This window comes from Oceaniserpentilla sp. 4NH20-0058 (assembly GCF_040371755.1).
In the GTDB taxonomy this organism is placed as follows: Bacteria; Pseudomonadota; Gammaproteobacteria; order Pseudomonadales; family Oceanobacteraceae; genus Bermanella.
Map to the genome: position 1 here is coordinate 346028 of NZ_BAABWE010000002.1, position 57671 is coordinate 403698.

Consider the following 57671-nt stretch of genomic DNA (forward strand, 5'->3'; position numbering starts at 1 on the left):
AGAGCTAGGAATGGGCTCTTTCCTATCCGTATCTAAAGGCTCCATTGAACCGGGCAAAATCATCTGCATGGAATATCTAGCTGGAAAAGCTGGCGACGCCCCTCACGTATTAGTGGGCAAGGGCATAACATTTGATACTGGCGGCATCAGCTTAAAACCCGGTGCAGGCATGGATGAAATGAAATACGACATGTGTGGTGCAGCTTCTGTGCTGGGCACCATGCTTGCCATTATTGAATTAGAGCTACCCATTAACTTTGTGGGCGTAATTGCTGCCGCTGAAAATATGCCTTCTGGTCATGCCAGCAAGCCCGGTGATATTGTCACTGCCATGAATGGCACCACCATAGAGATTTTAAACACAGATGCCGAAGGCCGTTTAGTTCTGTGTGATGCACTCACCTATGCCATTGAAACCTACGAGCCTGCCAGCATTGTGGATATTGCCACATTAACAGGTGCGTGTATGGCTGCTCTGGGTCGCGTTAATTCGGGCTTATTTACTGAGGTTGATGACTTAGCACAAGAACTGATCGAAGCCAGTAATACCAGCAGAGACACTGTTTGGCGTCTACCATTACAAGAAGAATATCAAGAGCTGCTTGATAGTAATTTCGCCGACATCGCCAATATTGGTGGCCCTTTGGCAGGTGCAACTACAGCAGCATGTTTCTTAAGTCGCTTTACTGAAGGGCAAAAATGGGCCCACTTAGATATTGCAGGGACCGCATGGCACTCAGGTGGTAAAGCAAAAGGGGCATCTGGTCGACCAGTACCGTTATTGGTTAATTACTTAGCTAATAAGATTTAACGGAAGACGAAAGACGAAAGACGCAGCTAATGTTTACGCTGCGCTTTTGTCGCACCCTAGAGGTGCTTTTCGTCTCTGTGATTTCAAAGGGCTAAAAAATAATCGCCAGCCTTTAGCATTATTTCTTCATTCAAACTTCAAAGGCGGTCGCCCAAATTATTAGTTGGTTCCAGCTTAGACTCGGGTATGGGTTTAACTTCAGGCTTCTGCGGTGGAACTTTAATGATCACACCACCCCTACCTTTTGCTTTACCTCCGCCATGTGGAGAATAATACACGCTACAACCTTGCAATAAGATGCATGTAATTAAGACTATCTTCACACAGCAGAGCCCCTTCACTTTTATTTACCTGTAAAATAACGATTAGTTTATATATTTCTATATAAGCTCACGTATTTTCTTAGAGAAAATTTCTGATATTTCTCTATATCCATCACCATTTAAATGAATAAAGTCCGCCCAGTATTTTGGGTCCTGAACTTCTTGACGTAAATCAATACAGTGAAATTTCTGCAATGGTTTACCGGTTTTTTCCTTATATAAATTAGGAAGATTTTGCATCTGTTCAAAAAAAGCATCTAACATGGCTTTTATAAACTCAGCTCTTTCTTGATTTACCCCCACTGGGCTTTTAGAGCCATCATCATTCATCGGATTAGCAGGCCAGCCCAGCTCATCGAAAGTTTCATGCAGATTCGCTTCGCTGGTTAAGGTGTATTCACCAGGGTCAGTAATATCAATACCAATGGATTTAAGCGGCTTGATAATGATATCCAGTTTTAAAAAGCCTAATAACTCTTTGATTAAAAAGCCTACATCAGAAAAGTCAAATTGTGTTGAGGTACCTGAACTTAGTTGAATAGCATAGGAGTACACATGAGTCACCACATGGGCTTGTGGCGAAAATTCATCACGATACTCTAATGCAATAATGTATTGATCAATAATTTCACGGGCCGTCTGGGTTAACAAATCATGATCATAAGATGTTTTCCAATCTCCAGTGTACGCTTGCAATACACCGTGACGTACTCCATCTACTAAATCATTCCCTCCGGCACTAATGGCAATGCAATCTACATGTTTTCGTGCCGTTTTATTTTGTAGTGCCGTGTATAAAGTTTGAGATGGAAACTTTTTTTCCCATACACCGTTACGTTTATCTGGCTGTTTTGCTGCTAACTCTTTGGCGTGATCGCCGCTTCGCTCTAAGCGTAAAAAAATTCCATCTAATGTTTTATCTCGACTTAAAAAATCAATGACATTAGTTTTACTGTCCATACCAAACTTCTGTAATCCAATGGTGTAACGTAAAAAAACACCCAATACATCCGTTAAACTTTTTACTGGAAAATCAAACCAAGAATCCCCCTCACTAATAATGATGGGCTTACGCTTCACTTTAGGCCACCACTTAGGCAGGTTATTTACTTGCCAACGATTACGGGCAACCAATTTTTCAAATTCTTTTAAATTACGAGTGTAATCAATATCTGCGCTTGCCATGCTACATCCTTGTCATGCAAAAAACGGATATTTGAACATAATCAGACATGACCGATAGGTCAACAATAGGATTAGACTGAAGCCGTCTAATTGATCATAAATATTTCTATTACGAATACTCCTCCAATCGCTTTTGTATATCATGAATCACCGTTCGACGAAAATCGTTTGAGCATTCACTTGTTAAAGCGGACTTATAGGCTGCTATATCTAATAATTCAGCAGATGCTTGTATGGTCTTAAATAACTTAGGAAAAGCATCCCCAGGGGCATGAACATGGTGCAGCCCTCCAGAGTATACAAACATCATTTTGCCTGAGTTTTTTACACTCAAGATGTCCGCTATGCCACCGCGTACCGTCATGGGCTGACCGTGTTTGTCGAGACCATTTCGCCTCTTCATTCGGCCTTCTGGCAAAATAGCCACTAAACTATCTTCACCAACTCGACTCAAAAAATACTGCCAAGTTTCATCTTTTTTACGAGAAATAGGGATCATCCCGGGTAATAACGTATGATATATACGGCCAACAATAGGCCGATCATTCAACGTAATATCCGCACCGGGAGCAATTAATTCACCACTTAAACGCCATAACACATGCATCGGTGCCAGCCCAATAAACAACAATTCAAATAGGCTAGTATGATTCAAGAAAACAATGAGTCGCACATGATGGAATTGATCAAACTGATCACGGCTAAGCCAAGTTAGTCGGTAACGATAAAGCGCCACACACATCAACTTAGCCAAACACAATAGAATAAATCGAATGACTCGGAGCATAAGGTACATCAACTACTTAAGGTTATTTTTATTATAGTTTGAATGTTTGTTATACAAGGGCTCTCTTGTCTTGTCCATGTGCGGCTTGCCCTTGCAGTGGCTAATTAAAGTCACAAGACGTATACTGAGCGAATAATATTTGAGCACGCATATGACGGTTATCGACTTCTACATTCTTGGCCATACGGATGAATTAGCCCGCTTTAACTTTGCCTGCCGGCTAAGCGAAAAAGCTTATGGTGAAGGCCATCAAGTGTACGTGCATGTAGAAAATGAAGATCAAGCCAAGCGCTTAGATGCACTCATGTGGCAATACAAACCCGAATCGTTTTTGCCTCATAATTTAGTAAACCAAGAGCAATCAGCTCCAATTCAAATCGGCTGGCAAAATCACCCATCACATCATTATGATGTCATGATTAACTTAAACTCCCCGCAGCCTAATTTTTTTAGCCGCTTTGCAAGGGTTCTTGAAATTGTGGTGCAAGATGAAAAAGTGCTCGAGCAAACTCGAAAACACTTTAAATTTTATAAAGACAGAGGTTATGAGGTCACCCATAGAGACCTTCGCGGTTAGTTATTCTTGAGGCAGCTCAACCACTACTGAACCCGCAATCGAGTGATCACGCCCTTCAGCTGTAAACGATAAACGCTCATTTAAATCAGTCACCTGTATATCTAAGTCTATATTCAACGAAGCAATAAAATCTGAATAAAATTGATAATAACTATTAGCGTCAAACTTTGCGAAATCCGAGGTCTCTTGCCAACTCTCCAACTCTAAATAATAGGATTTTACTGAATTAAAATGCCCTTTTACTTGATCCCCTATAGTTAAATAGCCATTAGATTGCTGAAAGCAATAACTAGGAATAGATAAAGATATAGAATCTGTTTGTACCAATGTAGTAGCAAAGGGTTCAACTGCATCACTTATTTTTAACATCTCATAATCAATGACAGTACGGTATGATGAAGCGGCATAATGATTTTGATACGATGCAGGCACTTCACTGGTGTCATTAAATGTGCCAGTAATACTTGAAAAATTACTAACCTCACCGATAAAACTATTACCCGAAAAAACCAATTCATTGCCATTAAAACTCAGCGTTTTATAGTCATATTCCCCAGTATAATCACAATGTTTTTTGTAATACGTATTGCCTTGCTGAGTAATCACAAAATACTCTTTAATGGCAAACGGCTGCACATATTCAACATCGTTAGCAGAGGTATAAGAATGAGTGCCACGACCAACCGCCACCCATGTACCCGCCAAATTACTAGAAGTAATAGCTCTGCTTTGATATTGAGTTAAATCATATGGAGTTATCACAGGCCCTTGTGGTTCATCAGAACCGCCACAAGCTGATAATGTAAAAATGAAAGATAGAATTAAACAACGTTGAATTAGCATACTTCATCCATGAATACTTGAATCATCGTAGCTTAACAAACACAGAGGTTATGACATCTTTTTTGTTAAATAGGTACAACCAGTTAACATAAAAAAGCCCGCTATTGCGGGCTCTGAATTATTGTACTGGTAAGTTGACGTTTATTGCACCTGATATATTGCCATAACGATCAGAGCCATTAAAAGAGATGACTTGTGAGCTCTCTGAATGAGTCAAAATATCGAACTCCACAGAGTCACCATAATCCGTATCGTAATCATAATACCCTTGTAAGTCGGTATAAATAGCTGTGTAACCATCATCACCTGTATAGCGCTCTAGATCCACATAATGTGTTTGTACAGTTTCAAAACTAACGGATTCAGCACTAGCATTTACATACCCATTAGATTGAGATACACAACCAAGACCACCGGAGTCACTTTCAGTATCATTAGAAATGTTTAATGTGGCTAATGGGTTTGTACTATCGCTAATTTTTACTGCATCAAGGTCAAGAGTAACGTTAATTGTAACGCCTGAGTCATAAATACTCTCAGAATTCGTACCACTAAACTCTGAGTTATTATTTAAAGTGGCATTAAGGCCACTAAAAGAAATGGTATCCCCATTAACACTAACTCGAGCAGCATATGTCTCATCACATGTCAGTTTGTATAATGAGCCGCTATCTTCAACAATAATGAAAGTTTCTTTAAGGGCTTCTTTACCATTTGCACTCTTCTGTGATGATGATGCTTCAATGTCAATAGTCCCCGTCATCACCCAAGTACCTACTATGCTTTGTGTACTCACAGAACGTCCTTGGAAGCTATCAAGGCTATATTCACTAACTGAAGGGCCATTACTACCACTACTACCGGAGCCGCAACCCACCAACACAGCACTACATAAGGTTGTAGCCAACAATGCTTTAACCGTCATATCCCTATTTTCCTTTCCTAGTTTATTTTTAAAAGGACCATTATCGTGATGATTTTTGTCTAGTCAAATATTATTAAAAATAGTGTGCAGGCTGGCCAAGCAAGCAATAAATGTAATAACCAAAAAAGCCCGCTATTGCGGGCTCCAAATATAGGTAATCTAAATTACATTTATGGCAATTCCACTGAAATTGTACCACTGACTGAATCAACAGAGTCCAACCCATTAAATTCAACTAATTCAGAATCACTTGAAATAACAGTATGACTAAAACTTACACTATCACCATAATCAGTATCAAACAAAAGGTAAATACCATTATAAAATTCGATCGCCGTATAAGGCTCATCACCTGAATATTTCTCGGCATAAAAACCATTTACTGCGATCTCTGTAAAGGTTTCAGAATAACCGCCACCGGAAAAGTCACCGCGAGTTTGTTGGAAGCAATTTAGGCTATCTGAATCATTGCCGTCGCTTGATGTATAACTCATTTGCACAAAATCATTGGTGGCATTACTGATTTTAACCATGCTCGCATCAAATTGAAGGTCAATTGTTCCACCATTATAAGGATATGAATCCGAGGTGCTAAATGTAGCAGAAGAGTTCTCAGAGATTGAACCGGTTAATATCGATTCATCATAACCACTATAAAGTGAGATTGTACTCCCAGAAACTGTAATCGGCTGGCTAGATCTTCCATGGCAAGCACTACGTTCATAGCCAGAAGTTTCATCCCCTGTAATTACAAAATAATCTTTCAAATAAACATCACCTTGTCCACTATCTCCTTGATAAGTTGCAGATATGTCAATATCCGTCACCATTACCCAAGTACCTGTTAAGTCTTGAGTGCTGACCTGTCTATCAGTGTAATCATCCAAACTATATGGGGCTGGGCCGCCACTATCACCACTACCACAACCAATCAAAGCCCAACTTAATGTAGCTATCGATGCAAATTTAATGCTTTTCATTTTGTCTCCTTCATTTAGCTGCACTAGTATGGGCTTTTTGAATGGAATTTCATAGGCTTGGGGCTCAAACACAAATCACAAACAATTCCCTATTACTACTATCCCCCCCTAAAAACCGCTATAATCAGCGCCATTTTTCAGCTTTACAATCGGTGAATAACAGCCATGGCCATGGATAAAACCTACCAGCCCCACGCAATCGAGCAATCTTGGTATAACACTTGGGAAAAAAAGGGCTATTTTGCTCCCCAAGGTGGTGATGACAGCTACTGCATCATGATTCCGCCACCAAACGTCACCGGCTCTTTGCACATGGGTCATGGCTTTAATAATGCAGTTATGGACTGCATGATTCGCTACAACCGCATGCAAGGCAAAAACACCCTATGGCAGCCGGGCACCGACCACGCCGGCATCGCCACGCAAATGGTGGTAGAGCGTCAATTGGCCGCTCAAGGCATTGATCGAAAAGAGCTGGGCCGTGAAAAATTCTTAGAAAAAGTCTGGGACTGGAAAGCCGAATCCGGTGGAAACATCACCAACCAAATTCGCCGTTTAGGCTCATCGGTGGATTGGAGTCGTGAGCGCTTCACCATGGACGATGGCCTAAGCAAAGCCGTCGAAGAAGTATTCGTGCGCCTCTACAAAGAAGATCTCATCTACCGCGGAAAGCGCCTCGTTAACTGGGACCCTAAACTGCACACGGCCATTTCTGATCTTGAAGTGGAAAACAAAGATAAAAAAGGCCACATGTGGCACTTCCGCTACCCATTGGCCGATGGTGTCACTACTCAAGACGACCACAACTACATCGTGGTGGCCACTACCCGTCCTGAAACCATGCTCGGCGATACCGGCGTGGCGGTGAACCCAGAAGACCCACGCTATAAAGATTTAATTGGTAAGTTCATTGAGCTTCCACTGGTTGGCCGCCGCATTCCTATTGTCGGTGACGAACACGCTGATATGACAAAAGGCACGGGTTGCGTAAAAATCACCCCTGCTCACGACTTTAACGACTACGAAGTAGGTAAACGCAATAAACTGCCTATGATCAACATTCTCACCTTTAATGGTGAGATTCGTGCCGAAGCCGAAGTATTCAACACAAACGGCGAACCAAGCGAAGACTACAGCACCGAATTACCCCAAGAATTCGCTGGCCTAGATCGTTTTGAAGCACGTAAAGCCATCGTGGCGAAATTTGACGAGCTTGGCTTACTGGATGAAGTGAAAGATCACGATTTAACCGTACCTTACGGCGACCGAGGTGGCGTGGTCATCGAGCCAATGCTCACCGACCAATGGTATGTGCGCATTGAAGAACTGGCCAAGCCCGCCATTGAAGCGGTTGAAAACGGCAGCATCGAATTTGTACCAAAAAGCTACGAGAACATGTACTTTGCTTGGATGCGTGACATTCAAGACTGGTGTATCTCGCGCCAACTTTGGTGGGGCCATCGCATCCCTGCTTGGTATGACGACAACGGCAATGTATACGTGGGTCGCAGCGAAGCGGATGTACGTCAAGATAACAACTTAAGCGATGATGTGAATCTACGCCAAGACAACGACGTACTAGACACGTGGTTCAGCTCGGCTTTATGGACATTCTCTACCCTTGGCTGGCCAGAAGACACAGAAGAATTAAAAACCTTCCACCCAACCGATGTATTGGTTACCGGTTTTGACATCATCTTCTTCTGGGTTGCCCGAATGATCATGATGACCCTGAAGTTCACCGGCGAAGTACCGTTTAAAAAGGTTTACGTCCATGGCCTTGTACGTGACCAAGAAGGCCAGAAAATGTCCAAGTCCAAAGGTAACGTATTGGACCCACTGGACATCATTGACGGTATCGAACTTGAAGATCTTGTATCAAAACGCACCAGCGGCATGATGCAGCCTCAAATGGCAGCGAAAATTGAAAAGCAAACCCGCAAACACTTCCCTGACGGCATTGCCGCCCACGGTACCGATGCATTGCGCTTTACTTTCTTATCATTGGCCTCCACAGGTCGTGACGTGAAGTTTGATATGAGCCGCTTAGAAGGCTACCGTAACTTCTGTAACAAACTATGGAATGCCACGCGCTTTGTTATGGAGTCCATTGGTCATACCGATGAATCCCCATTAAGCAAAGACGCCATTGCGGATTTAAACAATGGCGACGTAGATTTCTCTCTGGCGGATCGTTGGATTATTTCACGCTTACAACAAGCGGAAAAAGAAATCATCCATGCACTTGATGATTTCCGTTTTGATCACGCCGCACAATCCCTTTACGACTTTGTATGGAACGAATACTGCGCATGGTACTTAGAGCTTTCTAAACCTGTATTGTGGAGCGACGAATCTACAGACGCGCAAAAACGCGCCGCCCGTCGTACCTTGGTAAACGTGTTAGAAACCATTTTACGTTTAGCTCATCCAATGATGCCTTACATCACCGAAGAAATTTGGCAAACTCTAGCGCCGATTGCCGACACCACTAAGCTGTCGAAAAATGGCGAAACCATCATGCTCGCCCAGTACCCTCAGTACGATGAAAGCAAAGTAGATGCACAAGCCGAAACCGACATCGAATGGCTAAAAGGTGTAATCACGGGTATTCGTAATATTCGCGCCGATTTAGGCATAGGTCCGGGTAAACCCGTTAAATGTTTATTCAAAAACGGCAGTGATGATGATCAACGCCGCTTAGATGCTAACACCAATTTCTTAAAGGCCATGGCCAAGCTAGAGGACATCACTTGGTTAAACGGCGGCGAAAAAGCCCCGCTTTCTTCAACGGCTCTTGTGGGCAAAATGGAAGTATTGATTCCAATGGCCGGTAACATTGATGCCGCCGCTGAAATCAATCGCTTAAGTAAAGCATTAGAGAAAAACCAAAAGGAACTTGGTCGTGTGGCTGGTAAATTAAATAACCCTAAATTTACCGACAAGGCACCGGCTGACGTCATCGAAAAAGAGAAAGCCAAACTGGCCGAATTTGAAGACGCGGCAGCTAAGCTTTCTGAACAATTGGAAGCGATTAAAGCGCTTTAATGGGAGACGCAGCTAAAGTATTCGCTGCGTTTCGTCAAAGCTTGCCTTCGTCATTCCGGACGTAGGCGCGAGCCATTTTCTAATTTAACAAGCAACAGTAGGATGGGTTAGATTGAGCGAAGCGAAATCGTAACCCATCACTTGAAAATCAGCGACCACAAAAAGATATTTAGCATTCAAGGAAGATTCATGCTTGCGCGACTTTTAATTTTTACCTTTCTTTTTTCTTTTCAATTAGTTTGTGCCAATCCAGCCCCTACTCAGCATTCCTATACAGAAAAAGAAATGGAAAACAAAGTATGGTTCGGCTCTGCCAGCTACCTTATTGGCCACCACAGTTATAAACCTGAAGACGAAGTGCTTTCTAGCTATACCTCTGGCATTAATCTAACAGCCGGAATTCATCTTCTTCCTATTGCTAGTATCGAAAGTGCTTTTACATTTTGGCTTGATAGTGATGAAGAAGAGGATAATTTGGAAGATAGCATCACTCATAGTATATTCCATGACTTCCACTTTGAGGGTGCCAGTGTCGGTGTTAATGGAATTATTCATTTACCAATAAAAAATAGTCCCTTTGTAAAATTTGGTCGCCATTGCTGGTCATTAGAAGCAAATGAAGTACTCAATATCTGGGATGGTAGTGGTTGCTCAAATTTATCCGGGGCAGGTATTACATTAGGTAAAAAGATGAGCGGACTGAGACTAGAGCTCAACTATATTCGATATAAAGAAGTAAAAACTATGTTCTTTAGTATAGGGCTAGGCATATAAAGAGGATATTAATAATATATATTTCATCACCAAGGATTGGCCATGTTTAAATTTAGTCTGCTGATTTTATTATTCTTAACCTATCACCATTGCTTTTCAGAACTGTATCGCTGTGAGCAAGCCAATGGCAAGTTTCAATACACAGACAAACCCTGCCCGACCTCAGGCACAACTTACACACCTAAAACTAACATTACTCAATACAAAGACATTGACGATATCAATATTAAACGGCCAATTAATTCCAGCACATATACACAAGCCACTTGCCCGTATTTTAGCAGCACAGAATTAAGAAATTTAAGAGTCAAAGACGAATTTAAAAAAGGAATGACTTACGCCCACATTGAAAATCGCTTTGGCAAACCCGACTCACGATCAGCTAATAAGTGGAATTACAAAAATCAATTTGTTAATCGAACGTTCAATTTTAAACAGGGTTGTTTAACAAGCTGGCAAATAAAATGGGAAGGCAAAGAGAGCAAGATAAGTAAGTTTAGAGATGAGCGCTAATTTAAGTTAAACGCACAACCCCTGACTTCCCCATAAAATCAGCCACCAGCCAAATCTGATCAAACTGATACCCATCCGGTATTTGAATTTCACTCATAGCATTCAGTACTTGCTCCCGATCCCATGCGGGGTGAGCATTTCGTATCACCAACCAAACTCGGTTAGAGTCATATTTTTTACTGGCTTTGTTTTTTAAGATGGCATTCAAGGCATTTATTAATCGTTCACGGGTATTACTGAATGCTTCTTGAAGTTCAAGTTGATGTTTAACGTTGGCATTGATGCCTTGTTTTAGAATATCCATGGCCTCTTGAGATGAGCCATAAAGATGAGCAATTTCCAAATCTAATCGCTCACCATCTAGCATGCAGGAAACGTCTGGACGTTGTGGGCGATTATGCCAAATATGACGAATCCGGTGACCAGTGAGCTGCTCATACTGGCGCATAAACAACTTAGCGGCATCGTGCTCCAGCTTAACTTTAGCTTCTTCACTGGTCCGTTTTTCTTCCATGGAACCTCTTAGAAAATTAACTAACCCCTTAAGCGACGCACACGGAAAGAACGCCCTTTCAATTTGCCTTCGCTGATTTTTCTAAGGGCCACTTTAGCTGCGTCCCTTTCCACTGCCACAAACGACCAATTATCAAACATATCAATCTTGCCAATTTGTTTGAAGGCAACACCATTTTCAGACGTCAGTGCACCGACGATATCACCCGGACGTACTTTTTGTTTTTTGCCACCATCAATTTGCAGTGTCACCATATTGGCTTTGAACGGCGGTTTATCCAATAAACTAAATGGTGGCAGAATGTCGTTTTCAATTTTAATATCCAAATATTCTGCCAGCACCGCCATCTTGTAGCTTTCTTTATCGGTATGCAGGGTGAACGCTTGACCTTTGCTGCCAGCGCGGCCGGTACGGCCAATACGATGGACGTGAATCTCTGGGTCGCGGGCCGCTTGATAATTAATTACGCAATCAAGAGCATCTACATCTAACCCTCGGGCCGCTACATCTGTGGCCACTAAAACCGATGCGCTTTTATTGGCAAAACGCACTAGGGTTTGATCGCGATCCTTTTGCTCTAAATCCCCATGCAAAGCCACCGCTGCAAACCCAGCATTTGATAATTCATCACAAATTTCTTGAGTTTCTCGCTTTGTGGCACAAAACACCACGCTGCTTTCTGGTTTATGTTTGAGTAATAACAGCTTAACTGCCGTTAAACGCTGCTGGTTATCCTGCACCAAATAGAAGTGTTGTTTAATGTTAGTGTTTTCAACACCCCCTTCCACTTTTACCATAATCGGATCTTGCATCACCCGCTGAGCGATGTTTTGAATTTCATCTGGAAAAGTGGCGCTGAATAATAGGGTCTGGCGTTTTTGTGGCGTTTGCTCAATGATGTTATCCAAAGAATCTTGAAAGCCCATTTCTAGCATACGGTCAGCTTCATCCAATACAAAAGTGGTGAGCTTATCTAATTTAAGCGTGCCTTTACGCAAATGTTCTTCGATTCGCCCAGGCGTGCCCACGACGATGTGAGCCCCATGCTCTAACGAGCCAATTTGCGGGCCAAACGGCATGCCCCCACATAGTGTGAGTACTTTAATGTTGTGTATGGCACGGGCAAGCTTGCGAATTTCTTTTGCCACTTGGTCTGCCAGTTCACGGGTTGGGCACAATACTAAGCCCTGTACGTAAAATCGTTTTACATCCAAGGCATTTAATAAGCCCAAAGAAAACGCGGCGGTTTTACCTGAACCGGTTTTCCCCTGCGCTATAACATCTTGCCCATTGAGCACAGCCGGTAGGCTTTGATGCTGAATCGGCGTCATGTGCGAGTAACCTAAATCATTAAGATTCTGCAATAGACTGGGGTTTAGCGGTAAAGAAGAGAATTGAGGTTGGCTCACTGGGTACCTACAAAGGTGAATACGAATGAGCCAATTCTAGCAGAGTTAACGACGAAAATATCCGCTGATAAAAGATTGAATTACTGATATTCAAAGGTTTCTGTATTTGCAATGCTAGCGCAAATTTCAACAATACCGTCGATAATAGTAGAGGTTTCGCATAATCCAAATGACAAAGTGGTTGGTTTATGAGTAAAGGTACTGTGATTCCACGATGGCATTTCTTCTGTTATAGAGATAAAGCCTGAACTTTGGGTAGTAGTATGAACCTTCCAACCAACTTTCACCCCCCCACCCTGTGAATTCTTTGCCTCCACAAACCAAACAACAATATCTACCTCTTGATTAGCTTCTTTGTTCTCTATTTCCCAGCCAATATTCTGAAACTCAAATTCTACTGTTTCGCCTAACTCTGGTAGCTCAGAGTCAGGCGCAGGGGAAATAGAGTCCACCTGGATACTGCCGGATATATTTGTTTCACCACAAGCGGCTAGCAGCAGTACTATCCATGTGAATATTAAGGATTTCATATTAAGTCCTTTTAACGATTTTAGGTTATTCTATCATATAGCTTATTCACAATAAGCGGCTAGCAGCAGTACTATCCATGTGAATATTAAGGATTTCATATTAAGTCCTTTTAACGATTTTAGGTTATTCTATCATATAGCTTATTCACAATAAGCGTGCTTTTACTCGTTAGGATAATCCATTCCCTGCCCGAGTTATGACTCCCTAATAGCAGTTTATAGATAGGGGTATCACATGACACTAGCTGTTTTACCTGATCCGGTTTAACCTTGAGCAATAACATCCTTCCCTGCTAACACCGCAGACAAACGCAGCTGCTGAATCCAGGTCATATGGATATAACCCATATCTTCTGGGTTTTGCAGCAAACTAGGATTAAGGTCTATTTGAGAAAAAGTCGGTTGACTCACGTAACATCTATGTATAAAAGAATCTAAGGGAGTTTTAACAGAGGTAGTAAAGGGATTGACTAAGGATTCACGGCAAGTCTTCCACGAACTTTTATCTATACAAGTGATTCGTTTCTTGAACACCAAAACAATCTATTGAGCACCTAAATCTATATTTAAGGGCCATGTAAACTATTCCAACAACATAACCTCAAAGCCTTTTAGATCTATAAGAATATAGCAACCAATACAAGTAGTTTTTCAAGCCACATTATTCAGATATCAATGCGTAATCCCAATCAGCGCTGACCATTGGGGCTTTAGTTTGTATCAAGCCAATGGCATTAAATGCGTCTTGAACTTGATTATTTAACACATCAAGACGATAGGGAAACTCTGAATTTTCAAAGAAATCCATATTACCTTTTTTATCCACAAATTGAGCATCATAGTATAAATTTTCAATATCCATTTGAGCTGTTTTATCACCTAATAGAATTTCAGCGGATGCTTCTTGTAGTTGAATTTTTCGTGGATTTGTAAGGTCAGTCATTAGAGTTTGTAACTCTTGTGATGTATTCATTAATACTTGTACAAATGCTTGCACTTCAGATTTATGATTAGCAAAATAATCGGATCGAACGACATATACATCCGCAATGATGCGTCGAGCATACATGGTTGAAATAATCATCCTTGCTCCCTCAATAGAATCATTTTTTCCAGTACCTACTCGCCGTCCAGAGGTTAAACCATAAGCATCTGAAATAATCATAAACGAGGCATCTATATCATTAAGTTTTAATGCTTCGGCTGGAGAGTTCGGTGATAACGTTAAATCTTCCATCCATTTTAAATTAACATCACTCATTTTTAATCCTGCCTGAGTAAGCAGTGTTGTCATAAAGTCTACATGAGGACCGTAAGCCTGTATCGCTATTGTTTTTCCTTTAAGCTGATCAACTCGCATAATATTATTTTTGGCAACTAACGTATCACCTCCTCTGGACCACGTTAGTTGATAAATCACAATTGGATAGGTTCGGGGGTCTTGCGTAATTAAATCCAGCGCCTGATTGCACATTCCAATTGTGCAACGTAAATAAGGGGAATCACCTGACAAATACTCTTGCAACTGTTTATCAAAGTTATCTTGCAGGACAAGCTCATAATCTAACCCAGCTCTTGCCATGGCACTATCAGGCTGAGTTCGGGTATTCATACCATTTGCTAAAATAGTCACCATATCGCCACCCCATGTAATCATAGGAACTCGCATAGGCGTTGTTTTTTTCACAGGTCCTACCGTTGTATTAATTCGCTTGGCAAGCGGTTGAGGTTCAATAAAATTAGGGGAAGCACCAACACTAAGAGTGAAAAATGATATGGATAATAGGATTAATTTAAAAAAATAGCGCATCAGAGGACCTTTATTTCTTTTGAAATATTTAAGTTCTGAAACCCCAGAAGCAATTTTAGTGCCCAAATCAACCGCTTTGCTCTTATTTTGTGCGTAGCATGATTAACTCTCGAGATATCTGCCAAAATACTTAGAAGTGCTCATTTTTATACTAATTATTCAGCACCACCATAATGCTTAAAAATAATTTTACGCACTCAAATAAATCACAATTATCTTTTATGCACTCAATAAGTATTAATAACATTAGAGATATAGCCATCAAAAAAATAATTCATATGACCACATTCAAAAATTAAATTAATTTAAAAAAGTAAATTGAAAATAATAAAAAAGCATTAGATGGAAATTGTAATTCAACGATACAGCCGAATTTAAAATTAAACAATTAATGGAGAGTATAAAAAGAGCCGTTATAGGAAAATATTGAAAACACTAAAAATTATTCGTTGACGATCCATGCTACCAACCAAGGTATACCAACCCACACCTTAATAAATGAAGATGATTTAAACTTATTTTGTTCTAATTTTTAAAATTAGGACAAATCATCGCAAACATTCGTTGAAACGATAAATCGCTCAAAGCTTTTTTTACCCGATTGCATACGTGCATGCACGCAACTCCAATACGTGCCACGCTGACTAGACTGCTCTGATTCACATGAGGTTTTTAATGCACCTAATTCGTCTTTTAATATCGGTTCATTTTCAATTAGGCTTGCGAATAATCCATTACAATCAAGGGTCTTCGAGGAATCATTACTTAAAGCGATAGCCGATAAAGACATTGCTGGTAACAATAAAACGTAAAAAGGAAGTTTGATCATGGTCTTGCTCCTTTCTTTTTATTATTTTTATAAGCTAGGAAGCTCAGACTAAGTTGTAGACCAGATTATGGACAGTGTCCAATTAAAAAAGCCGCTATTAAGCGGCATTTTTAATGCTTTAAGCTATAAAACACGGTTACAAATCATCAACCATGTTTTTCACTTTTTCTTTAACTTGTTGTTTTTTATCATCTAAATATTCTTTTCCTTGATCAATTAAACCTTGATCATCTGCACTATCATGCGCCTCTTCAATAATACCCGGATCAGATAAAGGGTTATCATATAATGCATTGCCTTTGCCGATATTAATGCCAAACCACATTCCCACAACAAACCCTGCTAGGGTGAAAATCAACAATAGTTTCATAATACATCCTTAGTTACAGCACTACAGGTAGGGCTTGATGTAGGTATATTTCATTGTTATCAATATGACTGGCGTAGGCTAAAATTTCAACCCCAGCCCCTTTAGCTTGTCGTAACAATTGACCATATACGGTATCAATATGATCCGCTGGTTTCACTTGTTTGATACCCGTATGATTGACACAAAAGAAAATCACTCCGCGATGCCCAAGCTCCACCATACGAATAAGTTCTCGTAAATGTTTACTTGCCCTTTCACTGACACTATCAGGGAAATACCCTACGCCTTCATCTGTATTGCCAATTTCATCTGGCTGACCATTGGAGGTTTTTTCTAATAAAGTGGTGTTTTTCACTTCCACATAAATATTTTTTTCACCACCGCTTAATAAAATATCAATACGGCTATTTTCATCTCCGTATTTCACTTCAGTTTTTAAAACTTGATAATCTTGTAGCTCTTTAACTGTGCCGTTTTCAATGGCTTCTGCTACGAGGTAATTAGGTCGTGATGTGTTAATACAGGCAACATGTCCTGATGATGTTTCAGTTAACTCTAAAGAGTGTGGGTATTTTCGTTTTTCGTTTTGGCTATCCCAAAACCAAGCTTCACCACCTTCTACAAAACAATTTTTCATTGAACCGGTATTGGCACTGTGAACCGTAAGCTCTTCACCATTAGGTAACGCAAGGTCAACCATAAAGCGCTTGTAGCGTTTAATCCATTTACCTTTTTGTAGGGGAAATTCAAATTTCATATTAATCGCTTATTTGTGTGTCTTGTAAATATTCGCTGAGTCGATCTATGGCATTGCTTAATACAGGTATATCACTGGTATAAGCAAAACGTACAAAGTGGTTTCCCTGAGCATGGCCAAAATCCACTCCTGGGGTAATTGCGAGGGCTTTTTTCTCAAGTAAGTCATGGCAAAACCCCATGCTATCTTGGCTGAATTTATGATTTAAACCGCTAATATCCGCATAAATGTAAAACGCACCTTCCGGTTTGGCAGGAATGCGGAATCCAAGGGCTTCTAATTTAGGCAATAAAAACCCTAAGCGGTCTGAAAATGCATTTTTACGTATTTCTAATTCTTCAATAACGTTTGCATCAAAACAATCCAATGCCGCATATTGAGCAGGTGTATTAGGTGCTAAAAATAAATTCTGTGCTAATTTATCTATTCCTTTGATTGCCCACTTGGGGGCCACTAGCCAACCAAGGCGCCACCCTGTCATGGCGAAATACTTAGAGAAACTGTTAATTACAAACACATCGTCCCCATAATTCACCGCACTATAGGGAGCTTGACCGTTGTAGGTTAGACCATGGTAAATCTCATCTACCAGCAATATACCCTGTTTGCTTCTTATTGCTTGATGCAAGCTGCGCAATTGCTCTTCTCTCATGAGTGCACCTGTGGGGTTTGATGGCGTTGCAACCAATGCTCCTACGGTTGATGTCTGCCAATGTTCAGCGACCTGCTCAGGGGTTAAATGAAAGCCATCTTCCGCCTTGGTTTGAATCAACTGTCCATCTGCATTGATATTGGCTAGAAAATGGCGATTACACGGATAACCCGGATCAGTAAGTAATAAGGTTTCGTCTGGGTCCATGATTAGTGAGGTTATCAACTGCAAAGCCCCTGAGGCTCCCGGAGTAATCACAATGCGCTCTGGCTCCACTTGCTCACCATAGCGCGACTGGTAAAACTGAGCTATTTTTTGTTTCAGTTGAGGTAAACCCGTTGCCCCAGTGTAGTGAGTTTGGCCATGATTAAGGGCATTAATACCTGCTTGAATCACAGCATCAGGGCTTGGAAAATCTGGTTCTCCCACCTCTAAATGAATCACATCTTGACCCTGCTGCTGCATGGTTTGGGCCCTTGCAAGCAGATCCATTACGTGAAATGGCTCAATTTGTTGGAGCCGTTTGGCTAGTTTCATGTTATTTTCCACAGGTATTTGAGCATATTTTGCTGATTTTCATAGCAAAGGTCTGCTTTTTTTCACAATAATGTGGCATAGGCTTGCGTTATCTGATAGCTTTTCGCCGCCCAAAAGATACGGTCCAAGCTTGAAATGGACCTAAAATGGAAACAAGATTGGCCTTTGGCCTGACAAGGTGAGGCAGTAATTTATGTCAGTAACAGAACATCAATCATTTGCGCTATCCAACTTCGAGCCTTACAAAGAGAAGAAAGGCGAAGAGTACATGGGTTCAGAAATGAAAGCCCATTTCAAGATGATTCTTAACAACTGGAAGCAGGAGTTAATGGAAGAAGCGGATCGCACCAAGATGCATATGCAGACGGATGCGGAAAACTACGCTGATCCTAACGATCGCGCCAGCCAAGAAGAAGAGTTCAGCCTTGAATTGCGCACCCGTGATCGCGAACGTAAATTGATTAAGAAAATCGAAAAAACCATAGAGCTCATTGATAAAGATGACTACGGTTACTGTGAAGCATGTGGCGTTGAAATTGGCGTTCGTCGTCTTGAAGCACGCCCAACAGCTGATCTTTGCATCGATTGCAAAACCCTAGCTGAAATCAAAGAGCGTCAAACAGGCAAATAAAGAAGCCTAACGCTTTCACAAGCACCTAGATTAATTCTAGGTGCGAGTCATGCCTATGAATCATACTCACCCGTATATTGGGCGGTTTGCCCCTACCCCTACTGGACCTTTGCATTTTGGCTCATTAGTAGCTGCACTTGCCAGTTATCTTGATGCGAAGTCTCAAAATGGGAAATGGTTGTTACGCATAGAAGATTTAGACCCCCCCCGTGAAGATCCAAATGCCTCTACACGGATACCCAAGCAATTGCTTGAACATGGCTTGCAATGGGATGGTGACATTCAGTATCAAAGCCAACACAGTGCTCAATATGAGAAGGCACTTCAAACATTAGTGTCATCTAATCACACCTTTCATTGCCAATGCTCGCGCAAACAACTTGCCACCAATAACGGCTTACATCTTGGCCCTTGCCTGTGCTTAACCCAAGATAATGCAGCCATACGTTTACAAGTACCCGATGCGAATTACGCATTTACAGATGGTGTATATGGCCATATAGAGCAAAACCTGCATCATCAAGTGGGAGATCCAATACTCAAACGCAAAGACGGCTTGTACGCTTATCAATTAGCGGTGGTGGTGGACGATTACTTATCTTGCGTAAACCATGTGGTGCGAGGAGTAGACTTACTGGATAACACCCCCCGACAGCTGTTCTTAATGGAATGTCTGGGCTACCCAGCCCCCCATTATTTACATATTCCGTTAATTACCAACCCTCAAGGGCAAAAGCTTAGTAAGCAAAATCAAGCCACTGCCATTGACCCAAGCAATGCCAAAGATAACTTACTGGCTGCTTTACAGTTCCTTAATCAGCCCATTAATAGCGCAATGAGAGATATGCCAATAACAAGTTTGCTACAAACCGCCAGCAACTCTTGGCAAGCTAATTTGATCACACCAAGCCATGCAGGGTTAATCTAAGTTCTGCGTTATACACATTGATACTTGCCTAGATCTGTTACCCCCAGTAACATCACAGCCCTCATTTTTGCTCAAGGCCGGTCATGTACGCACATCGCCTGATCCTATTATTTGTCTTTGCAGGATTCGTTTTCTCGCCAATAATCATAGATTGGTGGCTTGAGCCTGCTGGGTCTTGGTATCGCCCCTTTGCTTTATGGCTAATATTGATTGGTTTCTCTGTTTGGCTACAATTCTGGCAAGAGAAGGAATAGCTATGACCTTTAGCGTCGGCGCGTTAAGTGCCATTATCCTCGTCTACCTATTCATTCTGTTTTTCACAGCCTATATTGTTGAGAAAAACTGGGTACCTGTAAAATGGGTACGCCACCCAGCTGTGTATGTCTTATCACTGGGTGTCTACGCCAGTGCTTGGGCATTTTATGGCAGTGTCGGTCTGGCCCATCAATATGGCTATGGTTATCTAACGTATTATCTGGGGATTAGTGGTGCCTTTGTTTTAGCCCCTGTTTTACTCAAGCCCATATTGCGCATTACTCAAGACTATCAACTCACATCCCTTGCTGACCTATTTGCTTTTCGTTTTCGCTCTCGAGCCGCTGGCACACTGAGTACCGTCGTCATGCTCATGGCCATCTTACCCCTAATTACCCTGCAAATTACCGCCGTCACCGACAGCTTTCGAATCTTAAACGATGAATTTGGCCGCATTGATATTGCCCTTGGCTATTGTGCTGTAATGACGGCTTTTGCCATTTTGTTTGGTGCCCGTCACGTCAGCCCAAGGGAGAAACACGACGGGCTGGTATTTGCCATAGCCTTTGAGTCCATCATTAAGCTGATCGCCATTGTCGTGCTGGGCATTGCGTCCATGTATATGGTATTTGATGGCCCAGGCGCTATGGATACTTGGCTGCAAAGTAATTACCACCGCCTGACCAGTATGACGGACCCCATCCAAGAAGGACCATGGCGCACATTATTATTGGTGTTTTTTGCTGCGGCCTTGGTTATGCCCCATATGTTTCATATGGCCTTTACTGAAAACACCTCCACTCGCGCATTAAGTTTTGCCAGCTGGGGTTTGCCGTTATTTTTATTAATTATGGCTATGATGGTACCGCCTATTTTATGGGCCGGTATTCATTTGCACGTCAATACCTACCCTGAATACTTTGCCGTGGGTATTGGCTTGAAATTGGAAAACCCATGGTTAGCAGGTATTGCATTTTTAGGTGGCCTTGCTGCGGCTTCTGGCATCATGATTGTCACCACCATTGCCATGGCTGCCATGGTGCTAAATCACATGGTATTACCAGCATTTCAGCCCAACCCGAAGAAAGACGTATATGCGTGGTTATTATGGATACGTCGCTGGATCATTGTGGCCTTATTTACAGCAAGCTACGTGTTTTACCGCTATTTTACTCAGGACAAAGACCTATCCGAACTAGGCATCATCGCATTTGTCGCCACCTTGCAGTTTTTACCCGGTGTTCTAGCGGTTTTGTATTGGCCACTCGCCAACCGCCAAGGTTTTATCAGTGGATTAAGCACAGGTATGCTTATGTGGTTCTGGAGCATGTTTTTACCCCTGCTTGAAGAAGACAGTCTTACTTGGCTGCAACCTTTCATTCCGCAGATCAATAATGATAACTGGTACTTGTCTGCCACCTCATCCGTATTGGTTAATGCAACCGTTCTTATATTGGTGTCATTACTCACTAAAACTCGGGAAATTGAATCCAGTACCGCAGAAGCCTGCTCTATTGACACGCTAAGTGCGCCAGAGCGAAAAGAACTCGTTAACAGCTCGCCTAGCGAATTCATTGCTAGTCTAACCGAACCTCTGGGGGAACAAGCCGCCCAAAGGGAAGTGAAACAAGCCCTTGACGACTTAAGTTTAAAAGACGACGAAAACCGTCCGTATCAGTTACGTCGTTTACGCAATAAAATTGAGGTAAACCTATCTGGTTTAATGGGGCCATCCGTGGCCCACAGTCTGGTAAGCCAATGGCTACCCTACAAACACACAAGTAGCGTGAATGTTAGCCATGATATTCATTACATAGAAAAAGGCCTTGAAGCCTACCACTCTCGACTAACGGGCTTAGCTGCCGAACTGGATAGTCTGCGCCGCTTTCACCGTCAGACGTTGGAACACCTACCAATGGGAGCTTGTAGCCTAGGCAACGACGGCGAGATTCTAATGTGGAACAGCGCCCTTACTGAACACACTCAAATCTCAGCCGATGACGTGGTAGGCAGCAAAGTAGAGAATCTACGGGACCCATTGCGCAGCCTTTTGGTGGACTTTATCAATGACTCCAGTAGCCACATTCACAAAAAAACCATTGAAGTAAATGGGCGCCCACGCTGGATTAATCTGCACAAAGGTACATTAGAAAACCCAGATAATCACGAATACGGTGGTTTGGTCATATTAATTGAAGATCAAACAGACACCCAACTGTTAGAAGAAGAACTCATCCACAGCGAACGTTTAGCCTCGGTAGGTCGCCTAGCCGCTGGTGTTGCCCATGAGATTGGCAACCCCATCACAGGTATTGCCTGCTTAGCACAAGACATCAAATACGAAACCGACAACCCACAGCTACTCGAAATCGGCGAGCAAATTCTCGAACAAACCCAAAGGGTTAGCCGAATAGTGCAATCACTAGTGAATTTCTCACACACCGGCAATCACTTACAGCATGAAGAACAAGGGCCTGTGAACATTCGTGTATGCACTCAGGACGCCATCGATCTACTACTCCTGAGTGACAAAGAAAACGAAATTCACTTTGAAAACAACTGTGATGACACCTGCATCGTATTTGGTGACGAACAACGGTTACAACAAGTATTTGTTAATCTACTCAGTAATGCTCGGGATGCCAGCCCAAATAACAGTATCATTCGCATCGAAAGTAACATTGATCGTCATTCTGTCGAAATCAAAGTCACAGACGAAGGCTCAGGCATTGAGCCAGACGCCATAGAACGAATTTTTGAACCCTTCTTTACGACCAAAGAGGTAGGAAAAGGCACCGGATTAGGTTTAGCCTTGGTTTACAGCATCATCGAAGAACATTACGGCCACATCAATATTCAAAGCCCAGCCAATGAAATAACTGGTATAGGCACTTGTGTGACCATCAGCTTACCGCGTTTCCAAGAAGAGTCAGACGCATAACAAAGGAATACCAATGGCCAATATTCTCATAGTAGAAGACGAAAAAGTCATTCGCAGTGCCTTACGCCGACTACTGGAACGCAACGAATACAGTGTAGACGAAGCACCCACTTTAACCGAGGCCAAAGAGTTCGACTTAAACCAATATGATCTGATCATCAGCGACCTACGCCTACCCGGTGGGCACGGCACTGAATTAATCGAACTGGCTGACAAAACTCCTGTATTAATCATGACCAGCTACGCCAGCTTAAAAAGCGCAGTAGATGCCATGAAAATGGGGGCGGTGGATTACATTGCAAAACCCTTTGATCACGATGAAATGCTCATCGCCGTACAGCGAATCCTAAAAGGGCGAAACCTAGAAAAACAAAACCAAGTTTTAAAACAAGAAATACAAAAAGTACACCCAACCAATGGCATCATTGGCAGCTGTCCCCCTATGCAGGACTTGTTTAAAAAAATTGGAAAAGTCAGCCCCACCGATGCCACTGTGTTAATTCTGGGAGAGTCAGGTACAGGTAAAGAACTGGTGGCCCGAGCCATCCATGACCAAAGCCCCCGTGGCGACGCGCAATTAATTAGCGTGAACTGCGCCGCTATTCCTGAAACCCTAATTGAATCTGAATTATTCGGCCATGAAAAAGGTGCTTTCACTGGCGCCACCGCTGTGCGCCAAGGTTTAGTTGAAGCCGCCGATGGTGGCACATTATTTTTAGATGAGATTGGCGAACTACCACTAGAGGCTCAAGCACGCTTATTACGGGTACTGCAAGAAAGTGAAATACGCCGTGTAGGTAGCGTGCAAAGTAAAAAGGTTAACGTGCGCCTAGTGGCTGCTACCCATAGGAACCTAAAGGAATTGGCTAAAAAAGGCGAATTCCGTGAAGATTTATACTACCGCTTAAACGTGGTCGAATTAAAACTGCCACCATTACGCGAACGTGGAGATGATGTCATTGAGCTTGCACAAAAACTGCTAGAACGAGCTTGTGAAAAACTGAACCGGCCACTGCTTCAGTTTTCCAATCAATGTGAAAGAGACATTAAAAGCTACCCGTGGCCGGGTAATGTGCGTGAACTAGAAAACGCCGTCGAACGCTCAGTGATTTTAAATGATGGCGAACCTATTACCGCTGAGTCTATGGCCATAGACGCTCAGCACGACGATAAAATTCCAGCCTCAATGATGGCCTCGCTACAATCTGAGCCTGCCACAGAGGAAGCCAGCAAAGCCGAAGTTAATCCATCAGAACTATCTTTGGATGACTATTTCCAGCATTTTGTTTTAGAAAACGAAGATAAAATGACAGAAACAGAACTGGCGCAAAAATTGGGAATTAGCCGTAAAAGCTTATGGGAGCGCCGTCAGCGATTGGGCATTCCTCGTAAAAAAGCAAAATAGCTCTACCTACTTAAAAACGCGTAGTTAAATTTTTTAATTGCGCGTCTTCCAGTACCTATTCAGTGAGAAGTGTTACCTGACGTCAAAATGTTACCTGTCGCCCCAGGACTAGGTTTAAAAGCGTCAACTTTGGTAACAATGTATCTGACACTTTTGAACCTAAATCCAAATGAAAACCATAACACTTTGAAATATAAAGGTTTTTCAAATCTGGCACGACACATGCTCTAGTCAAAGTAAGTCACAGAAATACATAAATAAAAATAACAAAGTGTTTCTGACTGGGGCCCAGTTGAGTCAAATAAAAATAAAAATATCAGCTATCGCCACTTTGCCACCAATAAAAATAAAAACTGGCATCTGAAGTAGATTGCTTTAGGTTCATTACTCCTAAGAGATATGAATTTAAAGCAATTTACTTGATTTCTTCCTTGCTCAATACACCAAAACCGTTATTTACGCCTACCCCCACACCATGTTCAACCAGTGACTACTCAATTTTTTGACCCATATAAGTCCATATACTTCATTAAGTAGTAACATTTTGATTTTACTCTATTTTCTTTGAACACTTATTGTACAGTCCAGCATTATCTAGAGACTAATCTGGCCAAATATGGCGTGTGAAGGCCAATTTGTTACCGGCGTTACCCAAGTGCACAAACTGTGTCAGTAAAAGGTGACTCTCGGTAACAAACATCTGACAGGTTTTATTAATAATAATTCAAATAATTTACAACTTATTGATTTTAAAGGATTTTTTAAAGTTGGCACACCAAATGCTTTATTACAGACACATAACGACATCATCACAAATAAAAATAAAAAAGATGAGTCGTGCGTAACACTTAATATGACACAAACAACAATAAAAAAGTTCAATCAGTGTTACGGGCCAAAATAATTAAAATAACAGGCCAAATAGAATTCGTGTTTTGAGTGTGTAGTGACCCATTATTAAAATAACAACAAGGGCGCACCAGATACTCAAAACACAATTCGATCTAAATAATAAAAATAATAAACTCACTCGAATCGAATCTGGGTAGCCCCAATAAAAATAAAAACAGCTACCCTCGACATTTTCTTTCTTTATCTCCTCCCCCTAATTATCGTGCTTTAGTTGCGTTTATGTTTAACTTCTGTACACTGCCAACTCCTTAATAATCAGCTAATGGCTTAATTTTATTAGTATTTGCTCTGAATTTTTCACACCTTCATTTGTGTCTTCACCTGATCATGCTTAAACGTCTTATTTCAAAACTCAAGAAATCATCGCATCCTTCACAGGAACAAGTGCAGATCATTCCTCGTAAAGAGCATGACATTAGCCGAGATGACATTAGTGAAAACGCAGTAAAAGTACTTTATCGCCTTAAGAAAGCTGGATATGAAGCCTATCTAGTGGGTGGCGGTGTACGCGACCTATTACTGGGCATGCATCCAAAAGACTTTGACGTCGCCACTAACGCCAGCCCCGAACAAGTTAACAAGTTATTTCGTAACTCACGTTTAATTGGTCGTCGATTTCGTTTAGTGCATGTCGTATATGGCCGAGATGTCATTGAAGTAGCCACTTTGCGCGGCCATCACGATAATGCCGAAGGCAAGCAACAATCAAAAACCAGTGATTCAGGCATGTTATTACGTGATAACGTGTATGGCACCATAGATGAAGACGCGGTACGCCGTGACTTCACTATAAATGCATTGTATTACGACATTAAAGACTTTTCGGTACGCTCTTATGAAGGCGGCATTCAAGATTTAAAACGTAAAAACATTCGCTTAATTGGCGACCCTGAAACCCGCTACCGCGAAGACCCTGTGCGCATGCTACGTGCAGTACGCTTTGCTGCTAAGCTCAACTTCAAAATTGCGTCAAATACAGCGGCCCCAATTAAAGAATTAGCGCCGCTCATGTCCAATATTCCAGCGGCTCGGTTATTTGATGAAGTGATCAAACTGTTTTTAGCAGGTTACGCACAAAATACGTTTAAGTTGCTAGAAGAATACAAACTGTTTGAACAATTATTCCCTCATACTCAGCAATGCCTAAATGAAAACGACTTTTACCGACGTATGATCAATAACGCACTGGTAAATAGTGATGAACGCATTGCCCAAGGCAAAACCTTAACCCCTGCGTTTTTGTATGCGGTATTCCTATGGCCTTGTGTATTGGAAACACAAAAAACACTAGAAGCTCAAGGTATGCCTGCTGCGGCGGCTTATCATCAAGCCACCAGCCAAGTGCTTAGTAATCAACAAGCTCATACCTCTGTCCCTCGACGCTTCACCGAGGTGATTCGCCACATCTGGGACAGTCAGCGTCGCCTTGAGCGCCGTGTTAAAAAGCACTTAGAAAGCATTCTAACTCACCCTAAATTTCGTGCGGCTTACGACTTCTTATTACTAAGAGAGCAAACAGGGGAAGAATTAGCCGGTGCAGGCAAGTGGTGGACACAATACCAAAAAGACAATGCCCATCTGATTGAACAAGCCAAGTCTCAAGCTAGAGAGCGCCGTAAACCTAGATCTTCAGACCGACGCCCTCGTCGTCGCGGCCCAGCCCAGTAGAACAGCTCAATGAAATCTTGGGTCGATATTTACATAGGTTTAGGTAGCAACTTAGACCAGCCATTACAGCATGTGGAGCAAGCCTTCCAGAGCCTTGCTTCCCATAAGCATTTTCAAAACGCCAAATTAAGCGGTATTTATCAAAGCAAACCCGTTGGTCCACAAGACCAACCTGACTTTATTAATGCTGTTGCCCATGCTCAAACACAGCTTGGCCCCCATGATGTATTAGATTGCCTGCAATCCATAGAGAACGTCCATGGCCGTGTGCGTCTGAGGCACTGGGGGGAGCGCAGCTTGGACCTAGACTTGTTAATGTACGGACAAGCACAAATACGTACCCCAAGACTGACTGTTCCTCATAGCCATATGTTACAACGCAGCTTTGTCTTGTACCCTTTGGCTGATTTGGTCCCAAATTTGTGTTTTGATAACGGCCTTAATCTCGGTGAACACCTAAACAAGCTTGAGTTTGATCTTAAGCTGCTTAAAAAAGGCATTTGACTTAGTCCTGTCTTATCTGGACTATACGCCTCAAATTAATAGTGAGTTGTACATATGAGTAAAACCACCATAAACACCCTACTCCAGTGTAAAAGTAATAAGGAAAAATTCACCGTAGTCACTGCCTACGATGCAACCTTTGCACACTTGGCCAGTGCCGCAGGCATTGATGTGTTATTGGTTGGCGACTCATTAGGTATGGTTGTTCAAGGCCAAGACAGCACAGTACCTGTGACCTTAGAGCAAATGTGTTACCACACATCAGCCGTAAAGCAGGGTAATCAAGGGGCATTGATTATGGCAGATATGCCCTATATGTCTTATGCCTCGCCAGAACAAGCCATTGCCAATGCCGCCGAGCTGATGCAAGCAGGCGCACAAATGGTCAAGCTAGAAGGCGGAGCATGGTTAGTGGGCACAGTAGAAGCCATGAGCGAACGTGGTATCCCGGTTTGTTCACATCTAGGATTAACGCCTCAATACGTGCATAAATTTGGTGGTTACAAAGTACAGGGGCGTGAAGATAGCGCCGCCAAACAGATGATTGCCGATGCTCAAGCCATGGAAGCGGCCGGTGCTGATATTCTGTTACTTGAATGCGTACCCAGTGAACTAGCAAAAACCCTAACCCAAAGTGTTTCCATTCCAGTGATTGGCATAGGCGCTGGTAATGACACAGATGCTCAAGTATTGGTGTGTTACGACATGCTGGGCATGAACCCAGGCCACATTCCTAAATTTGTTAAAAACTACATGGTAGAAGGCCGCACCATTAGTGAAGCATTTGCAGCGTACAACCATGAAGTAAAACAAGGTTTGTTCCCTGCTCCTGAGCACGGATTTAAAGCATGAAAACAGTTGAAACCATCGCACAGCTGCAAGCTGAAATCAGAGCAGCACGAGCTCAAGGCAAACGCATTGGCTTCGTACCTACCATGGGTAATCTACATGAAGGCCATATGATCTTAGTGGATCAAGCCTCTGAAGAATGTGATTTCGTGGTTGCTAGCATCTTTATCAACCCGCTACAGTTTAACGACATTGACGACTTGGGCCGCTACCCCCGCACCCTCGCTGCTGACCAAGAGCATCTGCGTGATCGTGATTGCGATTTATTGTTTTTCCCCTCTGTAGATGAAATGTACCCAGATGGCCAAGACGCACAAACCACGGTAAGCGTACCTGTGGTCAGTGAAGGTTTATGTGGTAACTCACGCCCTGGACATTTTGATGGGGTTGCCACTGTAGTGAGCAAGCTTTTCCATATGGTGCAACCAGATGCGGCGTTCTTTGGTGAAAAAGACTTTCAACAGTTAACCGTTATTCAAAAAATGGTTCGTGACCTTAATTTACCTTTTGACGTGGTAGGTGTACCTACGTGTCGCGAAGAAAACGGCCTAGCTATGAGCTCTCGTAACAACTACTTAACCTCTGAAGAGCGCGAAAACGCAGGGCACATTTATCAGGTCTTAAATGACATTGCCGAGCAAATCAGAGACGGTAAAAAAGATTTTACTGAGCTGTGCCTTCTTGGCAAACAAACATTAGAGACTCACGGTTTTCAGCCCGATTACATTGAAGTTCGTAGCGCCAAAGAGCTCAAGCCAGCCACTGAAAAAGATTCAGAGCTGGTCATATTGATAGCTGCCATTTTAGGAAAAGCGCGCTTAATTGATAATTTACGCGTAAATCTGAACTAAAACTCATTCTTTATATGCCCAAGCGTTTATTGAATCAATAATTCGCTTCGGGCATACTGCGCCCCACCTAAAATGGGGTAAACGGGGATAAAGTTGTTTACACGCTTTATTCAATTAGCCAAACACGTTTTAAAAGGTTGTTACTATGCAATCCACCATGCTTAAAGCCAAGTTACACCAAGCTCGTGTAACCCATGCCGTGCTTGAATACGAAGGCTCTTGTGCCATCGATGGCAACCTGTTGGACATGGCCGGTATCTTTGAGAACGAACAGGTACAAATTTATAACATCGAAAACGGCCAGCGCTTCACCACTTATGCGATACGGGGTGAAGAAGGCAGTGGCATTATCTCTGTGAATGGCGCCGCCGCTCATTTAGCTGAGGTAGGTCAACGAGTGATTATTTGTGCTTACTCTGGATATTCCGACGAAGAGCTTAAAACCTATAAGCCTCGCCTGATTTATTTGGCCGATGGCAATGAGATCTCTCATACAACAAACGCCATACCTGTTCAGGTAGCATAAACCTAATTAAACCCACTAACTGTGGGTTTAATTTTACTAATTTTCACAATTACCCTCTATTTCCTTGCCTGTCTTGTCAATGTTGTCTAAACCCAATACATGGACATTATTTTTTTGGCCAAGGATGCGTATGCCTTTTTTCTCCAAGCTCTCCCTTAAATATAAAATATTCAGCATCGCCATTATTAGCGCCTTGGGCTTTGCTTGTTATGTGACCTATCACTTTAAAGTTACACAAGCCAATGATCAGCGCCTAGAGCGTATTCAAGTGGTCAACTATCCCACACTAGAAAATATCGGAGCCATTTGGGTGGACTTGTTTTCCGCTAGATCCTCAATGCAATCTGCCATCTCAGACAGTGAACCCGATCTCATAGACGAGGCTATAGCATACCAACAAAGCATCAATACACGCTTAACCGACATATCCGTGCTCGCCCCAGAGTACAAAGCCACTACCGACACCTTAATTACTCAATTGAATGATTACATTATTACAGCTAGGTCACTAACCCTAGGAATGCTTGATGCAGGCATGTCTCTATCAGACATGCGCACCAATGCGCAAAAGATGCTTCAGCACTACAACACTTTCACCAATGGCTTGGTGGCCTTTCGCGACAAAGCAAACCAAGATTTTGTCGCACGCTTAGATCATGCAAAAATAGAAAGTCAGTTATCGCTCACCACCGGTATGGTAATCGCGTCAATCATCATTGTAATAATATTTATAGGCTCTTATATTATTGCAAATACCGTCACGTCTAATTTATTTAAAATAATCAAAGAACTAAAAGGCATGGCAACAGGCAAAGGTGACTTAACTATGCGCCTAGAAACCAAAGCACAAGATGAAATCGGCACGCTTGTGAATCGGTTTAATGACTTCACCACGCATCTTCAACTAATGATCAAAGTATTAGCCAATCTAGCACTGGGCGTGACACAAAGTACTGAAGAAGTGAAAGAAATCGCTGATCACACACGCCAAGGCATCGAGAGCCAACAAGGGGAAATTCAGCAGGTGGCCACCGCCATCACTGAAATGGCACAAACCTCAGGAGAGGTTTCAACAAATGCAGGCCAAGTTTTAGAGGCCACCGAGCAAGCCAATACGGAATCCCATTCATCGCAACAAGTGTTACAGCAAAATATTCAAGGCATTAACGTATTGGCCAGTAACATTGAAAATGCGCAATCAGTAATACAAGCCCTAGCCAACGAAGTAGAGCAAATCGCCACAGCCTCACAAGACATTGGCAACATTGCAGAACAAACCAACCTGTTAGCTTTAAATGCCGCCATTGAAGCAGCAAGAGCTGGCGAACAAGGACGCGGCTTTGCCGTGGTGGCAGATGAGGTTCGCACCCTAGCTGGCAGAACCGCTGAAAGTACCGCTGAAATTGGCGACATAGTTAAACGACTTTTAGAAAACACCACTCAAGCAGTGGACGTAATGGAGCAATCTAAAAGCCAAGCAGAAGACGCCGTTAGTCAGTCTAAAAACACCGGAGAATCGTTACAAAAAATACTTAACTCCATTGGCACCATCAACGATATGAACCAACTGGTTTCTAACTCAGCGATAGAGCAAAGCAGTGTGGCCGAAGAAGTGAGTCAAAACATTGTACGCATCAATAGTTTTTCTGATCAAACTGTGGAAAATGCCCAATCAACCGCTAATGCAACTCAGAAACTCAGTGAACAAGCCGAGCAATTAAAAGCCATCGTTAATGAATTCAAGGTATAATCTTCGTCATCTAACATTCTATTCGAGCGTTACAGCATGACATTGATGGCCAACATGGACAGCGTTCGCGCCGTCCAATTTTCTAATGAGCAACTCATACTTTTAGATCAACGACTGCTTCCAAACGAAGAAAGTTATCTTCATTACACTCACGTTGAAGATGTTGCCCAAGCCATTACCGACATGGTGGTACGCGGGGCTCCTGCCATTGGCATCACAGCGGCATATGGCATTGTATTAGCCGCCATCTCACAGAAAGATCAATCTAAGTTAAACTTAAATCATGCATTTGATCTGCTTGCTAAATCTCGCCCCACTGCGGTTAATTTATTTTGGGCATTGCAAAAAATGCAAGAAGTATTATCCACCCATAATACGCAAAGTGTTGCTGAACAAATCGAAAAACTATTTGAAACCGCCCTTGCAATTCATCAAGACGACATTAAAAACAATCAAATTATGGGGCAATTAGGGGCCGAACTTATTGAAGCGGGTAGCCAAGTCTATACCCACTGTAATGCAGGGGCGCTTGCTACCGGGGGTTACGGCACAGCTCTAGGTGTAATTCGAGCTGCATTTACCCAACAAAAAATTGATCAGGTATACGCTGGGGAAACTCGCCCATGGCTACAAGGGGCGCGCCTCACCGCTTGGGAGCTTATGCGCGACAATATCCCTGTTACGTTATCTACAGAGGGGGCTGCAGGGCAATTACTTCGCCAAGGTGATATTAAATGGATAATTGTGGGTGCGGATCGCATTGCAGCCAATGGCGATGTAGCCAATAAAATTGGCACTTATAACTTAGCCGTTTTAGCAAAGCATCATGGTGTAAAGTTCATGGTGGTGGCACCAAGTTCGACTTTTGATTTAAGCATTCACCAAGGAAAAGATATTCCTATAGAAGCTCGCCCAATGTCAGAGGTAACACACATTCAAGGGCATGAAATCACCCCAGAAAAATGTCCTGCTATTAACCCTTCGTTTGATGTCACACCCAATGAATTAATTGATGCGATTATTTGTGAGCAAGGCATTCTAACAGCACCGTTTTCTGACAATATTTCAGCGCTATTAAATCATTCTCATTAAGGCATATATATGATGCGCGAGTACATGCAACAACAAACATTGTCATTATTCAGTGTTGTTCATGTACTTGTTTTAAGCGTATTTTTGTAACTAATTATAAACCCTGTTGGCAGCTGTACAGTAAAGAGTACTCACAAATATCGTGAAACGCATCTGAATTATTTTTCGATTAACACCCAACTAGGCATACCTTAATCACTTAAGTATTTCTTTGAACCATCCAAAACTCTGATACCCACCTACGGTTTATTTCCTAAAGCATATTCTATTGAATAATTCATTCGTGATTAAGGGATCTCAAAACCACTTAATTGCGCTAAACTCATCAATCTTGATTAAATTTTAAGCACTACCGTACCAATTTAATACACAGTGCATTGTGGAGATGTATATGAAAGAAGTCGTTATTGTTGCCGCTGGTCGTAGCGCCATTGGGTCTTTTCAAGGTAGTTTGTCCGCGTTAAGTGCCGTTGAGCTAGGCACTCAAGTTATTAAGGGGATTATTACGCGCTCAGGTGTTGCAGCCGACCAAGTGGACGAAGTTATTTTTGGTCACGTATTAACAGCGGGCGAAGGCCAGAACCCAGCTCGCCAAAGCGCCATTCATGCAGGCCTTTCACAGCATACTCCAGCTCTTACAATCAACAAGGTTTGTGGTTCAGCCCTTAAAGCCGTTCACCTTGCAGCACAAGCCATTCAAAGTGGTGATGCCGATATTATTATCGCCGGCGGCCAAGAAAGTATGTCCAACTCGGCACACGTGATGCCCAATTCTCGCACCGGTCAACGCATGGGGCCCATTACCATGGTCGACACCATGATCAAAGACGGCCTTTGGGATGCATTTAACGATTACCACATGGGAATCACAGCTGAAAACCTTGCCGAGAAATTCGACATTAGCCGCGAACAGCAAGATGCCTTTGCCGCAGCCAGTCAGCAAAAAGCAGTGGCCGCGCAAGAAGCGGGGAAATTTAAAGATGAAATCATTCCTATGGTTATTCCTCAGCGTAAAGGAGATGATGTCACTGTCGATACCGACGAGGGCCCACGAGCTGGCACCACTGTCGAAAAGCTAGCAGGCATGCGCCCAGCCTTTAAAAAAGACGGAACCGTCACCGCGGCCAATGCATCGTCTTTAAATGACGGCGCAGCTGCCATTATGCTAACCAGTAAAGAAAAAGCCCAAGAGTTAGGTTTAACTGTTTTAGCCACCATTAAAGGCTATGCCAATGCAGGTGTAGACCCAAGTATCATGGGAATTGGACCTGTTAGCGCCAGCAAGCGCTGCCTTGAAAAAGCGGGCTGGTCATTAGAAGATATTGATTTGATTGAAGCCAACGAAGCGTTTGCCGTGCAATCATTATCGGTAGGTAAAGAGTTAGGCTGGGACAGCGAGAAAGTAAACGTCAACGGCGGTGCCATTGCACTTGGACACCCTATAGGGGCATCCGGTTGCCGCGTATTAGTGACACTCATTCACGAAATGCAAAAACGTGACGTTAAAAAGGGCCTCGCTACCTTGTGTATAGGTGGCGGTATGGGTGTCAGTATTGCCATCGAGCGATAAAAATCAAACTGTGCCACTGCTTGCAGTGGCACAAACATCAATGTACCGCGGTACCCTCATCTGGCTCAACATTGCCAAACTCTGCAGGCAATAAACTGTGTTTATTGACAACCAAAGTGTCATAGACGTCCAGCTCGATATTTTTATCCTCGACCACTAAAGGTTCCAGCAAAACACAAACAGCTTCAATGCTATCCAACTCTGCAATGATGCAAGTTTTGAAGCCATCTAAGGTATGTATTGCGGTTAGTTCACCAATGTCGGCCTCACACATAACAGTGACAATGTCATCGGCAAGCACCTCATCAGCATCTAATGGCTCTATAAATCGAGCAGCGGCTACCATGTGTAAAATATCGATGATCTCAGGATCAGCCAAATCCAATTGTTGTGGCTCATCGTGATCGCTGAGTACCTTTTCAACTAACGCTTGAAATAAATCTAAATCTTCATCCGTCCAACTCAGATCGATTTTACTGCTGTGGGGGCTTGGAATATCAGTAGCGAGTAATATTTCATGGGTGGATTGAGGGTCTAACTCGGGCATGACGATATTGACATGCTCAGTTCCAGTGCCAGCCATATCGGCTAAGCGCCATTTTAGGGGGTGTTTAACTGCCTGTGTCATAGTCGGCCTCCATTTATCATTTTTGCCGCAGTGCACTTCAAACATACCAAATACGTTAACAAGTTTTGGCGTATCTCTTGTCGCTTTTTTTGATGTAGGTAAAACCTCCCAAATACTTATTAATTTTAGCCTATAACAGGTTCTCTTCTGAGTATAGTGGTATATTAGCCTCGTTTTTTATAATCCATAAAATTTACGCACATTAAGGTTATACCAAGCATGCATGTAAAACTACATAAGCCTTTGTTTTTATTAGCATTTACACTTTTATTAAGTGCCTGTTCAAGCTTGCCAGATCAAAAAATTATTAACTCAAAGGCGACACAATTATCACAAAAAAACAACTCCTCTACACAAGCTCTACTACAAAATGCCAAGCTTAAAATACAAAAAGCCAATACGAAATTGTTAGCATTTTACGCGCCAACTTATATGGAAAAAGCACAAGAAAGCTACAATAAAGCCAAAGAACTGTATGCCGACAATGCAGAAACCAAAGACATCCAATTGCAATCTCAGCTGGTCATGCAATACGTAGAATCAGGCGTACGTAATAAGAAAATGGTGAAAGAATACCTAGCCAGCAGTTTAAATCACCGCGCAGTATTAGAGAAATTAAAAACCGATACTTTATTTCCTGCCGAATTTGCCGTCGTTACCGAGCAACAATTAGAGTTGATTCGTCAAGTTGAACAACGTAAAGAAATTGAAGCTCGCAATCATCAAAAAGCCATCATTAAGGCCATGAAAGCACTTGAAGTGAAAACCATTAAACACACTTACTTAAGTAAAACCTACACCATGCTTAAGCAAGCAGAATCTCTTAAAGCGGCCCAACATTTGCCAACTATCTATCAAGAGACACTGGCTCAAATCAAACAAATTGAAGCTTACATAAGCGAAAACCCAAGAAAAAAGACACAGATCAATCAATACAGCCAAGATAGTTTATTTTCAGCCGAACGCCTTTTTTCATTATCGCGACTTGCCAATCAGCTAGAAAACAAACAAGAAGGTGAACTAGAAAACTGGATTATCTCACTTGAAAATCAAATGCAAAGCATTTCGCAAGCCATGCAGCATGATGATATACGCAACCTATCATTAGCTGATCAAAGCTTAATTTTAAGCCAATATGGTAAAAAAATTCTAAAGCAAAACAAATACACAAGCTCAGCCTTAAAGCAGCAAAAAGAGCTAGCGAAATGGAAGCGTAAAGTAGTTTTATTGGAAGCAGAAATTAAACGCCTAAAAAGGCAAAGTCATTAACTTTTATCTTCGTTTAAAATTTATGTTTCTAAAGGAGATAGAATTTCAGTGCTAAATAGTCGATGGGTAAACTATTCTTCAATAACACTGCACAATAATATCCATCAAGCAAGGATGAGACAGCCAGTTTAATCGGCCAGAACAAAAAGAGGAAAGCGTCTCTCTTAATTTAGTCAATAAATGGGAAGGCGAGCTACTGACGCATTTGATTCAGCAGATCCATACGAGACTCAATCATGGTTCGATAGGTTTTCATTAAACTAAAGCGATGAGGGGCATCTTCAGCTTGTAAGCGTGTTAATTGAGATTCTAGCTTGTTAATTTCAGCTTCTAGGCGTAAAACAATATTATGATGGCAGCCGTCACCACGCAAACGGTATCCTTCCTGAGTCATTGCCCTTCTCTCCATTGTTAATTCATATGAACCTGACTTCTTAACTAGGCGTCTCAAAACTTTCATCCTCTACTGCTAATCTAAAGCACCATTTTACCATTCTAGTCCGTGATTAATATCACACATAATTACAATTTATGTAAGAAATCACTTACAAAGATGCAACTAAACCAAGGTAAAACTGGGCAGAAACTGCACATTTGTTTATAATGCGCGCCCCTAATCCATAGCATGAGTGGTCAAATCCGTGGCGAAAAAGTTGTTTATTAAAACCCATGGCTGCCAAATGAATGAATACGATAGCTCCCGTATGGCGGATCTATTAGGTGATACCCATGCTATGGAGATCACCAACAACGAAGAAGAAGCCGATGTTATCTTGCTCAACACCTGCTCTATTCGTGAAAAAGCCCAAGAAAAGGTGTTCCACCAGCTTGGCCGTTGGAACAAACTAAAGAAGAAAAACCCTAACCTAATTATAGGTGTGGGTGGCTGCGTGGCCAGCCAAGAAGGAGACGCCATCCGCAAACGCGCGCCTCAAGTGGACATGATATTTGGTCCACAAACCCTGCATAAACTGCCGCAATTTGTAGATGCCACCACCAGTAATAAAATTCCAGTAATGGATGTAACCTTCCCTGAAATAGAGAAGTTTGACCACTTGCCAGCTCCTAAAGTAGACGGCGGCAGTGCCTTTTTATCCATCATGGAAGGCTGTAGTAAATATTGTACATTCTGCGTAGTACCTTATACACGCGGCGAAGAAGTGAGCCGACCATTTAACGACGTGATGAAAGAAGTACATCAACTTGCCGAGCAAGGGGTGCGCGAGATCAACCTACTAGGGCAAAATGTAAACTGTTACGAAGGTCAAACTGACGACGGTGGCATCATGGATCTCGCTGAATTGATCCATCACGTGGCGGAAGTAGACGGCATTGACCGCATTCGCTTTACCACGTCGAATCCCCTTGAGTTCACCGACAGCTTGATTCAAGCCTTTGCCGAAGTACCAGAACTGGTAAGCCACTTACACCTGCCGGTACAAAGCGGCTCTAACAAGATTTTAGCCGCCATGAAACGTGGCCACGAAGTGGACATGTACATTGATAAGATCAAACGTATCAAGCAAGTTCGCCCTGATATCAGCATCAGTTCAGACTTCATTATTGGCTTCCCAGGGGAAACCGACGAAGATTTCCAAGACACCATGAATCTGATTCATGAAATTGGCTTTGATACTTCATTCAGCTTTGTTTATAGCAAACGCCCCGGTACACCAGCGTCTGAACTAGAAGACACCACCCCTGAAGACGTGAAGAAAAAGCGCCTAGCCATTTTGCAAGATCGTATCATTCAAAACGCGCAACAAATTGGCCGCCGCATGGTAGGCACCACAGAAACCATCTTAGTGGTCAGCGTATCGAACAAAGACCCAGGCAAGTTAATGGGGCGCTCTGAGAATAACCGCTCGGTCTACTTCCATAGCGACGACCACAGCCTGATAGGTAAATTTGTAAAAGTACACATTGAAGAAGCCTATACCAATAGTTTATATGGGCGCGCTTTACTCGAAGAAGGTGTATTCTAGTCAACACTACAGGGCCACAAGGATCATATTACTGAATGACAACCGCCAACGCTGAAAAGCCCCATACTGCTCAAGCTGAGTTTAGCTTAGAGCCTGATGACTCTCGCCGCCTGTCTAACTTATGCGGCGACTTGGACAGCCACATCAAGCAAATTGCCACCCATTTTAATATCCGCATATTCAACCGTGGCAATCAATTCAAGCTAGCTGGTGAAGCTCACGGTGTGGATCACGCAAGCCAAATCATTCAGCGACTCTACCGCGAAACCCATAACGGCACTGAAATTCGTAAAGATCTTATCCACTTGTTACTACAAGAAGCGGATATCGACATTGCCTACCACAAAGATCAGCAAGATGACGACGGCCGTAAGCCTGTGGTCATCCGTACACCTAAACTGGTGATCAAACCCCGCGGTCCAAATCAACAAAAGTATGTACGCACCATTCAAAAACATGATGTGAACTTTGGTATTGGCCCAGCCGGTACGGGTAAAACATACCTTGCCGTAGCTTGCGCAGTGGAAGCACTATTACGTGACGACGTACAAAAAATACTATTAGTACGCCCCGCCGTTGAAGCTGGTGAGAAACTCGGCTTTCTACCCGGGGATTTAGCACAGAAAATCGACCCATATTTACGCCCGTTATATGATGCCCTACATGACATGCTCGGTTACGAGCAGGTAATCAAACTACAAGAACGTAATGTCATTGAAATTGCACCACTGGCTTATATGCGTGGCCGCACCCTAAGTAACGCCTACGTGATTTTAGATGAAAGCCAAAACACCACACCAGAACAAATGAAAATGTTCCTAACCCGTATCGGCTTTGGCTCTAAAGCAGTCATCACTGGGGACATTACTCAAGTGGATCTGCCTCGTGGAACTCGCTCTGGGCTTGGTCACATCATCAATATCCTTAAAGATGTAGAAGGCATCGGCTTTACCCACTTTGCCAACAAAGATGTGGTACGCCATCCGTTAGTTCAACGTATTGTCGATGCTTATGATGCCCATGACGCTAAAGTCGCTGCCGCTAAAGATGCAACCAAAGGCCAGTCTAATGATTGATGTAGACGTACAAGTTGCCAGTGAAGCTATCCAACTGCCCAACTCAGAGCAACTTATCCTTTGGGCTCAAGCAGCCCTTGGCGAGCTAAAACCAGATGCAGAGCTCAGTATCCGCCTTGTGGATAACGAAGAAAGCCAGCAACTTAATTACGAATACCGTGGAAAAGACAAGCCCACTAATGTGCTGTCTTTTCCATTTGAAGTACCTGAAGCCCTCCAAGGACACGACGAGATTAGCAATCTAATTGGTGATTTAGTCATTAGTGTGCCTGTTGTAGCACTCGAAGCTGACGAGCAAAATAAAACCTTTCAAGATCATTTTGCCCATATGGTGGTACACGGCTGCTTGCATTTATTAGGTTACGACCATATAAAGGGCGAAGCAGCCGAGATTATGGAAGACCTTGAACGACAAATACTAGCCAAGCTAGATATTGCCGACCCTTATTTCATCACTGATTAAGATAATGAACGAAGACCGACCGAGAAACTCTCTTTTTAGCTGGTTAGAAAGCCTACGTATATTTTCCGGCGACCCTAAAAGTCGAAATGAGATCAAACACATTCTTCGTGAAGCCGAAGAGCGCCAGCTAGTGGACAGCGATGCCCTTTCCATCATGGAAGGTGCCATTCAAGTGGCTGACATGCAAGTACGCGAGATCATGATTCCTCGCTCACAAATGGTCTGTGTGAAATCCGATCAAAAACCCAAAGAATTTCTACCCCTTGTCATCGAAAGTGCCCACTCCCGTTTTCCGGTACTTGGGGAAAATGACGACGAAGTATTGGGTATATTATTAGCCAAAGACTTACTGAACTTGGTATTAAAGCAAGACACCGATTATTTCCGCATCAAAGAAATTCTACGCCCAGTGACGTTTGTCCCTGAAAGCAAACGTCTAAATGTATTACTTAAAGAATTCCGTGCCACCCGTAACCATATGGCCATTGTCATTGATGAGTATGGCGGTATCGCCGGACTTGTCACAATTGAAGACGTATTAGAACAAATTGTTGGCGACATTGAAGACGAGCACGATTTCGACGAAGAAGACAGCTTCATCAAGCAAGTGGATGACGAAACCTTCATGGTAAAAGCCCTTACCTCCATACAAGATTTTAATGACGCGTTTGATACCAAGTTTGAAGACTTCGAGTTTGATACCATAGGTGGCATTGTAACGGGGAAATTTGGCCGCCTACCAGATTGCGACGAAAGTATTCTTATTGATCAATATGAATTTAAAGTGGTCAACGGAAATAGTCGTCAGATTCACTTACTGCAAGTTACTAAATCCAAACTAAAAGAAGAATAAACCATATGGGTTTCACCACCACTTGGATAAAACGGCCTGGTTACCTAGGCCATTTTTTTGCCCTTTTTTGTGGGGCTATGCTGCCGTTCAGCTTTGCACCTTATCATTTATGGCCACTACAGGTTTTATCCATTGCGGCTTTATTCTTATCATTAAAAGAGCTGACGCCAAAACAAGCGTTATGGCGTGGCTGGTGGTACGGGTTAGGTGTTTACGCATCAGGTGTCAGCTGGGTGTATGTGAGCATTCATGTTTTCACCAATACACCTGCGCCGTTAGCGTTTACCATGACCCTCTTATTTGTGGCGAGCCTTGCTTGGTTTTTTGCCCTGATGGCATTCAGTTTTCAAAAATGGTTTAGCAAACACCGCTTCACAGTTTTAAGCTTTGCCGCAATTTGGTTGCTCTTTGAGTGGTCTCGTAGCTGGATGCTGGGGGGCTTTCCTTGGTTATACCTAGGAGATGGCCACATTAGCACTTGGCTTGCTGGTTTTGCTCCGGTTTTTGGGGTTTACAGCATTGGATTCATCATCGTATTAAGTGCTGGGCTACTGCTCAATTGGCAATGGAAAACACGGTTAAAATCTGGCGTAGCCCTACTTATTAGCCCTTGGCTGATAGGCTTTGGCTTTAGTCAAATCAGCTGGACCGGCGTCACTGAAAATGGCGAGATTAATGTCGTGGCGATACAGGGAAATATCCCTCAGGATCGAAAATGGCTACCCAGTGAAATATACCCAACCTTAGAAAAATATCGGGTTGCCAGTGAAGCTCATCGTGAAGCAAACTTGATATTGTGGCCAGAAACCGCGATTACAGTGCTGCATCACCAAGTACAAGAATATTTAGAATACCTAGACGATGAAGGAAAACAGCACGATACCAGCATCATTACCGGTATCCCCTACCAGCAAGGTACTAAAGAAGATTACCCAGGAGCATATCACAATAGTGTTATTGCTCTGGGCAGTGCCAGTGGCTTATATCACAAACAAAAATTAGTGCCTTTTGGCGAGTTCATGCCGATCCCTGATAGCTGGCACGGGTTACTGAGTTTTTTCAATATCCCCATGAATGACTTTCGCCCAGGCAAAACCCATCAAGCTCAATTACAGGTGAGCAGCCAGACCCTTCAATATGGCATTGCTCCCTACATTTGTTATGACATCGTCTATCCAGATCATGTGGCTAGCTATGCAAAAGATGCAGGCATATTAATCACCATCAGCAATGACGCGTGGTTTGGACACAGTATTGGCCCACTACAGCATTTTGATATTGCACGCATGCGTGCTTTAGAGAATGGTCGCTATTTACTACGCAGCACCAACACAGGTATTACCGCGTTAGTTGATCACAAAGGACAAGTGGTTAATCAATTACCACAATTTGAATACGGCGTTCTTGAAGCTAAAGCACAGATTATGGAAGGCAATACCCCCTTTAATATTTGGGGAAGCTGGCCCATGTTAGTGTTAAGCGTATTGAGTTTATTGTTAATTCGCTTACACGCTTCACAATATTGGCCAACCCGTCATAGCCAGCACCCATCATAACAAACAAAAAAGCCACGACTAAAGCGTGGCTGTTTTGTTGTACTTATCCAATATTACGCGAGCGCTAAACGAACAATTTCGTTTTGATTATGTAAGGCATCTAATTTAGATGGAAAAAGCTGAATATCATTTGGAGTGATTAAAATGGCTTTTTCATCCATTAAACCAACAAAACCTGCGCTGTATTCACTTACAAAACCTTGAGCTTCAAGTTGCAAACCTTCTTTTTGCGGAATATCAACCAAAGCTTTTAAGCCATTGCCCAAAGGGTCGGCAATGGATTGGGTATCTTTATAAAGTGCCATAACAAAAGCTTGTAACACTAAAACAAAGCCATTACGAAACGTTAGTTGCTGTGTATCGTTATCCGCTAGGTATTCACAACGGATGATAATATCGGAACTGCCTTCAATAACCATATAACTACCTGCTCAACCGTCAAAGTCACATACTAGATATGTAACGGGCCAAGTGATCAATATCACTTTGCTTAATGCTTTTCATCACATTAAACATTGGAGAACTGGCACGTTTAGATTTACCACTTTTAAAATCAGTTAAGGTTTTAATCACAAATTCTTTATTTTGCCCTGCCAAACGCGGCAACTCTTTATCGCCTAAGCCATTCGCACCATGACACGTTACGCAAATACCATTATAAACCGATTTACCATGTTCAGTGTTCCCAGCATCTGATTTAGGTATGACACTTTGCGCTGAAAAGTATAAAGCCATTTCAATTTTTTCTTGAATGGAAATAGACTTAGATAACTGCTCCATTACATAGTTTTTACGCTCGCCAGCAGCAAACAAAGAGAACTGTTTTAGTAAGTATTCAGGGTTTTGGCCAGCAAGATTTGGTATCTCTGGCTTTACACTATTACCATCTTTACCGTGGCAATAGCCACACAACATGGAACGGTCTTTACCGTCTTCCAATGCAATCAAATAATCCACCTGATTGGCTTTTACACGCTCTAGCTGCTGAATTGCATCAGCCAATTCTTCTGCCCACAATGAAGATGCGCTCAAACCAAAGATGAGACAAAAACACCAATTCCTGACCATGCTGCCTACCTTTTATGAAAAAGCATGCACATTACTGAGCAAACGTTCCAATTTCAATAGCCACAGACAACATAACCATCACTAAATTTGAAAAACACTCATTCACACGGACCTAGATCAGTAATTACGCCTTAAATAAGTGCGTTGGCACTGAATAAACTCCCTGACATCCCACATAGCCTTTTTTTTACTTTCCTTTAGGCAAAAAAAAGCACCACATATGTGATGCTTAAAAATTCAAAAAATAGCTAATTATTCAACAAGCTCACCATCAACCACCGTAGGCGGCTCATCGCTAATATCAGGCATAGCACCAATACCAAAAACATCCCCAGTAATTTCAGTTGGGACACTTTGACTCGGCGCATCCAATGGAAGGCTTGAGCAGTTAGCTGAATCAACCACTGCCATGCGCTGCTCCACATCATTCGCTTTGATAATGTACTGGTCAGAAGCACCTAAAATAGTGCCATCTTTAAGGTTAATCACCGGCCCCCAGCGGCCTTCGCTGCCTTCTTCAAACGGCAAGCCCCATAACTGACCCTTACCACCGTATTCGAGTAAGAACACTTTACCATCTTGGCTTGCATCCCCATTGCGATCATTGGCGGTAGCATGGGTATATTTAATGGTGATAGGAGGATCAAACGACACCACATCACTGCTGCCATCAATCAGTACCATTTGTTGCTGCCAAGGCTCTAAGCCCGTTTCCCATTGGTAGAATTCCACCACATCCCCTGCCTCTATGGCAGCGTATAAATCACCAGCAGTTGTGATCGTTTCAGCCGTAGCAACCGAACTGGAAATCATAGGTCCAGAATTTAATCCCCAGCTCCAATGTTGCGAGCTTTCCACATCCGATTTGGTCACAGAAGACGCATAGCCAACCGCCACACTGGATAATTTCAAGGTCAAGTCAGCTTGCGCAAAGGTGTAATCCTGAGCGGCAGAGTAACTATTGCTAACAAAGACATCTTCTTGGTTCGCAGAGCCACTTACATCCGCTGCAACTAAGTCCGCATCTAAGCAGCGGTCAAAGCACTTAAGCGTCACTGACGTTGTGCCATCAAATAACTCTCCTGTGGCAGTCTCGCCACCATTCACAAAGTTACGAGTAAAGAAACGAATGGCCGAAGCATCAGCAAGATAGCGCACATTACCCCCTAGTTGGCGGGACCACATGTTAAGCACTATATTGCTGTTCAAAGGCACTGCCACGGCAGGATTAACGGCTGTGATTTGCTCACCATTTTCGGTAAAGGTACGAACACCCGTCACTTCAAAACCGTCATTGGTGCTGTTTGCCTCAAGCATGACTTCAAAGCCATCATTGGTATCGGCATCCCCGTTAAAGTCCGTAGCGGCACTTAATAGGTAGGTATCCCCTTCATAGATCCACGTTGAAAACGTTACGCCATCTAATGTAGAAAGGTTCAACGATTCCACCGTGTTTTTCACCAGACGCCCCGGCGCTACTTTTACCGTAAAGTTATCACCGACCGTATCGTCAAACGTGGCCTGTTGCACAGTTTCACCGTCGGCGAAACTTTGGCCATCTTCTCGCCAAGAGCCCCAATAGCCGATGTGGCCCCAGCTTTCAAAGCCATCCGAGTCCGCACCATCTCCCGCTCCATTACCGTCTACTTTGATTTGCATGCCAGAGTTAACATCGACCGCACTGCCATCGGCTTTGTTATAGATGGAATAGTTCCACACCACATTGTTAAAACTATCCCGTGCGAGACAAACTTCATCATCGAAGGTTTCAGCATCAATTGCAGCAAAGGTAGATGCTTTCGCCATGTGTACATGATCACTATTCACCGCTAAGGCAAAGGCACCGCTGCGTTCAGCCACAACATCACCACCCGAACTAGGCGCACACTCTCGGCCTGTACGCGCCAAACCGGTTTCGGTAGCTTCGTCGTAATCCACAGACGCACTGGTGATACAGGTGTAATCCGTACCTTGTTCATTTTGGTTATCTTCTTGATACAAGGTAAAACTGGCGCCACCATCGGTGGACTCGGAGGAGGTTACCTCACCAAAACCTTGGTTATCATCCTCAGTGGCCGAAATACTAGGCAGCAAACCGTAGGTTAACGTGAACTCACCAAATGGGTTGGCCTCGGTGGGAGTTTTACGAACTTCACCACGTATCTTGATGCCAGTTGGACCTCCGCCCTCGCCGGATTGACCCGCGTAATCCTCTACCCAACCATGATAGATCAACGGGTCACTGGAAGATTCTTGAGAGCTGTTGCCTACAATCGTGACAAACTGCTGAGCCTGCTCACCACCCCCTTGATCGTCACCACCACCTTGGCCGCCCTTGTCTTCAAAGCAACGGCTGGCGTCATTCCAACTGATATAATCCCCCTCTCCCACCATTACCAGCGGTTGAGATTGATTGGTAAAACACAATAAACTGTCAATAAAGCTAATAGGCTCTACTGCATCAAGCCAAACGTACACATTTTGTTTGGCTGACACATAGTCACTGTCCGCTGATAACGTGGATGTATCAAATACCGCCTTAGCATCAATCGAGCGAGACGCTACAAAATTAGAAGAGGCACTAGACGATTCATCTTGTGCTGACACCAGTGACATTTGCTCCGGTAAAGCTGTTGTACCAGAAATACTGACGGTAGGAGTCGTCCCCGTCGTCCCCCCGCCGGACCCTGTTCCCGAAGCCGAATCACTATCTGAACTACTTGAGTCAAAACATGCAGGTAAAAGGGCTATGGACCCCATTACTGCCACCAAGGAAAGCGTTTTCATAAAGACCTCTATTGTCTAAGGAGTACTTAAACCATAGACGGGAATTTAGAAAGCCACCCTACCAATTGTTCATAATTTGACCTGACCCCATAGATTTTTTTACTTCTAAAAAAGACATAATAAGAGCATTAGACTATTGACAGGAGGGTGGATATTTCAGCTAGCAAACCTGTGCTATTGCCCTTGTGTAGGGTATGATACTGGCCTTTATTTATTCAGCGAATCTACCAGATCGGTCCTATGCAAGAGCAATATATTCCTAGCGAAATCGAATCCTCCGTTCAGCAATTTTGGGCTGAAAACAAAGTTTTCAAAGCGGTTGTAGACAGCAACCGTGAAAAATTCTACTGCCTGTCAATGTTTCCGTATCCATCTGGCCGCCTGCATATGGGCCACGTACGTAACTACACCATTGGCGATGTGATCTCACGTTACCAACGCATGCAGGGTAAAAACGTGATGCAGCCAATGGGCTGGGACGCGTTTGGCCTGCCTGCTGAAAATGCCGCTATTAAGAACAAAACCGCACCGGGCAAATGGACCGACGAAAACATCGCCTACATGAAAGGCCAATTAAACACTTTAGGTTTTGGTTACGACTGGGACCGCGAATTAGCCACCTGTAAGCCTGAGTATTACCGTTGGGAGCAATGGTTCTTCACCAAACTTGTGGAAAAGGGTTTAGCTTATAAAAAGGTCTCTGCGGTTAACTGGTGCCCTAACGACCAAACCGTACTAGCAAACGAGCAAGTTATCGACAATTGCTGCTGGCGCTGTGACACCCCAATCGAGCGTAAAGAAATTCCACAATGGTTTATCCGTATCACCGATTACGCCGAAGAACTTCTAAACGATCTAGACCAACTAGACGAATGGCCAGAAAAAGTAAAAGCCATGCAGCGTAACTGGATTGGTAAAAGCCAAGGGGTTGAAATGCAGTTTGGCCTTAAAGGCTCTGATGACACCCTAGATATCTACACCACACGCCCTGATACCGTCATGGGTGTCAGCTATCTAGCCGTAGCCGCAGGCCATCCTCTGGCCATAGAAGCGGCTCAAGGTAATGACGAACTCACCGCCTTTTTAGAAGAGTGCAAACTAGGCGGCACCGCAGAAGCCGACATCGCCACCATGGAGAAAAAAGGCTGTGCAACAGGTCGCACCGCCATTCACCCAATCTCAGGCAAAGAAGTCCCTGTATGGGTGGCTAACTTTGTTTTAATGGGGTATGGCACTGGTGCGGTCATGGCTGTACCGGCCCACGACCAACGTGATTTTGAATTTGCGCAAAAATACGGCCTTGAGATTAATCAGGTTATAGAAGCGCCAAGTGATTTTGATATTTCAAAAGAAGCCTTTACTGAAAAAGGTAAGCTGATTAATTCAGGTGAATTCGACGGATTAACCTCAGCCAAAGCGTTTAAAGCCATCGCTTACAAGTTGTCGCAATTAGGCAAAGGCAACACCAAAACCAATTATCGATTAACCGATTGGGGCGTGAGCCGTCAGCGTTACTGGGGGACCCCAGTGCCGATGATCAACAAGCAAAACGGCGAGCAAGTCACTGCACCGGAAGACATGCTTCCTATTGTTCTGCCAACCGATGTGGTTATGGATGGGGTCAACAGCCCAATTAAAAACAATCCAGAATTTGAGAACATTGAATTTGGTGGCGAGCAAGCTTTCCGTGAAACCGACACCTTCGATACCTTCATGGAATCCTCTTGGTATTACGCCCGTTACTGCTCACCCACCGATGACATGCACATGGTGAACCCAGAAGAAGCCAACTACTGGCTACCTGTGGATCAATACATCGGTGGTATCGAGCACGCTATTTTGCACTTGCTATATGCACGCTTCTTCCACAAATTGTTACGTGATACTGGCCTTGTGAAAGGAGACGAGCCTTTCAAAAGTCTATTATGTCAAGGCATGGTATTAGCCGATGCCTTTAGCTACAACAATGAGAACGGCAGCAAAGAATGGGTTAACCCAACGGATGTAGAAGCCGAGCGTGACGAAAAAGGTCGTTTAGTAAAAGCCAAATTTGAAGGCAAAGAGCTAAACCACGAAGGCATGATTAAAATGTCTAAGTCGAAAAACAACGGTGTGGACCCACAAGAAGCCATCGATATTTACGGTGCTGACGTAGTGCGCTTATACACCATGTTCGCTGCGCCCCCAGAGCAATCTTTAGAGTGGTCAAACGCTGGTGTACAAGGTGCGCAAAAATTCCTACAACGTGTTTGGCGCTTAGCCTCTGAATTAATTAACGGTGGCGACATCGCTGCCATTAATACAGACAGCCTAAACGATGAACAAAAAGCGGCTCGCCGTAAGGTTCACGAAACCATTCAAAAAGTCAGTGACGATATTGCCCGTCGTAATGCATTTAACACCGCCATTGCTGCCGTCATGGAATTAACCAACACCTTACTAAAACTCAATAAAGATGATGCGCAAAACCGCGCTATCTTAAAAGAGGGTTTAGTGGCCATGGTGAAAATGTTAGCCCCAATTGCACCACATATGTGCCATGTATTATGGCAAGAACTGGGCAACACAGACTTAGTGCTGGATGCGCCTTGGCCTGTGGTTGATGAAGCGGCCCTTGTGCGTGACAGCATTACCGTTGTCGTACAGGTGAACGGTAAGGTACGCTGCAAGTTAGAAGTACCGGCCAACATCGATAAAGACAGTGCGATTGCCGCGGCAAAAGCGGATGCTAATGTGCAAAAATTTATTGATGGCAAAACCGTACGTAAAGAAATTTACGTGCCGGGGAAACTTGTAAACATTGTTGCAAATTAATGTGAGACGTTAGATATAAGATGGTTTCGAATCTTGCTTTCATCTCACATAACACATCTTTACAAGGGAAGTAGGATGGGTTAGCCGCGAGTATCACGAGGGACGTAACCCATCAATAAAATGAGAGATGTAAGATGAATTCAGAACCCTCTTACTTCTCACATGACACAACTTTCACAAGGCAAAACAAAGAACGACAATAAATATGAATCAATTAGTTCTCAAACATGTTTTCACCGCACTTTTACTTAGCTGCCTTGTTTCTGCCTGCGGCTGGCATTTGCGCGGACAAGTAGACGTTCCTGTGGCCTATCGCATTTTGGATTTACAAGCCAATAAAGCCACCCCTCTAACGCAAAAATTATTGCGCCAATCTCTACTTAATAATGGAATTACGCTTTCCATTGATGCACCGTTTTCGCTTATCATTACGAATGAGCAAAGTGATCGACGTACATTAGCCGTTACCAGCAATGCAAAAGCCAGTGAATATGAATTGATCGAAACACTCACGTTTAAAGTGATCAATGCGCAACAAGATGCTCAAAGCGAAGACATAAGCGTAACCAGCTACCGTACATTGCAATACAATGCAGCAGCTGAAATTGGTAAAGCCCAAGAAGAAACAAACCTGCGTCGCGAGATGAAACAAGCCAATACCTATAATGTTTTGCTGCGTTTAAAAGCCATAAAATTAAATCCAATACAGGCTGACTAATTTTGCGCTTAAAACCCGAACAGCTTCACCAGCATTTACAAAAAGAATTAAAACCTCTGTACATTGTCAGTGGAGATGAGCCATTACTGGCGCAAGAAATCTGCGATCAAATTCGAGCTCATGCTAAATCACAAGGTTTTGATGAACGGGAAGTGCATCACGTAGAAGGCAACTTTAAATGGGGAGAATTACTGGAAGCCGCTAATGCCCTGTCACTGTTTTCGTCGCGCAAACTCATGGAGATTCGCATCGACAACGGAAAGCCTGGTGATCAAGGTAGTAAAGCGTTAGTACAGCTATTTGATAACCCAAACCCAGATACCATTGTTTTATTAGTCTTACCAAAACTCGATAAATCCGCCACTAACACAAAATGGTTTAAAGCCCTTGATAAAATTGGCGTGTTTATTCAACACTGGCCCATGGAACGCAATCAATTACCCGGCTGGCTGGCCAACCGTTTACGCCAACAAGGCATGAAGGCGGATCGTGACGCATTGGCACTATTGGCCGATCGAACCGATGGCAACTTATTAGCCGCCGCTCAAGAAATCGAAAAACTTAAATTATTAGGTTTATCTGAAATTACAGCAAAACACATTGAAGCCGCCGTTGGTGATGCTAGCCGCTACGACGTTTTTGCGCTTTCTGAGGCCGCGTTTAAAGGAGATACTGCACGTAGCCTTCACATACTAGGAACATTGCAAGGTGAAGGCATACACGCCCTTCAGCCCCTTGCAATTCTCACTAATGATATCCGCCAGCTCATGTCATTTATGCAACTAGTACAAGCTGGCACCTCGGACGATAAAGCGCTACAACAATTAAAAGTGTTTTGGCCAAAAAAACAATCCCAAATAAAAGGGGCCGCACGTCGATTAAATGTAACCGTCGTACAGGAATGTTTAACCATTTGTAAGCAAGTGGACCAATCCAGCAAAAACATTTTACAAGATGACCCTTGGCGACTAATAAGTAGCTTAATCACCAAACTTTGCGGCCTAAACATCATCCCCAATAGAATTCATTCCATTTAAACTTGAACATATGTTTCATTTTCTATATAAAACAACGACTAGCTCTCACTGTAGTCGTGACTCTCATCACCGCATTGCACCATCTTTACACATATGCTGTGTAGATACATGTTTGGATACCAAACCTAAACGGTAATGACGAAAATAAGAGTCATACTCTGAGCATGTTAAGTTCACGCATGGGGCGTGACCTGGAGGTATTTATGGGTTATGCAGCAAATCACAATATGGATAATACTGATCTCGTTTGGGGATTAGAACATATATCCCAGCACCAGCATGCAACTGACTTTGTTAAACGCTTTGAAAATAAGTTATGTATCTTTTCACCTAGTGTTCGACAAATTTATAGTAACTACAGCATTTTTTTTCCTGAAGATCAGGATAGAAACATGGTTGTATTACCTGACCCATATGCATTCCACGATACTTTCAACAAAATCCCTGAAGAAGCGGTTCAAGCTACTGGTTTACATATTATTCCTGGTGAAACCATTGACCGTAAAGGTTTGTACATTGTCATTACCCAAAAAGGTAAAAATGTACGCTCTATTCCAATCCCATTTAAAGAAGGATTACGTCAAATTTTAAAACGCTTTCAAGGTAATGACCCATTTTTACCTATCTTGAAAAAAGGCGATTTACGTGAGTTTGATTCCACCATGCCATGCCTTCATTTACACCGCTTACGCCTAAGTGCCCTAAATAACCTCTCTAGCTTAGAAAAACAAAGCATTAAAAATATTATTAGTGAAAAGATTATGGGAATTTACCGCGAGTCGTAGTTTTTAAAAATAAAAACTCACAATAATAAAAAATGCCCGCGATTGCTTACAACCGCGGGCTTTATTTTATGTTCTAATTGACCTGTCAGCGCTTGCTTAAAGATTCACTTTAACCCCCAGTTGAATTCGAGTGTCATCCTCGAAAACGGCATTATCCCAAATATAAGCATCAGAAATTAAGTCATGTTGAAAATTAACAAAGACATCTAAGCCAACACCTGAAAGCTGTATATTACGATTAAATTTAGCATCTAAACGTTCCATGCGTGTTTGATCAGATGAGTCCTCTGCAAATTCATCATAACTATTCACTAACAAATAACTCAGACTTGAGGTGAACTGTGGACTCCATTGCTGCAACCAAGACAGTGTATGTGCGTTTTTAGTAAATACTCTGAGTAAAACTTGCTCTCTGCTTTGCTCACCTAATTCGTCTAAATTTGTTTGCGCATCTATCCAAGCACCTACCCAGCGTAATTTCCCTTCATCCCATGGCTTTATCGTGTATTGCCATTCAATTCCTTGAAAGGCCATCGATATTCCGTTTATGGTTTCTAACTCTGAAATGGTTAACGATTGATAATATACATCGGTTAAATCTTCTTGAAATATTCGAACATCCAACTCGCCGCTTAACTGATTAAAATGAGCGTAGTACCCAACCTCAAAAGACTTAATCAATTGGTGATCCAAGTTACCTGGGCCTTGTTGTATTTGATAATACGTATTGCCATTTAGCTCAACACTTGATTGAGGGTTGTCTACAACTAACTGCCAGTTAGCATTTTGTTCAAATAAGTCTGGGCTTCTCACCGCCTCGCTATACACAAAGCGTATCGACTTATTTGGTTCAAGTTTGTAGATTAAAGCTGTTCTTGGGGCAAACACTAAATCCGCATCGCTTTCTTTTTCAGCCATTAGACCTAAATGTAAATTCACTTTCTCCGTTGCTTGCCATGTTGCACTGCCAAAAACACGATAAGTATCATTTACTAATAAACCGCTAAAGTAGGTTTGTGAATCTACTTCATCTCGGCGAAAGCTGGCACCGCTCACCAAGGTTAAGCTTGGCGAAAATACATAGGTATCCTGAATCTCAATATCGTATCGGGTCTCTGATAAGTCTAAGTTAATTTCACCGTTAACTGGTGCAAAGGGATTTTCAGCACCCAAAGGTAAGTATGTCCCTGAAATCGTTGTAGCCAATGCTACTTCATCACTATTGGTTAAATCTAATAATGGGATTGGATCCAAGCCCGCGACTAATGCATCTGCCGCATCTGGATTTAATAAGTACAACTGCCTTAAATTATCATCCAAAGTGGCAAGTGGCACAGCTTCAAGGTTCACCATTTGTGTTTGCTCATAGCGTGTAAAGTAACCTTTAATCTTCACTTGATGTTTAGAGGTTACGTCTTTTGTCCATTGTGAACCTAACTCTAACCTTTGCTCGGATACCTGATTTTCATTGGTTTGAAAATCAAATGTATCTTCTAGGTCTCGACTTGAATCTGACAGCACAAACGACGTTTCTAGCTCACCAAATTGTGAGCCTTGATAATAATGCTCCACGTCTAAAAACTGAGACTGGCGACTATCAAATTCCTCTGCAAATAAATCGGTTTTCTTTTGCGTAAACGACACTCGGTAATCGCTATTGCCTAAACGTCCACCTTGCCTTAAATAGACATTTTCTTCTCCATTATTGCCCTTTTGCAATGATGCTGACGTACCATAGGTATCTGCAGGGTGCTTGGTTAAAATATTAATAATCGCTTGAAACGCATTGGCCCCATAACTGGCAGCATTGGGCCCTCGTACTACTTCAATTCGTTTAATATCTTCAATGGCGACAGGCAGCTCATACCAGCTAACAGACGCTAAACCTGCGCGATACATAGAACGGCCATTCACTAATACTTGTAAGTTCTTGGGTAAAGCGGCGGGGCCCCCATGATAATGCACCGCATCACCATTACTGTTTTTGTCGTGGCCTATCATCATGCCGGGAACGTAGCGCAGCAGTTCTGATAAATTTTGTGCTGAAACCTGCTTAATAAAGGCTTCATCTAATATGGTCACACTAGCGGGAACGTCAGCTTGATGTTGCTGTATACGGGTTGCCGTTAGCACCACAGGAACTGAATATGCGTCAAATTCAGGCAAATCAAACTCACTAAAAGAAAGACTTGTCAAATAATCACTGTCCGCCATTACATTTGAGGCTAACAGCAAACCTAAATAGGACATACTACATATATTTTTGATCATATTTGGGCCGTTATTACGATACTAGAAATGATTGTGCCAGAAGCTCTCTATATATGGTAGCAGATGGCCAAACACTCACAACATAACGTACCCTCAACATGATCTAAGCCAAAAAATGCCCAGCTATTTAAGCCTCAATCGTCGAATGAAATGTCCGGCCCTAACGGCACAACTTGAGTTGGATTAATATTTTTATGGCTAAAATAATAATGCTGTTTAATTTGATCTAATTTAACAGTGCTAGAAATACCATGCTCTTGATACAAACGCTTAACATAAGGCCAAATGTTAGGGTAATCCACGATACGCTTTTTATTGGTTTTAAAGTGCCCAACGTAAACGGCATCAAAACGCACTAACGTTGTAAACAAGCGCCAATCCGCTTCTGTAAGGCGCTCGCCAACCAAATAGGTTTGCTTTGAAAGCAACTCATCAACCCAATCTAAATTCATGAATAATGCTTCAAAAGCTTCTTCGTAGGCCGCTTGAGACGTGGCAAAGCCACATTTATATACTCCATTATTAATATTGTGATAAATACGGTCATTTACTTGATCAATTTCTTCACGCAGTGCTTGTGGGTAAAAATCCAAGCTGTTGTTTGTAATGGCATTAAACTGAGTGTTAAAAATTCGGATAATTTCACTGGATTCATTATTAACAATGGTTTTTGTCTGTTTATCCCACAGTATCGGCACCGTTACTCGTCCGGTGTAATCAGGCTTCGCTTGAGTATATAGTTGATGAGCAAAATCAAACTGGTACAAGTGATCTTGAAACTCACTATGGTTTTGCAAGCGAAATTCCCAACCGTTTTCTAACATATGTGGATGCACCGCTGAAACACTAATATGTTCGGTTAAGCCTTTAAGGTGTAAAAAGATTAAAGTGCGGTGTGCCCAAGGGCAGGCATAACACACATACAGATGGTAGCGTCCAGATTCAGGTTTGAACTGGCTGTCTTCACCAATCCAATGACGAAAAGCACTGTCTTCCCGTTTAAAAGCGCCCTTTGAAGATGCTGTGTCATACCACTTGTCTTGCCAGTAGCCATTTACTAATAAACCCATATATCCTCCTAATTTGAACTTAGTATATAAGTTAAATAGAAGGTATGAGTTGAGTTATTCGATGGGTTTAATCGACGTACTGAATGGGATTACTTGTTGCGGTAACGCTTTTTCAAAATCCGAGACAAAGCTTGACGCCAAGGCTTAGGTTTAATGCCAAAGGTATAGAGAATTTTCTTTGTTACCAATTTCGGTGAAGACTCAGAAAATAAACTGTTCATTTCACTGCTTGCATCGGCGGATATGCTTTCTACTTTAAGGTCTTCATATTGTCTAGCTTCTGCCACTACCACCTCGGCAAACTTATACAGTGTGGTAATCTCAGCGCTACAATAATGATAAGTCCCCCATAATTTTGCGTATCGACATTGATGCACCACAGCCAATAAAACAGCGGCAATATCACAGGCTGATGTAGGGCACAAGAATTTACTATCAGATAAAGCAAGGGAGGTATTATTTTGCGCAAGATCCAATAGCTTACTGACCTCATCTTCCCCTTGTGAGCTAAACAACCAGCCTATTCTCAATAGAATATGCTTTTCTAACGAGCTACGAATGGCCCGCTCTACTGCTAAAACTTGTTGGCCTTTTTCTGTTTGCGGTTCAGGCTCGTCGTTTTCGCTGAAGATTTCGCCATCTTGATTGGCAAATACATGGTTACTAGAAAGCTGCACCAAGGCAATGTTCAACGCAGAGCAACACTGACTCAGTACACTGGCAATATTGACAGTCACTCCACCAACACCAAGGAAAATACAATTCACCACAAACTGAGGCTCTAACTCATTGAGCTTAACTTGTAGTTTATTTAAATCGGTTAGATCCCAATCAGTGGTATGAATGGCATGAAAAGAGATCTCCTGAGCTTGAGCCTGTTCAGTAACAGCTTTACCCACAGGGGTCTCAGCCCCTAGGATCACAATGTGAAACGGCTTTTTCATAAAGTAACGATACGCACAGAGAATAAAAGAAGAAATGTAACAACAAAGAACCAGCAAAACCAGTTCTTTGCTGTCATATAGCTTAACTCATTTCAACGCTTGAGTCTTTTGATAACGCTTTTCTGCCTTCTAATAAAATAAATAATGTGGGTAATACCAGCAGACATACAAAGGTTGTAAACAAAATACCAAAGCCCAGTGATATAGCCATTGGAGTGATAAATTTAGCCTGACGGGAGGTTTCAAACACCATAGGCGCCAAACCTCCAAAGGTCGTCAACGTGGTTAATAAGATCGGGCGAAAACGCCGCTCTGCTGCATCCATTATGGCTTGCTTAGCTGATAGACCACTGCGCCTTAATTGGTTAGCGTAATCCACTAATATCAAGCTATCGTTTACCACCACACCGCACAAAGCCAACATTCCCATTATGGCTATGATGGATAAACCACTGCCCAGTAATAATAAACCCGCCAACGCACCTACGATACCAAATGGAATCACCGCCATAATCAACAAGGGTTGCGTATAACTTTTAAACGGCACGGCCAGTAAAATATAAATACCCATTAAGGTAAAAACCAAGCCCTGTAATAGACTGGACTTACTTTCTTGCTCGTCAGCTTGCCTTCCGCCATAACCTAACTTAATACTGGGGTATTTTTGTTGTAGTTCGGGCAAATATTCTTGTGCCAATGTGGCCTGCAAACTCGGAATCAATGATCGAGGCTCCACCGCAGCACTGACACTCACCAAGCGTTGACCTTGCTTGCGTTGAATCAAAGTGGGTGCCGTGGTTTTTTCTAATACCGCAATTTGCTGTAACGGCACACGGGCACCATTGGCCGTGACTATTTGCAATTGCTCTATATCCGTTTGGTATTGCCTCTCTTGCTCTGGCAAGCGAACCAGTACCGTAACTTCATTTTTGCCCCGTTGCTGGCGAAGTGCTCTTACCCCATAAAACGCAGCACGCACTTGCGAAGCCACATCCATGGCGGTTAAGCCAAGACTGCGACCTTCATCGTTTAATTGGATATCCCACTGTGGCTTACCATTGGTAAAACTACTGGAAACATCTTTCATACCACTTAAAGATTCTAAAATTGCCGTTAGCTCTTCGCTGGCTTGCTTCAGGGTTTCTGTATGGCTTCCACGTAATTCCATGGTAAACGGTTTGCCGCTGACTGGGCCGCCACCACGCTCAGCATCAAAGCTCACGTTTTTCGCCCCGACCACTTCACCCAAAGATTCACGCCACATAGTGACTACTTGGTTTGTGGTGTAGGGACGGTTTTCCCCTGAGGACAGTTTTGCTTCTACTTCTAAGCTGGTACCTTCAATTTTGGAGGTGGTGTTCTGTAAAAACGCACCGTGCTCGGCTTCTATTGGGGCCATGACCGCTTGTAACGCCGCTTCCGCCTGTGCTCTAACCCTAAGCAGTTCACTTACCGGAGCATTTTGTGGCATTTCAATATCCAAAACCGCCGACTCCCCTTCCAATACAGGAAACATAGAAAAGCCCATACGTCCGCTAATGGGGAAAGCAAACATGACAATGGCCACAGCAATGGCTATGGATAATGTAATGCCTGGGGCAGATAAGCTTTTGGCCAGAAGCGGGCGATAATAATTATGTATTGTTTCCCGTAACCACGTGTCCACACGTAATTGAATACGACCTAGTTTTTGTCCTAATTTCGAGTCAGGTTTGTCTTTTAAATGGGAAATATGGGCCGGCAATATAAACAAGGCTTCAACCCAAGAAATGACAAAACACAGCACCACCACTGCGGGAATAACCATCATGGCTTTACCCATGCCACCTGGTAAAAAAAACAGCGGCATAAATGCAACAATGTTGGTTAAAATGGCAAAGGTTAATGGCATGGCCACTTCTTTCGCCCCTTGTATGGCAGCGTCGACCCGCGATAGACCTTTATTTAAATTGGCATAAATATTTTCACCCGCAATAATCGCATCATCCACCACAATGCCCAGCGAAATGATAAATGCAAACATAGAGATCATGTTGATGGACACATCAAAATTCGGCAAAAACAACATGGCTCCTAAAAACGAAATAGGGATACCCATGGTTACCCAAAAGGCTAAGCGATATTCTAAAAACACCCCTAACAGGATAAACACCAGTAACAAGCCAATCACCGCATTTTTAATCAACAACCCTAAACGATCTTTGTACATTTGAGCGTCGTCATCGGTAACGGTGAGGTGCATACCCGGTGGTAACATGGCTTCCAGTTCATCCCACATATCGTAAATTGCA

General features: G+C 42.9%; 50 protein-coding genes (2 of these 50 running past the window's edge). 27 read left to right on the forward strand and 23 right to left on the reverse strand.

Annotated features, from left to right (window positions below; translation table 11 throughout):
• On the forward strand, positions 1 to 811 hold the 3' portion of the coding sequence (locus tag ABWV45_RS04760) for a leucyl aminopeptidase (RefSeq protein ID WP_353349209.1). Its footprint begins 656 nt before the window's first position; the window shows 811 of its 1467 coding nt (coding positions 657-1467); its start codon lies beyond the left edge, outside the window; the stop codon is at positions 809 to 811.
• 380 nt (positions 812 to 1191) lie between these two features.
• Here ABWV45_RS04760 and ABWV45_RS04765 read toward each other — a convergent pair whose 3' ends face one another.
• On the reverse strand, positions 1192 to 2319 hold the full coding sequence (locus ABWV45_RS04765; protein WP_353349211.1) for a hypothetical protein: 1128 nt from the start codon (positions 2317 to 2319) through the stop codon (positions 1192 to 1194).
• Positions 2320 to 2428: 109 nt separating this feature from the next.
• Entirely contained in the window at positions 2429 to 3106 is a 678-nt protein-coding gene (locus ABWV45_RS04770) for a 1-acyl-sn-glycerol-3-phosphate acyltransferase (RefSeq protein ID WP_353349212.1), read from the reverse strand.
• A 151-nt stretch (positions 3107 to 3257) separates the two neighbouring features.
• Between ABWV45_RS04770 and ABWV45_RS04775 the strand changes: the two genes are divergently transcribed.
• Complete coding sequence (locus tag ABWV45_RS04775) at positions 3258 to 3683, forward strand: DNA polymerase III subunit chi (RefSeq protein WP_353349214.1); 426 nt, start codon at positions 3258 to 3260, stop codon at positions 3681 to 3683.
• Here the strand turns inward: ABWV45_RS04775 and ABWV45_RS04780 are convergent, their stop codons facing one another.
• From ABWV45_RS04780 to ABWV45_RS04790, 3 genes are all read right to left on the reverse strand, one after another.
• A complete protein-coding gene (locus ABWV45_RS04780) occupies positions 3684 to 4526 on the reverse strand; it encodes a hypothetical protein (RefSeq protein ID WP_353349216.1) in 843 nt (280 codons plus the stop codon).
• A gap of 118 nt (positions 4527 to 4644) precedes the next feature.
• On the reverse strand, positions 4645 to 5451 hold the full coding sequence (locus ABWV45_RS04785; protein WP_353349218.1) for a hypothetical protein: 807 nt from the start codon (positions 5449 to 5451) through the stop codon (positions 4645 to 4647).
• A gap of 170 nt (positions 5452 to 5621) precedes the next feature.
• On the reverse strand, positions 5622 to 6431 hold the full coding sequence (locus tag ABWV45_RS04790; RefSeq protein ID WP_353349220.1) for a hypothetical protein: 810 nt from the start codon (positions 6429 to 6431) through the stop codon (positions 5622 to 5624).
• Between the two features lie 171 nt (positions 6432 to 6602).
• On the opposite strand from ABWV45_RS04790, the gene ABWV45_RS04795 reads away from it, so the two are divergent.
• The 3 genes from ABWV45_RS04795 to ABWV45_RS04805 all read left to right on the forward strand — a co-directional run bounded on the left by ABWV45_RS04795 (position 6603) and on the right by ABWV45_RS04805 (position 10766).
• Positions 6603 to 9479, forward strand: a complete 2877-nt coding sequence (locus tag ABWV45_RS04795; protein ID WP_353349412.1) for a valine--tRNA ligase — start codon at positions 6603 to 6605, stop codon at positions 9477 to 9479.
• Between the two features lie 189 nt (positions 9480 to 9668).
• Positions 9669 to 10253 (forward strand): hypothetical protein, encoded by a 585-nt coding sequence (locus tag ABWV45_RS04800; protein ID WP_353349222.1) that lies wholly within the window; start codon positions 9669 to 9671, stop codon positions 10251 to 10253.
• 42 nt (positions 10254 to 10295) lie between these two features.
• Positions 10296 to 10766, forward strand: coding sequence for a hypothetical protein (locus ABWV45_RS04805; protein ID WP_353349224.1), 471 nt, complete (start codon positions 10296 to 10298; stop codon positions 10764 to 10766).
• 1 nt (position 10767) lies between these two features.
• On the opposite strand, the gene ABWV45_RS04810 is transcribed toward ABWV45_RS04805, so the two are convergent.
• From ABWV45_RS04810 to ABWV45_RS04850, 9 genes are all read right to left on the reverse strand, one after another.
• Complete coding sequence (locus tag ABWV45_RS04810) at positions 10768 to 11280, reverse strand: hypothetical protein (protein WP_353349226.1); 513 nt, start codon at positions 11278 to 11280, stop codon at positions 10768 to 10770.
• 20 nt (positions 11281 to 11300) lie between these two features.
• Positions 11301 to 12689: an ATP-dependent RNA helicase DbpA gene (gene dbpA / locus ABWV45_RS04815; protein ID WP_353349228.1), complete on the reverse strand. Its 1389-nt coding sequence runs from the start codon at positions 12687 to 12689 to the stop codon at positions 11301 to 11303.
• Positions 12690 to 12769: 80 nt separating this feature from the next.
• Positions 12770 to 13219 (reverse strand): hypothetical protein, encoded by a 450-nt coding sequence (locus ABWV45_RS04820; protein WP_353349230.1) that lies wholly within the window; start codon positions 13217 to 13219, stop codon positions 12770 to 12772.
• 264 nt (positions 13220 to 13483) lie between these two features.
• A complete protein-coding gene (locus tag ABWV45_RS04825) occupies positions 13484 to 13630 on the reverse strand; it encodes a hypothetical protein (RefSeq protein ID WP_353349231.1) in 147 nt (48 codons plus the stop codon).
• Between the two features lie 250 nt (positions 13631 to 13880).
• The gene (locus ABWV45_RS04830) at positions 13881 to 15095 is read right to left on the reverse strand and encodes an ABC transporter substrate-binding protein (RefSeq protein ID WP_353349233.1); all 1215 of its coding nucleotides are present in this window, start codon (positions 15093 to 15095) and stop codon (positions 13881 to 13883) included.
• A gap of 472 nt (positions 15096 to 15567) precedes the next feature.
• Positions 15568 to 15858, reverse strand: a complete 291-nt coding sequence (locus tag ABWV45_RS04835) for a hypothetical protein (RefSeq protein ID WP_353349235.1) — start codon at positions 15856 to 15858, stop codon at positions 15568 to 15570.
• Between the two features lie 136 nt (positions 15859 to 15994).
• Positions 15995 to 16228: a hypothetical protein gene (locus ABWV45_RS04840; protein WP_353349237.1), complete on the reverse strand. Its 234-nt coding sequence runs from the start codon at positions 16226 to 16228 to the stop codon at positions 15995 to 15997.
• Between the two features lie 13 nt (positions 16229 to 16241).
• Entirely contained in the window at positions 16242 to 16985 is a 744-nt protein-coding gene (gene sfsA / locus ABWV45_RS04845; RefSeq protein ID WP_353349239.1) for a DNA/RNA nuclease SfsA, read from the reverse strand.
• A gap of 1 nt (position 16986) precedes the next feature.
• Positions 16987 to 18174 (reverse strand): pyridoxal phosphate-dependent aminotransferase, encoded by a 1188-nt coding sequence (locus ABWV45_RS04850; RefSeq protein WP_353349241.1) that lies wholly within the window; start codon positions 18172 to 18174, stop codon positions 16987 to 16989.
• 193 nt (positions 18175 to 18367) lie between these two features.
• Here ABWV45_RS04850 and dksA point away from each other — a divergent pair, with 193 nt between their 5' ends.
• The 12 genes from dksA (at position 18368) to ABWV45_RS04910 (ending at position 34056) form a co-directional block, all read left to right on the forward strand.
• Positions 18368 to 18805 carry an RNA polymerase-binding protein DksA gene (dksA, locus tag ABWV45_RS04855; protein ID WP_353349243.1) on the forward strand — a complete coding sequence of 146 codons (438 nt, stop codon included), beginning with the start codon at positions 18368 to 18370 and terminating at the stop codon, positions 18803 to 18805.
• Between the two features lie 49 nt (positions 18806 to 18854).
• Positions 18855 to 19733, forward strand: coding sequence for a tRNA glutamyl-Q(34) synthetase GluQRS (gene gluQRS / locus ABWV45_RS04860; RefSeq protein WP_353349245.1), 879 nt, complete (start codon positions 18855 to 18857; stop codon positions 19731 to 19733).
• 256 nt (positions 19734 to 19989) lie between these two features.
• Positions 19990 to 22929 (forward strand): ATP-binding protein, encoded by a 2940-nt coding sequence (locus ABWV45_RS04865; protein WP_353349247.1) that lies wholly within the window; start codon positions 19990 to 19992, stop codon positions 22927 to 22929.
• Positions 22930 to 22942: 13 nt separating this feature from the next.
• Positions 22943 to 24334 carry a sigma-54-dependent transcriptional regulator gene (locus ABWV45_RS04870; protein ID WP_353349249.1) on the forward strand — a complete coding sequence of 464 codons (1392 nt, stop codon included), beginning with the start codon at positions 22943 to 22945 and terminating at the stop codon, positions 24332 to 24334.
• 1296 nt (positions 24335 to 25630) lie between these two features.
• Entirely contained in the window at positions 25631 to 26914 is a 1284-nt protein-coding gene (gene pcnB, locus ABWV45_RS04875; protein WP_353349251.1) for a polynucleotide adenylyltransferase PcnB, read from the forward strand.
• Between the two features lie 9 nt (positions 26915 to 26923).
• A complete protein-coding gene (gene folK / locus ABWV45_RS04880; protein ID WP_353349253.1) occupies positions 26924 to 27418 on the forward strand; it encodes a 2-amino-4-hydroxy-6-hydroxymethyldihydropteridine diphosphokinase in 495 nt (164 codons plus the stop codon).
• 54 nt (positions 27419 to 27472) lie between these two features.
• Entirely contained in the window at positions 27473 to 28270 is a 798-nt protein-coding gene (gene panB / locus ABWV45_RS04885; protein WP_353349255.1) for a 3-methyl-2-oxobutanoate hydroxymethyltransferase, read from the forward strand.
• The gene (panC, locus tag ABWV45_RS04890; protein ID WP_353349257.1) at positions 28267 to 29118 is read left to right on the forward strand and encodes a pantoate--beta-alanine ligase; all 852 of its coding nucleotides are present in this window, start codon (positions 28267 to 28269) and stop codon (positions 29116 to 29118) included. The genes panB and panC overlap by 4 nt, the downstream gene beginning before the upstream one ends.
• 145 nt (positions 29119 to 29263) lie before the next feature.
• Positions 29264 to 29644, forward strand: coding sequence for an aspartate 1-decarboxylase (gene panD / locus ABWV45_RS04895; RefSeq protein WP_353349259.1), 381 nt, complete (start codon positions 29264 to 29266; stop codon positions 29642 to 29644).
• A gap of 130 nt (positions 29645 to 29774) precedes the next feature.
• Positions 29775 to 31394, forward strand: coding sequence for a methyl-accepting chemotaxis protein (locus ABWV45_RS04900; RefSeq protein ID WP_353349261.1), 1620 nt, complete (start codon positions 29775 to 29777; stop codon positions 31392 to 31394).
• A gap of 36 nt (positions 31395 to 31430) precedes the next feature.
• Positions 31431 to 32486 (forward strand): S-methyl-5-thioribose-1-phosphate isomerase, encoded by a 1056-nt coding sequence (mtnA, locus tag ABWV45_RS04905; RefSeq protein WP_353349263.1) that lies wholly within the window; start codon positions 31431 to 31433, stop codon positions 32484 to 32486.
• Positions 32487 to 32877: 391 nt separating this feature from the next.
• Complete coding sequence (locus ABWV45_RS04910; protein ID WP_353349265.1) at positions 32878 to 34056, forward strand: acetyl-CoA C-acetyltransferase; 1179 nt, start codon at positions 32878 to 32880, stop codon at positions 34054 to 34056.
• Positions 34057 to 34093: 37 nt separating this feature from the next.
• On the opposite strand, the gene ABWV45_RS04915 is transcribed toward ABWV45_RS04910, so the two are convergent.
• On the reverse strand, positions 34094 to 34684 hold the full coding sequence (locus tag ABWV45_RS04915; RefSeq protein ID WP_353349267.1) for a hypothetical protein: 591 nt from the start codon (positions 34682 to 34684) through the stop codon (positions 34094 to 34096).
• A gap of 219 nt (positions 34685 to 34903) precedes the next feature.
• Between ABWV45_RS04915 and ABWV45_RS04920 the strand changes: the two genes are divergently transcribed.
• A complete protein-coding gene (locus ABWV45_RS04920; protein WP_353349269.1) occupies positions 34904 to 35953 on the forward strand; it encodes a hypothetical protein in 1050 nt (349 codons plus the stop codon).
• Between the two features lie 193 nt (positions 35954 to 36146).
• On the opposite strand, the gene ABWV45_RS04925 is transcribed toward ABWV45_RS04920, so the two are convergent.
• Complete coding sequence (locus ABWV45_RS04925; RefSeq protein ID WP_353349271.1) at positions 36147 to 36347, reverse strand: hypothetical protein; 201 nt, start codon at positions 36345 to 36347, stop codon at positions 36147 to 36149.
• A 247-nt stretch (positions 36348 to 36594) separates the two neighbouring features.
• Between ABWV45_RS04925 and miaB the strand changes: the two genes are divergently transcribed.
• Genes miaB through lnt form a run of 5 tightly spaced genes read left to right on the forward strand, consistent with a single transcriptional unit; the run spans position 36595 to position 41886 of the window.
• The gene (gene miaB / locus ABWV45_RS04930) at positions 36595 to 37938 is read left to right on the forward strand and encodes a tRNA (N6-isopentenyl adenosine(37)-C2)-methylthiotransferase MiaB (protein ID WP_353349273.1); all 1344 of its coding nucleotides are present in this window, start codon (positions 36595 to 36597) and stop codon (positions 37936 to 37938) included.
• Between the two features lie 35 nt (positions 37939 to 37973).
• Complete coding sequence (locus ABWV45_RS04935; protein ID WP_353349275.1) at positions 37974 to 39014, forward strand: PhoH family protein; 1041 nt, start codon at positions 37974 to 37976, stop codon at positions 39012 to 39014.
• Complete coding sequence (gene ybeY / locus ABWV45_RS04940; protein WP_353349277.1) at positions 39007 to 39477, forward strand: rRNA maturation RNase YbeY; 471 nt, start codon at positions 39007 to 39009, stop codon at positions 39475 to 39477. Before ABWV45_RS04935 ends, ybeY begins: the two co-directional genes overlap by 8 nt.
• A gap of 4 nt (positions 39478 to 39481) precedes the next feature.
• The gene (locus ABWV45_RS04945; protein ID WP_353349279.1) at positions 39482 to 40330 is read left to right on the forward strand and encodes a CorC family transporter; all 849 of its coding nucleotides are present in this window, start codon (positions 39482 to 39484) and stop codon (positions 40328 to 40330) included.
• Between the two features lie 5 nt (positions 40331 to 40335).
• Positions 40336 to 41886: an apolipoprotein N-acyltransferase gene (gene lnt / locus ABWV45_RS04950; protein ID WP_353349281.1), complete on the forward strand. Its 1551-nt coding sequence runs from the start codon at positions 40336 to 40338 to the stop codon at positions 41884 to 41886.
• A 53-nt stretch (positions 41887 to 41939) separates the two neighbouring features.
• Here lnt and ABWV45_RS04955 read toward each other — a convergent pair whose 3' ends face one another.
• From ABWV45_RS04955 to ABWV45_RS04965, 3 genes are all read right to left on the reverse strand, one after another.
• Positions 41940 to 42305, reverse strand: a complete 366-nt coding sequence (locus tag ABWV45_RS04955; protein ID WP_353349283.1) for a hypothetical protein — start codon at positions 42303 to 42305, stop codon at positions 41940 to 41942.
• 25 nt (positions 42306 to 42330) lie between these two features.
• Entirely contained in the window at positions 42331 to 42954 is a 624-nt protein-coding gene (locus ABWV45_RS04960) for a c-type cytochrome (RefSeq protein ID WP_353349285.1), read from the reverse strand.
• A 252-nt stretch (positions 42955 to 43206) separates the two neighbouring features.
• A complete protein-coding gene (locus ABWV45_RS04965) occupies positions 43207 to 45741 on the reverse strand; it encodes a hypothetical protein (protein ID WP_353349287.1) in 2535 nt (844 codons plus the stop codon).
• Between the two features lie 240 nt (positions 45742 to 45981).
• Here ABWV45_RS04965 and leuS point away from each other — a divergent pair, with 240 nt between their 5' ends.
• From leuS to ABWV45_RS04985, 4 genes are all read left to right on the forward strand, one after another.
• The gene (leuS, locus tag ABWV45_RS04970) at positions 45982 to 48555 is read left to right on the forward strand and encodes a leucine--tRNA ligase (protein ID WP_353349289.1); all 2574 of its coding nucleotides are present in this window, start codon (positions 45982 to 45984) and stop codon (positions 48553 to 48555) included.
• Between the two features lie 205 nt (positions 48556 to 48760).
• A complete protein-coding gene (locus ABWV45_RS04975) occupies positions 48761 to 49273 on the forward strand; it encodes an LPS-assembly lipoprotein LptE (RefSeq protein WP_353349291.1) in 513 nt (170 codons plus the stop codon).
• A 2-nt stretch (positions 49274 to 49275) separates the two neighbouring features.
• On the forward strand, positions 49276 to 50310 hold the full coding sequence (holA, locus tag ABWV45_RS04980; protein WP_353349293.1) for a DNA polymerase III subunit delta: 1035 nt from the start codon (positions 49276 to 49278) through the stop codon (positions 50308 to 50310).
• A gap of 179 nt (positions 50311 to 50489) precedes the next feature.
• Positions 50490 to 51095, forward strand: a complete 606-nt coding sequence (locus ABWV45_RS04985; RefSeq protein ID WP_353349295.1) for a hypothetical protein — start codon at positions 50490 to 50492, stop codon at positions 51093 to 51095.
• Between the two features lie 96 nt (positions 51096 to 51191).
• Here ABWV45_RS04985 and ABWV45_RS04990 read toward each other — a convergent pair whose 3' ends face one another.
• The 4 genes from ABWV45_RS04990 to ABWV45_RS05005 form a co-directional block, all read right to left on the reverse strand.
• A complete protein-coding gene (locus ABWV45_RS04990) occupies positions 51192 to 53366 on the reverse strand; it encodes a TonB-dependent receptor plug domain-containing protein (protein WP_353349297.1) in 2175 nt (724 codons plus the stop codon).
• 134 nt (positions 53367 to 53500) lie between these two features.
• The gene (locus ABWV45_RS04995) at positions 53501 to 54436 is read right to left on the reverse strand and encodes a glutathione S-transferase family protein (RefSeq protein ID WP_353349299.1); all 936 of its coding nucleotides are present in this window, start codon (positions 54434 to 54436) and stop codon (positions 53501 to 53503) included.
• 89 nt (positions 54437 to 54525) lie between these two features.
• Positions 54526 to 55380, reverse strand: a complete 855-nt coding sequence (locus ABWV45_RS05000; RefSeq protein ID WP_353349301.1) for a sugar nucleotide-binding protein — start codon at positions 55378 to 55380, stop codon at positions 54526 to 54528.
• 82 nt (positions 55381 to 55462) lie between these two features.
• Positions 55463 to 57671, reverse strand: partial view of an efflux RND transporter permease subunit gene (locus ABWV45_RS05005; RefSeq protein WP_353349303.1) — the 3' portion only. 902 nt of this gene lie beyond the right edge of the window; 2209 of the gene's 3111 nt are visible here — the last part of the coding sequence; its start codon lies beyond the right edge, outside the window; it ends in the stop codon at positions 55463 to 55465.

Excerpts from the sequence above, each read along its gene's own strand:
- ABWV45_RS04960 (WP_353349285.1), bottom strand. The coding sequence starts at position 42,954 with ATGGTCAGGAATTGGTGTTTTTGTCTCATCTTTGGTTTGAGCGCATCT.
- ABWV45_RS04975 (WP_353349291.1), top strand. The coding sequence starts at position 48,761 with ATGAATCAATTAGTTCTCAAACATGTTTTCACCGCACTTTTACTTAGC.
- panD (WP_353349259.1), top strand. The coding sequence starts at position 29,264 with ATGCAATCCACCATGCTTAAAGCCAAGTTACACCAAGCTCGTGTAACC.
- ABWV45_RS04795 (WP_353349412.1), top strand. The coding sequence starts at position 6,603 with ATGGATAAAACCTACCAGCCCCACGCAATCGAGCAATCTTGGTATAAC.
- folK (WP_353349253.1), top strand. The coding sequence starts at position 26,924 with ATGAAATCTTGGGTCGATATTTACATAGGTTTAGGTAGCAACTTAGAC.
- ABWV45_RS04900 (WP_353349261.1), top strand. The coding sequence starts at position 29,775 with ATGCCTTTTTTCTCCAAGCTCTCCCTTAAATATAAAATATTCAGCATC.
- ABWV45_RS04945 (WP_353349279.1), top strand. The coding sequence starts at position 39,482 with ATGAACGAAGACCGACCGAGAAACTCTCTTTTTAGCTGGTTAGAAAGC.
- ABWV45_RS04990 (WP_353349297.1), bottom strand. The coding sequence starts at position 53,366 with ATGATCAAAAATATATGTAGTATGTCCTATTTAGGTTTGCTGTTAGCC.
- ABWV45_RS04920 (WP_353349269.1), top strand. The coding sequence starts at position 34,904 with ATGCATGTAAAACTACATAAGCCTTTGTTTTTATTAGCATTTACACTT.
- ABWV45_RS04790 (WP_353349220.1), bottom strand. The coding sequence starts at position 6,431 with ATGAAAAGCATTAAATTTGCATCGATAGCTACATTAAGTTGGGCTTTG.
- ABWV45_RS04985 (WP_353349295.1), top strand. The coding sequence starts at position 50,490 with ATGGGGCGTGACCTGGAGGTATTTATGGGTTATGCAGCAAATCACAAT.
- ABWV45_RS04935 (WP_353349275.1), top strand. The coding sequence starts at position 37,974 with ATGACAACCGCCAACGCTGAAAAGCCCCATACTGCTCAAGCTGAGTTT.
- panB (WP_353349255.1), top strand. The coding sequence starts at position 27,473 with ATGAGTAAAACCACCATAAACACCCTACTCCAGTGTAAAAGTAATAAG.
- ABWV45_RS04955 (WP_353349283.1), bottom strand. The coding sequence starts at position 42,305 with ATGGTTATTGAAGGCAGTTCCGATATTATCATCCGTTGTGAATACCTA.
- sfsA (WP_353349239.1), bottom strand. The coding sequence starts at position 16,985 with ATGAAATTTGAATTTCCCCTACAAAAAGGTAAATGGATTAAACGCTAC.
- ABWV45_RS04835 (WP_353349235.1), bottom strand. The coding sequence starts at position 15,858 with ATGATCAAACTTCCTTTTTACGTTTTATTGTTACCAGCAATGTCTTTA.
- gluQRS (WP_353349245.1), top strand. The coding sequence starts at position 18,855 with ATGCCTATGAATCATACTCACCCGTATATTGGGCGGTTTGCCCCTACC.
- ABWV45_RS04865 (WP_353349247.1), top strand. The coding sequence starts at position 19,990 with ATGACCTTTAGCGTCGGCGCGTTAAGTGCCATTATCCTCGTCTACCTA.
- ABWV45_RS05000 (WP_353349301.1), bottom strand. The coding sequence starts at position 55,380 with ATGAAAAAGCCGTTTCACATTGTGATCCTAGGGGCTGAGACCCCTGTG.
- ABWV45_RS04820 (WP_353349230.1), bottom strand. The coding sequence starts at position 13,219 with ATGAAATCCTTAATATTCACATGGATAGTACTGCTGCTAGCCGCTTGT.
- ABWV45_RS04925 (WP_353349271.1), bottom strand. The coding sequence starts at position 36,347 with ATGACTCAGGAAGGATACCGTTTGCGTGGTGACGGCTGCCATCATAAT.
- ABWV45_RS04870 (WP_353349249.1), top strand. The coding sequence starts at position 22,943 with ATGGCCAATATTCTCATAGTAGAAGACGAAAAAGTCATTCGCAGTGCC.
- ybeY (WP_353349277.1), top strand. The coding sequence starts at position 39,007 with ATGATTGATGTAGACGTACAAGTTGCCAGTGAAGCTATCCAACTGCCC.
- panC (WP_353349257.1), top strand. The coding sequence starts at position 28,267 with ATGAAAACAGTTGAAACCATCGCACAGCTGCAAGCTGAAATCAGAGCA.
- dksA (WP_353349243.1), top strand. The coding sequence starts at position 18,368 with ATGTCAGTAACAGAACATCAATCATTTGCGCTATCCAACTTCGAGCCT.
- ABWV45_RS04775 (WP_353349214.1), top strand. The coding sequence starts at position 3,258 with ATGACGGTTATCGACTTCTACATTCTTGGCCATACGGATGAATTAGCC.
- mtnA (WP_353349263.1), top strand. The coding sequence starts at position 31,431 with ATGACATTGATGGCCAACATGGACAGCGTTCGCGCCGTCCAATTTTCT.
- ABWV45_RS04770 (WP_353349212.1), bottom strand. The coding sequence starts at position 3,106 with ATGCTCCGAGTCATTCGATTTATTCTATTGTGTTTGGCTAAGTTGATG.
- leuS (WP_353349289.1), top strand. The coding sequence starts at position 45,982 with ATGCAAGAGCAATATATTCCTAGCGAAATCGAATCCTCCGTTCAGCAA.
- ABWV45_RS04840 (WP_353349237.1), bottom strand. The coding sequence starts at position 16,228 with ATGAAACTATTGTTGATTTTCACCCTAGCAGGGTTTGTTGTGGGAATG.
- ABWV45_RS04780 (WP_353349216.1), bottom strand. The coding sequence starts at position 4,526 with ATGCTAATTCAACGTTGTTTAATTCTATCTTTCATTTTTACATTATCA.
- ABWV45_RS04810 (WP_353349226.1), bottom strand. The coding sequence starts at position 11,280 with ATGGAAGAAAAACGGACCAGTGAAGAAGCTAAAGTTAAGCTGGAGCAC.
- ABWV45_RS04785 (WP_353349218.1), bottom strand. The coding sequence starts at position 5,451 with ATGACGGTTAAAGCATTGTTGGCTACAACCTTATGTAGTGCTGTGTTG.
- lnt (WP_353349281.1), top strand. The coding sequence starts at position 40,336 with ATGGGTTTCACCACCACTTGGATAAAACGGCCTGGTTACCTAGGCCAT.
- ABWV45_RS04805 (WP_353349224.1), top strand. The coding sequence starts at position 10,296 with ATGTTTAAATTTAGTCTGCTGATTTTATTATTCTTAACCTATCACCAT.
- ABWV45_RS04850 (WP_353349241.1), bottom strand. The coding sequence starts at position 18,174 with ATGAAACTAGCCAAACGGCTCCAACAAATTGAGCCATTTCACGTAATG.
- ABWV45_RS04965 (WP_353349287.1), bottom strand. The coding sequence starts at position 45,741 with ATGAAAACGCTTTCCTTGGTGGCAGTAATGGGGTCCATAGCCCTTTTA.
- ABWV45_RS04915 (WP_353349267.1), bottom strand. The coding sequence starts at position 34,684 with ATGACACAGGCAGTTAAACACCCCCTAAAATGGCGCTTAGCCGATATG.
- ABWV45_RS04995 (WP_353349299.1), bottom strand. The coding sequence starts at position 54,436 with ATGGGTTTATTAGTAAATGGCTACTGGCAAGACAAGTGGTATGACACA.
- ABWV45_RS04765 (WP_353349211.1), bottom strand. The coding sequence starts at position 2,319 with ATGGCAAGCGCAGATATTGATTACACTCGTAATTTAAAAGAATTTGAA.
- ABWV45_RS04800 (WP_353349222.1), top strand. The coding sequence starts at position 9,669 with ATGCTTGCGCGACTTTTAATTTTTACCTTTCTTTTTTCTTTTCAATTA.
- ABWV45_RS04910 (WP_353349265.1), top strand. The coding sequence starts at position 32,878 with ATGAAAGAAGTCGTTATTGTTGCCGCTGGTCGTAGCGCCATTGGGTCT.